This is a genomic window from Streptomyces sp. TRM68416 (assembly GCF_014596915.1).
Lineage (GTDB): Bacteria > Actinomycetota > Actinomycetes > Streptomycetales > Streptomycetaceae > Streptomyces.
On sequence record NZ_JACVWU010000016.1, the window covers coordinates 171389 to 227781 of the forward strand.

41 protein-coding genes, 1 other RNA gene and 1 pseudogene (1 of these 43 cut by a window edge) are annotated in these 56393 nt (G+C 71.6%); 20 read left to right on the plus strand and 23 right to left on the minus strand.

The window, feature by feature from the left end:
• A protein-coding gene (locus tag ICC28_RS25125; RefSeq protein ID WP_188290964.1) for a glycoside hydrolase family 3 protein crosses the window boundary here: on the plus strand, positions 1–168 show its 3' end. The gene continues 2736 nt to the left of window position 1, outside the view; the window shows 168 of its 2904 coding nt (coding positions 2737–2904); its start codon lies beyond the left edge, outside the window; the stop codon is at positions 166–168.
• 48 nt (positions 169–216) lie between these two features.
• Here the strand turns inward: ICC28_RS25125 and ICC28_RS25130 are convergent, their stop codons facing one another.
• The 6 genes from ICC28_RS25130 to ftsE all read right to left on the minus strand — a co-directional run bounded on the left by ICC28_RS25130 (position 217) and on the right by ftsE (position 5324).
• Positions 217–1212: a DUF4232 domain-containing protein gene (locus tag ICC28_RS25130; protein WP_188290965.1), complete on the minus strand. Its 996-nt coding sequence runs from the start codon at positions 1210–1212 to the stop codon at positions 217–219.
• 161 nt (positions 1213–1373) lie between these two features.
• Positions 1374–1742: a transfer-messenger RNA gene (ssrA, locus tag ICC28_RS25135) on the minus strand.
• A 97-nt stretch (positions 1743–1839) separates the two neighbouring features.
• Entirely contained in the window at positions 1840–2382 is a 543-nt protein-coding gene (gene smpB / locus ICC28_RS25140) for an SsrA-binding protein SmpB (RefSeq protein ID WP_188291009.1), read from the minus strand.
• 68 nt (positions 2383–2450) lie between these two features.
• Complete coding sequence (locus ICC28_RS25145; protein ID WP_188290966.1) at positions 2451–3614, minus strand: S41 family peptidase; 1164 nt, start codon at positions 3612–3614, stop codon at positions 2451–2453.
• Positions 3615–3682: 68 nt separating this feature from the next.
• The gene (ftsX, locus tag ICC28_RS25150) at positions 3683–4600 is read right to left on the minus strand and encodes a permease-like cell division protein FtsX (protein WP_188290967.1); all 918 of its coding nucleotides are present in this window, start codon (positions 4598–4600) and stop codon (positions 3683–3685) included.
• A gap of 34 nt (positions 4601–4634) precedes the next feature.
• Positions 4635–5324 (minus strand): cell division ATP-binding protein FtsE, encoded by a 690-nt coding sequence (ftsE, locus tag ICC28_RS25155; protein WP_031478235.1) that lies wholly within the window; start codon positions 5322–5324, stop codon positions 4635–4637.
• A 319-nt stretch (positions 5325–5643) separates the two neighbouring features.
• On the opposite strand from ftsE, the gene ICC28_RS25160 reads away from it, so the two are divergent.
• On the plus strand, positions 5644–5835 hold the full coding sequence (locus ICC28_RS25160) for a hypothetical protein (protein WP_188290968.1): 192 nt from the start codon (positions 5644–5646) through the stop codon (positions 5833–5835).
• 84 nt (positions 5836–5919) lie between these two features.
• Here ICC28_RS25160 and ICC28_RS25165 read toward each other — a convergent pair whose 3' ends face one another.
• The 4 genes from ICC28_RS25165 to ICC28_RS25180 all read right to left on the minus strand — a co-directional run bounded on the left by ICC28_RS25165 (position 5920) and on the right by ICC28_RS25180 (position 11077).
• Entirely contained in the window at positions 5920–6534 is a 615-nt protein-coding gene (locus ICC28_RS25165; protein ID WP_188290969.1) for an LPXTG cell wall anchor domain-containing protein, read from the minus strand.
• 298 nt (positions 6535–6832) lie between these two features.
• Positions 6833–7939, minus strand: coding sequence for a peptide chain release factor 2 (gene prfB / locus ICC28_RS25170; RefSeq protein WP_188290970.1), 1107 nt, complete (start codon positions 7937–7939; stop codon positions 6833–6835).
• Between the two features lie 111 nt (positions 7940–8050).
• On the minus strand, positions 8051–9286 hold the full coding sequence (locus tag ICC28_RS25175; RefSeq protein WP_188290971.1) for a serine/threonine-protein kinase: 1236 nt from the start codon (positions 9284–9286) through the stop codon (positions 8051–8053).
• Between the two features lie 135 nt (positions 9287–9421).
• Positions 9422–11077, minus strand: coding sequence for a serine/threonine-protein kinase (locus ICC28_RS25180; RefSeq protein WP_188290972.1), 1656 nt, complete (start codon positions 11075–11077; stop codon positions 9422–9424).
• Between the two features lie 341 nt (positions 11078–11418).
• Here ICC28_RS25180 and ICC28_RS25185 point away from each other — a divergent pair, with 341 nt between their 5' ends.
• The 6 genes from ICC28_RS25185 to ICC28_RS25210 all read left to right on the plus strand — a co-directional run bounded on the left by ICC28_RS25185 (position 11419) and on the right by ICC28_RS25210 (position 23163).
• Positions 11419–15507, plus strand: coding sequence for an FtsK/SpoIIIE domain-containing protein (locus ICC28_RS25185; RefSeq protein WP_188290973.1), 4089 nt, complete (start codon positions 11419–11421; stop codon positions 15505–15507).
• A 152-nt stretch (positions 15508–15659) separates the two neighbouring features.
• Positions 15660–17060, plus strand: a complete 1401-nt coding sequence (locus tag ICC28_RS25190) for an ABC transporter substrate-binding protein (protein ID WP_188290974.1) — start codon at positions 15660–15662, stop codon at positions 17058–17060.
• A gap of 10 nt (positions 17061–17070) precedes the next feature.
• Complete coding sequence (locus tag ICC28_RS25195; protein WP_223189389.1) at positions 17071–18426, plus strand: carbohydrate ABC transporter permease; 1356 nt, start codon at positions 17071–17073, stop codon at positions 18424–18426.
• On the plus strand, positions 18423–19304 hold the full coding sequence (locus ICC28_RS25200; RefSeq protein WP_188290975.1) for a carbohydrate ABC transporter permease: 882 nt from the start codon (positions 18423–18425) through the stop codon (positions 19302–19304). The genes ICC28_RS25195 and ICC28_RS25200 overlap by 4 nt, the downstream gene beginning before the upstream one ends.
• A gap of 197 nt (positions 19305–19501) precedes the next feature.
• Complete coding sequence (locus tag ICC28_RS25205) at positions 19502–21769, plus strand: bifunctional glycosyltransferase family 2 protein/CDP-glycerol:glycerophosphate glycerophosphotransferase (RefSeq protein ID WP_188290976.1); 2268 nt, start codon at positions 19502–19504, stop codon at positions 21767–21769.
• A gap of 125 nt (positions 21770–21894) precedes the next feature.
• Positions 21895–23163: a hypothetical protein gene (locus tag ICC28_RS25210; protein ID WP_188290977.1), complete on the plus strand. Its 1269-nt coding sequence runs from the start codon at positions 21895–21897 to the stop codon at positions 23161–23163.
• A gap of 24 nt (positions 23164–23187) precedes the next feature.
• On the opposite strand, the gene ICC28_RS25215 is transcribed toward ICC28_RS25210, so the two are convergent.
• Positions 23188–23601, minus strand: a complete 414-nt coding sequence (locus ICC28_RS25215; RefSeq protein WP_188290978.1) for an organic hydroperoxide resistance protein — start codon at positions 23599–23601, stop codon at positions 23188–23190.
• Between the two features lie 107 nt (positions 23602–23708).
• Here ICC28_RS25215 and ICC28_RS25220 point away from each other — a divergent pair, with 107 nt between their 5' ends.
• Positions 23709–24209 carry a MarR family winged helix-turn-helix transcriptional regulator gene (locus ICC28_RS25220; protein ID WP_188290979.1) on the plus strand — a complete coding sequence of 167 codons (501 nt, stop codon included), beginning with the start codon at positions 23709–23711 and terminating at the stop codon, positions 24207–24209.
• A gap of 126 nt (positions 24210–24335) precedes the next feature.
• On the plus strand, positions 24336–25316 hold the full coding sequence (galE, locus tag ICC28_RS25225; RefSeq protein WP_188290980.1) for a UDP-glucose 4-epimerase GalE: 981 nt from the start codon (positions 24336–24338) through the stop codon (positions 25314–25316).
• Between the two features lie 193 nt (positions 25317–25509).
• On the opposite strand, the gene ICC28_RS25230 is transcribed toward galE, so the two are convergent.
• Complete coding sequence (locus tag ICC28_RS25230) at positions 25510–26148, minus strand: TetR/AcrR family transcriptional regulator (protein ID WP_188290981.1); 639 nt, start codon at positions 26146–26148, stop codon at positions 25510–25512.
• A gap of 163 nt (positions 26149–26311) precedes the next feature.
• Between ICC28_RS25230 and ICC28_RS25235 the strand changes: the two genes are divergently transcribed.
• A complete protein-coding gene (locus ICC28_RS25235) occupies positions 26312–27229 on the plus strand; it encodes an ABC transporter permease (RefSeq protein ID WP_188290982.1) in 918 nt (305 codons plus the stop codon).
• Complete coding sequence (locus ICC28_RS25240) at positions 27222–28067, plus strand: ABC transporter ATP-binding protein (protein ID WP_188290983.1); 846 nt, start codon at positions 27222–27224, stop codon at positions 28065–28067. The genes ICC28_RS25235 and ICC28_RS25240 overlap by 8 nt, the downstream gene beginning before the upstream one ends.
• A 64-nt stretch (positions 28068–28131) precedes the next feature.
• Here ICC28_RS25240 and ICC28_RS25245 read toward each other — a convergent pair whose 3' ends face one another.
• The 3 genes from ICC28_RS25245 to ICC28_RS25255 all read right to left on the minus strand — a co-directional run bounded on the left by ICC28_RS25245 (position 28132) and on the right by ICC28_RS25255 (position 34898).
• Complete coding sequence (locus tag ICC28_RS25245) at positions 28132–33060, minus strand: NAD-glutamate dehydrogenase (RefSeq protein WP_188290984.1); 4929 nt, start codon at positions 33058–33060, stop codon at positions 28132–28134.
• 582 nt (positions 33061–33642) lie between these two features.
• Positions 33643–34308 carry an HAD family hydrolase gene (locus tag ICC28_RS25250; RefSeq protein WP_188290985.1) on the minus strand — a complete coding sequence of 222 codons (666 nt, stop codon included), beginning with the start codon at positions 34306–34308 and terminating at the stop codon, positions 33643–33645.
• Positions 34309–34382: 74 nt separating this feature from the next.
• A complete protein-coding gene (locus ICC28_RS25255; RefSeq protein WP_188290986.1) occupies positions 34383–34898 on the minus strand; it encodes a DUF6912 family protein in 516 nt (171 codons plus the stop codon).
• A gap of 329 nt (positions 34899–35227) precedes the next feature.
• Here ICC28_RS25255 and ICC28_RS40760 point away from each other — a divergent pair.
• Positions 35228–35972 (plus strand): annotated as a pseudogene (locus ICC28_RS40760) (Rv3235 family protein).
• Positions 35973–36180: 208 nt separating this feature from the next.
• Here the strand turns inward: ICC28_RS40760 and secA are convergent.
• Entirely contained in the window at positions 36181–39021 is a 2841-nt protein-coding gene (gene secA / locus ICC28_RS25265; protein ID WP_188290987.1) for a preprotein translocase subunit SecA, read from the minus strand.
• Between the two features lie 269 nt (positions 39022–39290).
• Here secA and ICC28_RS25270 point away from each other — a divergent pair, with 269 nt between their 5' ends.
• Both ICC28_RS25270 and ICC28_RS25275 read left to right on the plus strand, forming a co-directional pair.
• A complete protein-coding gene (locus ICC28_RS25270) occupies positions 39291–39872 on the plus strand; it encodes a GNAT family N-acetyltransferase (protein WP_188290988.1) in 582 nt (193 codons plus the stop codon).
• 312 nt (positions 39873–40184) lie between these two features.
• Positions 40185–41357, plus strand: coding sequence for a winged helix-turn-helix domain-containing protein (locus ICC28_RS25275; RefSeq protein WP_188290989.1), 1173 nt, complete (start codon positions 40185–40187; stop codon positions 41355–41357).
• Between the two features lie 3 nt (positions 41358–41360).
• On the opposite strand, the gene ICC28_RS25280 is transcribed toward ICC28_RS25275, so the two are convergent.
• The 7 genes from ICC28_RS25280 to mtnA form a co-directional block, all read right to left on the minus strand.
• On the minus strand, positions 41361–42107 hold the full coding sequence (locus ICC28_RS25280; RefSeq protein ID WP_188290990.1) for a response regulator: 747 nt from the start codon (positions 42105–42107) through the stop codon (positions 41361–41363).
• A gap of 201 nt (positions 42108–42308) precedes the next feature.
• Positions 42309–43001, minus strand: a complete 693-nt coding sequence (gene hpf / locus ICC28_RS25285; RefSeq protein WP_188290991.1) for a ribosome hibernation-promoting factor, HPF/YfiA family — start codon at positions 42999–43001, stop codon at positions 42309–42311.
• A 315-nt stretch (positions 43002–43316) separates the two neighbouring features.
• The gene (locus ICC28_RS25290) at positions 43317–44345 is read right to left on the minus strand and encodes a ComF family protein (RefSeq protein WP_188290992.1); all 1029 of its coding nucleotides are present in this window, start codon (positions 44343–44345) and stop codon (positions 43317–43319) included.
• 215 nt (positions 44346–44560) lie between these two features.
• Positions 44561–46390, minus strand: coding sequence for an LpqB family beta-propeller domain-containing protein (locus ICC28_RS25295; RefSeq protein ID WP_188290993.1), 1830 nt, complete (start codon positions 46388–46390; stop codon positions 44561–44563).
• Positions 46380–48437 carry an MtrAB system histidine kinase MtrB gene (gene mtrB / locus ICC28_RS25300; RefSeq protein WP_188290994.1) on the minus strand — a complete coding sequence of 686 codons (2058 nt, stop codon included), beginning with the start codon at positions 48435–48437 and terminating at the stop codon, positions 46380–46382. The genes ICC28_RS25295 and mtrB overlap by 11 nt, the downstream gene beginning before the upstream one ends.
• A gap of 1 nt (position 48438) precedes the next feature.
• Positions 48439–49128 carry a two-component system response regulator MtrA gene (gene mtrA / locus ICC28_RS25305; RefSeq protein WP_015659998.1) on the minus strand — a complete coding sequence of 230 codons (690 nt, stop codon included), beginning with the start codon at positions 49126–49128 and terminating at the stop codon, positions 48439–48441.
• Between the two features lie 284 nt (positions 49129–49412).
• The gene (mtnA, locus tag ICC28_RS25310) at positions 49413–50555 is read right to left on the minus strand and encodes an S-methyl-5-thioribose-1-phosphate isomerase (protein ID WP_188290995.1); all 1143 of its coding nucleotides are present in this window, start codon (positions 50553–50555) and stop codon (positions 49413–49415) included.
• A gap of 140 nt (positions 50556–50695) precedes the next feature.
• Here mtnA and ICC28_RS25315 point away from each other — a divergent pair, with 140 nt between their 5' ends.
• Genes ICC28_RS25315 through ICC28_RS25335 form a run of 5 tightly spaced genes read left to right on the plus strand, consistent with a single transcriptional unit; the run spans position 50696 to position 56300 of the window.
• A complete protein-coding gene (locus tag ICC28_RS25315; protein WP_188290996.1) occupies positions 50696–52036 on the plus strand; it encodes a glycerophosphoryl diester phosphodiesterase membrane domain-containing protein in 1341 nt (446 codons plus the stop codon).
• A gap of 4 nt (positions 52037–52040) precedes the next feature.
• Positions 52041–52805 (plus strand): DUF4129 domain-containing protein, encoded by a 765-nt coding sequence (locus tag ICC28_RS25320; RefSeq protein WP_188290997.1) that lies wholly within the window; start codon positions 52041–52043, stop codon positions 52803–52805.
• Positions 52802–54001, plus strand: coding sequence for a DUF4350 domain-containing protein (locus ICC28_RS25325; RefSeq protein ID WP_188290998.1), 1200 nt, complete (start codon positions 52802–52804; stop codon positions 53999–54001). The genes ICC28_RS25320 and ICC28_RS25325 overlap by 4 nt, the downstream gene beginning before the upstream one ends.
• Complete coding sequence (locus tag ICC28_RS25330; RefSeq protein ID WP_188291011.1) at positions 54001–54990, plus strand: AAA family ATPase; 990 nt, start codon at positions 54001–54003, stop codon at positions 54988–54990. The genes ICC28_RS25325 and ICC28_RS25330 overlap by 1 nt, the downstream gene beginning before the upstream one ends.
• A complete protein-coding gene (locus ICC28_RS25335; RefSeq protein ID WP_188290999.1) occupies positions 54990–56300 on the plus strand; it encodes a DUF58 domain-containing protein in 1311 nt (436 codons plus the stop codon). Before ICC28_RS25330 ends, ICC28_RS25335 begins: the two co-directional genes overlap by 1 nt.
• Positions 56301–56393 lie beyond the last annotated feature (93 nt).

A 56393-nucleotide genomic window follows, 5' to 3' on the forward strand; every position in this document is an offset into this window, starting at 1 on the left:
GGTTCCCCCACGGGCCGCCTCGTCGGTACGGCGCACTTCGCCGGGACCTCGTCGCCGTACGCCTACGAGACGGTGACGGCGAAGCTGTCACGCGCGGCGAAGGGCCGTACGGACGTCTACCTGGTCCTCGGCAAGGACCAACGCCTGTCGGAGTTCAGCCTGCGCTGACCGCGACCACGTCCCTGCTGTCGCGCGCGACGAAGGACCGTTCGGCGCTCAGCCCGCGCTGACCGTTTCCTTCGTCCAGGCGTCGACGCCGAGTCGGCCCGTCGTGCCGAGGTCCAGTTCCGGGGTCACCATTACGGGGGCGGCGCCGGGCCTCGGCCGTACGCGGACGTACGGCGCGTTCACCGGGTCCCCGAACTCGGTGGTGTTGCGCCAGGCGAGGCCCGCCTGCGCGGTCTCGCCCGGCTGCAGCACCAGGGGCTGCGGAGCGGTGCCGCCGAGGCCGCCGCCGATCTGGTCGGTGCCCTGGAGGATCTTCACCTCGTCCACGGTCTCGTGGTCCTCGTCGAGGACCTCGACCTCCGGATAGCCGTTCACTTCGTAGGGCCGGCTGCCGCAGTTGACCAGGTGCAGCCCGACGACCCGCAGCCCCATGGCGGCGTCGCCCCGGTCCGCGTAGACCCGCACCCCGGACTCGGGGCACGGGCCGGACTGGGACGGCGCCTCGTCGACGGGGACGCTGCGCACCTTCACGACGGTCACCGACGACACGTCGGCCGAGGTGCCGGTCGAACCGCGGGCAACGACCGTTCCCTTGACGGTCTTCCCGGCGCCGACCGCCGCGATCGTGCGCTCCGGGTCGTCGACGGCGGTGCCGGAGCCGGAGCGGAAGCCGAAGGTGACGGTGTAGGTGGCCGCCGCGGTCCCGTCGTTGGTGATCTCGAAGTCGGCGGAGAAGGAGGGGTCGGTGCCGCAACCGCTGCCGGCGCCCCAGGCGTAGAGCCCGGTGATCTTCACGCCGTCGTCCGGGGCGTCGTCGTAGGAGGGAACGGGCAGCGGTGTCGGGGTGCCCGAGGGGCGGGGTTGCTCGGACGGCTGCTCCGTCGACAGGTCCCCGTACTGCGGGTGGTCGGACGGGCACACGGTGGCGACGGCGACCGGGCCGCCCGTGCTTCCGGCCCCCTCCCCGGCGCTCTGCGTACCGCACGCGGCCAGCAGCAGGACACCGGCGAGAACAAGGGGAGCGGCACGCAGATCGGTGGGCATGCGCCCACCCCACCAAGGTCCGCGCGCCATAGCTGTGGCGTACCCCACACTCCCGGTCACAGGGCTGTCACAACTCCTCCTGCGATGGGCGCAGGCCCGCTCTGCCGACATGACAAAGGCCCCGGCGCTGCGAGAGCGACGGGGCCTTGCCCACATGGGATGAGTGGAGATGGCGGGAATCGAACCCGCGTCCAACGGTGCGGAATCAGGGCTTCTCCGTGTGCAGTCTGGTACGAGTTTCTCGGCCCTCCGGATCACCCAGACAAGTCCGGAACGGGCTCAGTCACTGTTTGATTTCCCTCTTCACCCCGTGACCGGGATCAAGGTTTAGTTCCCTAGCTGATGCCAGGATCCGGGTCGGGAACAGCCCCGGGCTGACACTTCGCAAGTCGCTACTTAGGCAGCGAGGGCGAAGGAATCGCGCTTGGTGTTGGCGATTATTGGTTGCGACATATGGTTTACGAGATCATTGCCGCTTCCTCGACACGCTTCCCCTGCTTCGACAGCCGCTGTCGAAACCGATCATCCCCATGTTGTTTTCTCAAGGTGCACACCGACCGTGGCCGGTGCTGATGCCATCGTACGTGACCAACGCACGCACGTGCCAGCGTATTCCCGGGCCGTGCGCTACGCCCCGCGCTGCCGGCGCTTGGCCGCCGCGATCGCCCGGTCCGACTCCCGCCGGTCCTGCTTCTCCCGCAGGGTCTGGCGCTTGTCGTACTCCTTCTTGCCTCGCGCGAGCGCGATCTCGGCCTTCGCACGGCCGTCCTTGAAGTACAGAGCGAGGGGCACGATCGTGTGACCCGTCTCCCCCGACTTGACCTCCAGCTTGTCGATCTCCTCGCGGTGCAGCAGCAGCTTGCGCTTGCGGCGCGCGGAGTGGTTGGTCCAGCTGCCCTGGCTGTACTCGGGGATGTGGGCGTTGTGCAGCCACGCCTCGCCCCCGTCGATCTGGACGAACCCGTCGACCAGCGAGGCACGCCCCTGCCGCAGCGACTTCACCTCGGTGCCGCTGAGCACCAGCCCGGCCTCGTAGGTGTCGATGATCGCGTAGTCGTGCCGGGCCTTCTTGTTCTGCGCGACGAGCTTGCGCTTGCCGCCCTTCTCGCCGTCCTTGGCCTTGGCTGCCGCCCCGCCCTGCTTGGGCTGGGACTCCTTGGGTACGTACATTCCCTTGCTCATAGTGCCGTCCATTTTCGCACCATGGAGGGGGTCGGCGGAAAGCCGTTTAACAGGGGTTACTCGGGGCCAAGGCCGCTGAGCACGGTCTCGGCCCGCTCCAGGGCCTCCGCGTCCGCGTCCAGGTCGGGGGTGATGCCCCGGCCGTCGACACCCCGGCCGGAGGGGGTGCGGTAGTGACCGACGGTCAGCTCGGCGACGGAGCCGTCGGGCAGCCGTCTCGGCATCTGGACCGAGCCCTTGCCGAAGGTGCGCGAGCCCACGACGACCGCGCGGCCGCGGTCCTGGAGGGCTCCGGTGACCAGCTCGGCCGCGCTCATCGTGCCGCCGTCGACGAGCGCGACCAGAGGTCTGCCGGTGTCGCCGCCCGGCTTGGCGTGCAGGGCGCGCTGGTCGCCGTCGACGTCGTAGGTGGCGACGAGGCCGCCGTCGAGGAAGGCGGAGGCGGCGGTGACGGCCTCGGTGACCAGGCCGCCGGGGTTGCCGCGCAGGTCGAGGATGATCCCGCCGCCGGCCGGGGCCTGCCGCAGGGCGCCGCGGACCGTGTCGCCGGAACCCCGGGTGAAGGAGTCGATGCGGATGACGGTGATGTCGTCGGCGAGCCTGCGGACGGTGACGGAGTCGGTGGAGAGCCTGGCCCGGCGCACGGTGACGCTCCACGCGCGCGTGCCGCGCTCCAGGCCGAGCCGGACGGCCGTACCGACGGGTGCGTCGGTGGCGTCTCCGCGCAGTAAGGAGACGACCTCGGTGACGGGCTGCCCGTCGACCTTCTCGCCGTCGACGCTGCGCAGCCGGTCGCCCACCCGGACCCCGGCGGAGGCCGCCGGCGACCCGGCGCGCACCTTCGTCACCTGGATCCGGCCGTCCCGCCCGCGCCGCGCCCACAGGCCGACGCCGGTGTACCGGCCGTCCAGGGCCTCCTCGAACTCCTCGTACTCCCCCTCGGAGTACACGGCACCCCAGCGGTCCCCGCTGCGGCTGACGGCCTGTTCGGCGGCTTCCACGGGGGACTTGCCCTCGGCCATCGCCTCGGCGGCGGCCTCCGCTACCTGCTCGTGGCGGGCCGCGGTGGTCGAACGGGGCTCCGCGGATGCCGCTTTCCGGTCGGGCTCCGGCAGCGAGCCGGTCGCCGCACCGGCGACGAGGACGCTCGCGAACACCAAGGTCAGGGCGGCCCCGCGGCCGAAGCGGCGGGGCTGGCAGAACAGGTCACGACCTGACATGCCGGTGAGTCTAGGACAACGCAAGGGGCCGTACGGCCCGTTGACCGGACGGCCCCTCTTGGCAAGTGTCACACCTTCAGGTACTTGCGCAGCGCGAAGAACGCGGCCAACGCGGGCATCAGCAGGCTTGTGGCGAGGATGAGCGGCAGCTTCGTCAGGACGGCGTCCCAGCCGATGAAGTTGATCAGCGTCAGCTGGTCGGCCAGGGCCAGTCCGTGGTCGATGAGGAAGTACCGCGCGATCACCAGGAATCCGCAGGCGACCGCACCGCCGATCAGTCCGGCGACCGCGGCCTCCATGATGAACGGCGCCTGGATGTAGAAGCCGGAGGCACCGACCAGGCGCATGATCCCGGTCTCGCGCCTACGGCTGAACGCCGAGACGCGCACGGTGTTGACGATCAGCATCAGCGCGACGACCAGCATCAGCGCCATCACCGCGCGCGCGGCCCAGTTCATGCCGTTCAGGAGCTTGAAGAGGTTGTCCAGGATGCCCTTCTGGTCCTGCACGGACTGCACCCCGTCACGGCCGTTGAAGGCGGTGGCGATGACCTGGTACTTCTCCGGGTCCTTCAGCTTGATCCGGTACGACTCCTGCATCTGGTCCGGCGTGAGGGAGGCGGCCAGCGGGGAGTCGCCGAACTGCTCCTTGTAGTGCTTGTACGCCTGGTCCTGCGACTCGTACGCGACCGTGTCGACCGACGGCATCTTCTTCAGGTCGGCGAGGATCTCCTTCTTCTGGTCCGCGGTCACCGCGCCCTTGGCGCAGTTGGGGTCGGACTCGGCGTCGCTCTTGTTGCAGAGGAAGACGGAGACGTTGACCTTGTCGTACCAGTAGCCCTTCATGGTGTTGACCTGGTCGCTCATCAGGAGCGACCCGCCGAACAGGGCGAGCGACAGGGCGACGGAGACGACGACGGCGAAGGTCATCGTCAGGTTGCGGCGGAGACCGACACCGATCTCGGACAGTACGAACTGGGCGCGCATGGCGTCTGGTTAAGCCTTTCCGTGGAGCCGGTCGTCAGTGCTGGTAGCCGTAGACGCCACGCGCCTGGTCGCGGACGAGGCGGCCCTGCTCCAGCTCGATGACGCGCTTGCGCATCTGGTCCACGATGTTCTGGTCGTGCGTGGCCATCACCACGGTCGTGCCGGTCCGGTTGATCCGGTCCAGCAGCTTCATGATGCCGACGGAGGTCTGCGGGTCGAGGTTGCCGGTGGGCTCGTCGCAGATGAGGAGCTTGGGCCGGTTGACGAAGGCCCGCGCGATGGCGACGCGCTGCTGCTCACCGCCGGAGAGCTCACCGGGCATCCGGTCCTCCTTGCCGCCGAGCCCGACGAGGTCGAGCACCTGCGGCACGGACTTGCGGATCTCGCCGCGCGACTTGCCGATGACCTCCTGCGCGAAGGCGACGTTCTCGGCGACGGTCTTGTTCGGCAGCAGCCGGAAGTCCTGGAACACCGTCCCCAGCTGGCGCCGGATCTGCGGCACCTTCCAGTTGGAGACGCGCGCGAGATCCTTGCCCAGCACGTGCACCTGGCCGTGGCTGCACCGTTCCTCGCGCAGGATCAGCCGCAGGAAGGTGGACTTTCCGGAGCCGGAGGACCCCACGAGGAACACGAACTCGCCCTTCTCCACTTCCAGGGAGACATCCCTGAGTGCGGGGCGGGTCTGCTTGGGGTAGACCTTGGATACGTTGTCGAATCGGATCACGGATGCACCACGGGTCGCCGGGGGTAGATGAGCGTGACCATACGCGAGTCGGGAGCGGGAGCGCAGGCACCGGTAGGGGTTGCGTGACAGATGTGCCTTTTGTGAACCCACGTGAAGGGGCGCGGGGCTGTGTTGGATATGCGGCTACCGCCGCGCGGGCGCGATCAACCCCCACCGACCCGCAGCCGCGCAACCATGCGATCCCCCCCTTCCAGAGCGCCCGCGCCCTTTCCGGAGGAACCTGGCACAGTAGAGAAGGGAACGTTCTCCGCCCCGGAGGCGTTCTTCCGGTGGAACCGCTGGCAAGGAGGGCGAGCGCATGACGTACGACCGGCTGGTGTGCGCGAACTGCGCCGCGCCCGTGACCGAGGGCCGCTGCCCGGTGTGCCGGGCGAACCGTGAGCGGCTCCAGCAGGGGAACCCGCTGGCGGGTCTGACCCCGATGACGCTGATCGCGCTGCTGGCGGTACTGATCGCGGCCGTGGCGCTGCTGGCGCACCAGACCGCGTGACCACGTGAGCTGAGACACACAAGAGCCCGGAGCCTGTCGGCTCCGGGCTCTTGCGCTTCGGTCGAGTGCTGCGGACGGCTGCCGTCAGGCGGCCGCACCCTCGCGGCCGCCGACGAGACGCGGCAGCACGCGGAAGCCGATGCCACCGGCGATCATCGTGGCGGCACCGATCAGCAGGAACGTGGTCTGAGCGGCACCGGTGTCGGCGAGCTCGTCGCCGCTGCCCTGGGCGGCGGTGCCGGAGCCGGCCTCCTCACCGGTGTCGGTGAGGGAGGAGGAACCTTCCTGCTGGGCGGACTCGCCGGAGCCGCCGTCGGGGTTGGTGTTGTTGCCGTTCCCGTTCCCGTTCCCATTGCCGTTGCCGTTCCCGTTGCCCGGGTTGCTCGGCGAGGTGGTCGCGTCGTCCGTCGGGTCCTCGGTGGGCTCCGTCGGCTCGTTCGTCGGCTCCGGCGGGTTGGTGTCCTCGGTCGGCTCCGGGTCCGGCTCCGGGATGACCGTCGGCTCGGTGGGCTCGGGCTCCGGCTCGGGCTCGGTCGTGGTGGGCTCCGGGTCGGGCTCGGGCGTGACGCAAATACCCAGGAGCCCGCAGTCGTCGCCCTCGTCGGCGGCGGCGACACCGGCGGCCGTCAGCGAGGCACCGGCCGCGATCACGGCACCGGCCGCTATCCGCGCGACACGGATCCGCGTCTTCTTGGTCATGTGGTTGCTACCCCCAGTAGCTGAATCGTCAGTGAGGCGGCGCTCGGGGGCCGTGATCGACGGGGACAGCTGAACATGAGCCCCCCGGTTCACATGCGCCCCAGAGATACGCATGCCACGCTTTACCCTTCCCATTTTTCAAAGCAACGTCAAGGCCGTTGCGTGCGCGATGTCCTGGTACGGGTTCTTTGCCGGGGAGGGATCCCTGTGAGTGTGATGTAAAACCCAGACATCGAGCACAGAAAAGGCAACTGCCGCCTCGCGGGCGGCAGTTGCCTTGTCGACAAATTCCCTTGTCTTACTTCTCCTGCTGCTTGCGCCAGCGAATTCCGGCCTCCAGGAAACCGTCGATCTCGCCGTCGAGCACGGACTGCGGGTTCCCGACCTCGAACTCCGTCCGCAGGTCCTTGACCATCTGGTACGGGTGCAGGACGTACGAACGCATCTGGTTGCCCCAGGAGTTGCCGCCGTCGCCCTTGAGGGCGTCCATCTTGGCCTGCTCCTCCTGGCGGCGCCGCTCGAGCAGCTTGGCCTGGAGGACGTTCATCGCGGTGGCCTTGTTCTGGATCTGCGACCGCTCGTTCTGGCAGGAGACGACGATGCCGGTGGGCAGGTGGGTGAGGCGCACGGCGGAGTCGGTGGTGTTGACGCCCTGGCCGCCGGGACCGGAGGACCGGTAGACGTCGACGCGCAGCTCGGACTCGTCGATGTCGATGTGATCGGTCTGCTCGACGACGGGCAGGACTTCCACGCCCGCGAAGGAGGTCTGCCGACGTCCCTGGTTGTCGAAGGGCGAGATACGCACGAGCCGGTGGGTGCCCTGCTCGACGGAGAGGGTGCCGTAGGCGTAGGGCGCCTGCACGGAGAAGGTGGTCGACTTGATGCCGGCCTCTTCGGCGTACGACGTCTCGATGAGCTCCGTCTTGTAGCCGTGCCGCTCCGCCCAGCGCAGGTACATGCGCTGCAACTGCTCGGCGAAGTCGGCGGCGTCGACGCCACCGGCCTCGGCACGGATGTTGACGAGCGCCTCCCGGGAGTCGTACTCCCCGCTCAGCAGCGTCCGGACCTCCATCTCGTCCAGCGCCTTCTTGACGGACGCGAGCTCGGACTCGGCCTCGGCACGGGTGTCCGGGTCGTCCTCCTCCTCGGCCATCTCGAACAGCACGGAGAGATCGTCGATCCGCCCGCGCAGCGCCTCCGCCTTCCGCACCTCCGCCTGGAGGTGGGAGAGCTTGCTGGTGATCTTCTGCGCCTCGTCCGGGTTGTCCCACAGGGACGGCGCCGCCGCCTGCTCCTCTAGCACGGCGATGTCTGCCCTCATCCTGTCGAGGTCCAGAACGGCCTCGATCGACTCCATGGTCGAGGAGAGGGACTTCAGCTCTTCGGATACATCGACGACTGCCACGCCTCCAGCGTAACGGCTACCGCAACCGGCCTCGGCCGGACGGCCCGCCCGACCACGTTCCACCCCGTCCGGCACCGGCCCACGAGCGCCGGCCGCAGGCTCCCGCGCCGGTCAGGGGGTGACCGGGGCCGAGTTGTTCTGGTCGTCGTGCGGGGGCGGTTCCGTGTCGTTGCCGGAGGTGGCCAGCCACGTTCCCACGCCCGCGGCGGTCGCCAGGGCCGCCGCGGCGGCGCCCAGGGCCAGCCGGCGGCGGCGGGTGGCTGCCCGGTGGCGGGCGGAGCCGGGGCGCGGGGCGCCGGAGGGGCGGGGGACGCGGGCGGTTCCGCGGGCGCCTCCGGCCAGTTCGTCGGGGCCCGGCACCCTCATCGACGTATGCGTGTCACGGTTGGAGTCGGCCGGCTTCGCACCCGGCACCAGCGGCACGGCACCGCGCCGTACCGCCCCGGAGGCCACCGGCACGTCCGGCTCGGGGGTCTCCGGCTCGGGCTCCGCGTCCGGCTCGTCGACGTCCAGGGGCGGCATCCCGGCCAGCATCGGCAGCAGCTCCCGCAGCCGCGCCCCCAGCTCGGAGGCGCGCAGCCGGGAGGCAGGGGCCTTGGCCAGGCACTGCACGATCAGCTGCCACAGCTCGTCGGGGATGCCGGGCAGCGGGGCCACGGTCTCGGTGACATGGCGCCGCAGCACCGCGCCCGGGTGCCCGCCGCCGAACGGCGTGAAGCCCGCCAGCAGCTCGTACAGGACCGTCGCCAGCGCGTAGATGTCCACCGCCGCCCGCGGAGGCAGCCCTTCCACGATCTCCGGGGCCAGGTAGTCCGGTGTGCCGATGATCTTCGTGGCGCGGGTCCGCTTCGGCGAGTCGATCAGCTTGGCGACCCCGAAGTCGGTCAGCAGGGCCGGGTGCGCGCCCCCGGGGCCCAGCGGACCCTGCATGTCCAGCAGGACGTTCTCCGGCTTGACGTCGCGGTGCACGACCCCGGCGGCGTGCGCGGCGGCGAGCCCGTCCGCCACGTCCGCCACGATGGCCACCGCCGCCTCGGGCGCCAGCCGCCTGTCCCGGTCGAGCCGGGTCCGCAGGTCGGTGCCGCGGACCAGGTCCATGACCAGCGCGAGGTCGTTGCCGTCCACGACCAGGTCGCGGACGGACACGACGTTGGGGTGCTCAAGGCCCAGCAGGGCCGTGCGCTCCTGCACGAAGCGTCCGACGAGCTCCTGGTCGGCTGCGAGATCCTCGCGCAGCAGCTTGACGGCGACGGGCCCCTCCGGCCCCTCGCCCAGCCACACCGTGCCGGCGCTGCCCCGCCCCAGGATCTGGTGGGCGGTGTACCGGCTGCCGATCTTCCGTGCCAAGGCTGCTCCTACAGACGCGTGTTGTCGTTAAAACTACGCGTCCGATGAGCCAACCTTCACCGCGGAGGCGGAAATCACCCGCCAGGTGTCGACAAATCCACAGAGCAGCTCCGGACTCGCTGCTCGCCGCCGCCCCTACACCCTGCTGCCCAGATCACCGATCCATCCGGTCACCGTGGAGAAGAGGTCCGAGAGCTGCTCCCAGTAGCCCTTGCCCGTGCCGATCCAGTCCTGGAGCGGGCTCAGCTCCCAGATCAGCCAGCCGGCCACGAACAGGATGACGATCGTGAACAGACAGCCCTTGAGGCAGCCCAGCCCGGGGATCCTCATCGGGTTGGCGCTCCGCTGCCGCGGCTGACGCGGCTCACGTCGGGGCTGGGGCTGCTGCGGCTGCGGGGGCGGCGCGGGAGGGGCGTACCGCTGCGGCTGGGGCTGCGGCGGCGGCGCGTACCGCTGGGGCTGCTGTTGCTGTTGCTGTTGCTGTTGAGGCTGCTGCGGATAGCCGTAGCCCTGCTGGGGCTGCCGCTGGGGGCGCGGCTGCTGCTGCGGCCGGGCCACCTGCCGCTGGGGGCGGCGGCGCAGCGGGTCCTCGTTGGGGTCGAGGTACTGGACCTGCGTCTGTTCGTTGCGGTCGCGCGCGGCCCGCATCTGGTTCTGCCACGGGTGCGGCTCGTCCGGCGAGGGCCCGCCGGGCTGCCCCTGCGGCACCGGCGGCATGACGGCGGTGGGGTCGGCCGCGCCGCGGTTGGGCAGGACGGCGGTGGGGTCGGCGGCACCGGCGGTGTGCGGCAGGACGCTGGTCGCGGCGTTCGGGTCGTACGCACCGGCGCCCTGCGGCAGCACCTGCGTGGGGTCGGCCGAGCCGGGCACGGCCGCGGGCGCGGGGTCGGGCGCGAGCAGGGCACCGACGTTCTCGGCGGCGGCGATCTGCGCGGAGTTCGCGTGCACGCCGATGCCCTCGGCGACGACCCGCAGACCGCGCGCGAGGTTCTCGGCGCTGGGCCGCCGGTCCGGGTCCTTGCTCAGGCAGCGCTCGATGACCGTCCACAGCGGGTCGGGGACGGTGGAGGGGCGGCGCGGCTCCGCGCTCAGGTGCTGGTGCAGGACCTCGAGGGCCGAGCCGCCGCCGAACGGCGGGCGGCCGGTGACCAGTTCGTACAGCAGGATGCCGGCGCCGTAGACGTCGACGGCGGAGGTCTGCGGGCGGCCCTCGGCGGACTCGGGCGCGACGTACGCGGGCGTGCCGACGAACTCGTGGGTGCGGGTCAGGCCCGGGGAGTCGGCGAGGCGGGCGATGCCGAAGTCGGTGAGCATCGGGTGCATCTGGCCGCCGTCCTGCTTGAGCAGCACGTTCGCGGGCTTCAGGTCGCGGTGCACCACGCCGTCGGCGTGGCTCGCGGCGAGCGCGTCGGCGATCTGCGCGGTGAGCAGGGCGGCGGCGACGGGCGTGAAGGGGCCGTTCTCGCGCAGGTAGCGGTGCAGGTCGGGGCCCTCGACGAGGTCCATGACCAGGGCCAGCAGGTCGCCCTCGACGACCAGGTCGCGGACCCGGACGATGTTCGGATGGGTCAGGCGGAGCAGCACGGACCGCTCCCGCAGGAACCGCATCACGATGTCGGCGTCGCTGGCGAGCTCCTCCTTGAGGACCTTGATCGCGACCGTCTCTCCGGGCTGGCCGGGCACGGCCGCCTCGGCACCCGCGGTCTCACGCTGGCGGGCTCGCCAGACGGTGCCTGTGGCCCCGCGCCCCAGCGGTTCCTCAAGCAGATATTTGCTGCCGACTGGCCGCACGTCTCGCGCTCCCTGTTACTTGCCTGATCACTTGCCTGCAGGTGTTCCGATGTTCCGACCCACTGTAGTGCCGGGCCCATCGAAGCAACGGTTCGAAGAAAAGACGCTCGCCTCGTTCCCTTTGGTTGCCTGAGTCGGGCGTGACCGATCTCAAGTGATCGCCCACGCGACAGGGATCAGGCATTTTTGCGGGCAGAGCCGACCAATCAAGATCACTTGTCACCGGGTGGCGGGCGCGTTGTCAGTGACAGGTGCGAGGATGCCTTTCGTACTGGCCGATGTGCTCGTGTGGGGTGGGGGGACGTCCGTCCGCGCCCGCGCAGAAGGGACCGCTGACGGCGATGCAGATCCGGCTGACCGTCGTAGACCCGCTGGGCCCGCACCCCGCCGCCGCGCGGGGTCGCGCCGCGAGCTGCGACGTGCTGGTCACGGCGCCCGCCGGCACGGCCCTGGCCGCGGTGCTGTCCCAGCTCGCCTCGGCGGTCTCCGCCGACGGGGGCGCCTCCCGCGCGAGCGAAGCCGAGCGCGGGGGAACCCCTGTGGTGCTGTTCGCCGGTGCGGAGCGGCTCGACGCCGCGCGCTGCACCCTGGGCGAGCCTCCGCTGGTCGACGGCGCCGTGCTGTCCCTGGGCGCCCCCGCCGAGCCCGAGGCGCACCCCGAGGTCGACGACGCCCCCACCCGGCTGCACGTGGTGGCGGGCCCTGACGCGGGCGGTGTCCATCTCCTGCACGGCGGGCAGATCAACGTCGGCCGCTCCGGCGACGCCGACGTCCCGCTCGACGACCCGGACGTCTCGCGGCTGCACTGCGCGGTGACCGTCACCGCCGACGGCCGTGTGTCGGTCGCCGACCTCGGCTCCACCAACGGCACCACCCTGGACGGCACGCGCGTGGGCGGCCGCCCGGTGCGGTTCGCGCCCGGAGCGCTGCTGCGGATCGGCGAGTCCGCCCTGCGGCTCGCTCCGGCGGGCGGCCTCGGGGCACGCGTGCCGACGGTCCCGGACGGGGAGGGGCACCTCCGGCTGGCCGGCCCCCCGCACACGCGCGCGGGACAGGCCGGGCAACCGACGCGGGACACCGCCGGGCCCGCCGAGGAGACTCGGCACGGCTACGGCTCGGCGGGCTGGGGCGCCTCCTCGGCGACCCCGGGCGCCCAGGAGCACGGCCCCGTCGAACCGCCCGTCGTACCGGGCCAGGGCGGCGCCCCGCGGATCGAGAGCCACGGCCCCTCCGCGGCCCGGCCGATCCCCGGGCCGCGCGGGAGCGACACCCACGACACCCACGGCGCCGGGTTGGGGGCGCACCCGCACGACCCCGAGGACGATCCCGAGGACGACCGCCCGGACGCCCGCCGACCGGCACGCCGGCGCGGCGGCCTGAGCGCGTGGGCCCGGCGACTGACCGGCGGACGCGCCGAACCGACGGCCGGCCCTTCGCCGTACGACGAAGGCGGCACCGCGCGCGAGACGGCTCCCCCGTCCGGCACCGCGCCCCAGGCGCCGGAGACCTGGCCGGACCCGGCCGCGCTGCTGCTGACGGCGCTCGGTCCCGGCCCCCGGCTGTGGGAGCGCGGGCCGGGACACCCGGAGGCGCTCACGGTCCGACTGGGCACCGCCGACCGGGTGCCGCCCGACGGCTCCGGGCTGCTGCCCGCGGTGCCGATGACCGCCGACCTGCGCGAGGTCGGGGCCCTGGGCCTGGCGGGCCCCCGCGCGCGGCTCTCCGGGCTGGCCCGCGCGGTACTCGCCCAGCTCGCCGCGCTGCACTCCCCGGACACCCTGGAGATCGTCCTGATCAGCGCGGACCGCTCGCGCCCCCTTCAGGAGCGCACCGCCGAATGGTCCTGGCTGGGCCGACTCCCGCATCTGAACCCGGCCCACGGCCAGGACTGCCGCCTCCTCCTGGCCTACGACCGCGAACAGGCCACGGCCCGCGTCGAGGAACTGCTGCGCCGCCTGGACGACCACGCCGAGGGCTCCCGGGGCACCGCGTACGCGACCTCCCCCGGACCGGCCGGCGGGGCCACGCGGCCCGAGGGGCACGCGACCGCCGCCGGACCAGTCGACCGCGCCGCACGGACGGCTCCCGCCGGTCGGCAGACGGCCGGACCGGCCGCCGGACACCCGCAGACCGCACCGAACGACAGGCACACGGCCTCCGCCGAACCACTCGACGGAGCGGTCCGAACGCCCCCGACCGCCCCGCACGCAGACTCGCCCGCACCGGCCGCCGCCGGACGCGCGCAGACCACGCCGAACGCCCGCCAGACGCCCTCGGCCGAACAGCTCGACCGCGCCTCGCGAACAGTTCCCGTCGCTCGGCAGGCCGGACCGTCCGGAGCCGCACGGCCCGACGGGCACGCGCCCTCCGCCGGACCGCTCGACCGCGCCTCGCAGGCAGCTCCCGCCGACCAGCAGGCAGGCCCGGCCGGACCGGCCGTCGGACACCCCCGGACCACACCGGACAACCCGCCCCCGCACACCGCGCCGGGCCACCGTCACGCAGACCCCGCCGAACAGCTCCACGACCCTGCCCGAACCGCACCGGCCGCCCCCCGCACAGACTCCCCCGAGCCGCCCCCCGGCCGTCCCGCGGACGGCACCGTTCGCCGTGTCGCGCACCGCCCTTCCTGGGCGCGCGACGACGACACGCCCGCCGGTTTCCCGGGGCCGTACTCCGTGCTCGTCGTGGACGGTGACCCCGGTGGCGCCGATGTGCGGGAGGCGGTGGCGCGGCTGGCGCTGGACGGTCCGCGGGCCGGGATCCATGTGGTGTGCCTGGCCGAGACGGAGCCCGCCTCCCCGGCCTCGCCCGTCTCGGAGACGTACCGGGCGGCCTGCGCGGCCTCGCCGGTGTTCCGGGACTGCGGGGCGGTCGCGCTGCTCAGCGGTGACGTGGCGACGGCGCTGCGGCTGATGCGGGTGGCCCGCACCGGGAGCGCGGAGGCCGCCCCGGCCGGCCCCGGCACCGTGGCCACGGTGGACGCGGTCTCGTCGGCCTGGGCCGAGCGGTTCGCGCGCGCCCTGGCCCCGTTGCGCCCGGACGCCGAGGCGGGCGCCGGGCGGCAGGCGCGGGTGTCCGTGCCACTGCCCCGGGCGGCCCGGCTGCTGGACGAGCTGGGGCTGGCCCGGGCCACCCCGGCCTCCCTGATGGCCCGTTGGGCGGACGCGGCCGACGACACCGAGGCGCTCGGCGGGCGGGCCACGGCCGTGCTCGGCGCCGGACCGCGCGGCCCGGTCTGCGCCGACCTCGCGGCCGAGGGCCCGCACCTGCTGGTCGAGGGACCGCCGGGCAGCGGTCGTACGGAGCTGCTGCGGGCGCTCGTCGCCTCGCTCGCCGCCGCCGAGCGGCCGGACCGGCTGAGCATGGTGCTGATGGACGGCCGGGACCGGACGGGCGGGGGCGGCGACGGCCTGCGCGTGTGCACGGACGTCCCGCACGTCACCACCCATCTCACCGCCGACGATCCGGTCCGGATGCGGGAGTTCGCCCAGTCGCTGAGCGCCGAGCTGAAGCGGCGGGCCGAACTGCTGGGCCGGTCCCACTTCGCCGAATGGCACGCCGGACGCACGGTGTCGGGCAAGCTGGTCGGCCAACGCACGGCCACCAACGCCGGCGCACAGGGCGCCCCGGGCAGGCTCACCGGCCAACGCACCACCACCGACACCGGTACACAGGGCAACCCAGGCAGACTCACCGGCCAACGCACGGCCACCAACGCCGGTACCCAGAGCGACTCAGGCAGGCTCACCGGCCAACGCACCACCACCAACGCCGGTACGCAGAGCGGCTCGGGCAGGCTCGTCGGCCAGCGCACCGCCGCCGACGTCGGTGCGCAGGGCGACCTCGACACCCCGCCCAGCTCCACGCTGCGGCTGCGCCCGGCGGCGGCCCGGCGGCAGACGGAGGCGGCGCCGCCGCTGCCCCGGCTGGTCGTGGTGGTGGACGACCTGGACGCGCTGGTCTCCCCCGCGCTCGGCTCCCCCGGCAGGCCCGCGGCCGGCTCGGTCATCCGCGCACTGGAGGCGGTGGCCCGGGAGGGCGAGCGGCTCGGCGTGCACCTGGTGGCCGCGGCGGGCGCGGACGGCCGTACGGCGCAGTCGGAGCCCGCGCGCAGAGCGGCGCTGCGGGTGATACTGGAGGCGCCCGCGAGCGGACCGGACGAACCGGCGGCCGGTCGGGGCCGACTGACCTGGGCGGACGGGCGGGTGACCGCCTTCCAGGGCGGTCGCGTCACCGGCCGTATCCCGCGCACGGCCACCCTGCGCCCCACGGTGGTGCCGCTGGAGTGGCACCGCATGGGTGACCCGCCGGCCCGCCGCCCGGTGCGTGAGCTGGGCAACGGTCCGACGGATCTGGCCCTGCTGGCGAGCGCGCTGGAGCGGGCGGCCAGGGAGGTCGCGGCCGTCCGGGTGCCCTCGCTGCTGTAGGGCAGGTGGAGAACGAGTCACGACGGGGTCACGATCGTCCGGTTGACACCGCAGGCGCTCTTGCCGACCCCCACGACCCGGCGTAGACCAGACCGCACGGGACAGCGCTCGAACGTTCGACGAGGCAACGAGGCACGAAGAACGGGGCAGTGATGCGCAGCACGAGCAGCACCATCCGTATCCACAGGACAACCACGCACCCAACCCCCCGCAGGGCCGCGAAGGCCGCGGCCGCCGTCGTGGCAGGCGCGCTGGCACTGGCGCTCACCGGCTGCGGCGGTGACGACGACAACGGCGGAGGCGGCGGCACCGACAACGGCGCCGAGACCTCCGTCCAGCTCCCCAAGCTCGACGGACAGTCGCTGGAGGTGGCGGCCGTCTGGACGGGCCCGGAGCAGGAGAACTTCACCAAGGTTCTGGACGAGTTCGAGAAACGCACCGGCGCCAAGATCAGCTTCGTGCCGACCGGCAACAACACCTCCACGTTCCTCGGCACCAAGATCCAGGGCGGCCAGCCGCCGGACGTGGCGTTCCTGCCGCAGGTCGGTGTGCTCCACCAGTTCGCCGAGAAGGGCTGGCTCAAACCGCTCGGCTCCGAGGCCCAGGAGCAGCTCGACAAGAACTTCTCCACGGGCTGGAAGGAACTCGGCGCGTACGAGGGCAAGCAGTACGGCGTCTACGGCAAGGCCGCCAACAAGTCCCTCATCTGGTACAACGCGGCCGCGTTCGACGCCGCCGGCATCACCGAGGAACCGCAGACCTGGGAGGAGTTCATCAGCACCGCCCAGACGCTGTCGGACGCCGGCACCCCGGCGGTCTCCATCGGCGGCGCGGACGGCTGGACCCTGACCGACTGGTTCGAGAACGTCTACCTCTCGCAGGCGGGCCCGGAGAAGTACGACCAGCTGGCCGCGCACGAGATCCCGTGGACGGACCCGTCCGTCAAGGACGCCCTGACCACGCTCGCCGAGCTGTGGGGCAACGACGAGCTGATCGCGGGCGGCCGCGCGGGCGCGCTGCGGACGGAGTTCCCGAAGTCGGTCACGCAGACGTTCTCCGGTGACAACCCGGCCGCGATGGTCTACGAGGGCGACTTCGTCGCCGCGAACATCAACGCCGACACCGACGCGGAGATCGGCACGGACGCCAAGGTGTTCCCGTTCCCGGCGGTCGGCGACGACCCGCCGGTGGTCAGCGCCGGTGACGTGGCCGTCGTACTGAAGGACGGCGAGGGCGCGCAGGCCCTGATGACGTTCCTGGCCTCGACCGACGCGGCCGAGATCTGGGCGGCGCAGGGCGGCATCATCTCCCCCAACAAGGAGATGGACCAGGAGGCGTACAAGGACGACGTCACGCGGGACATCGCCAAGGCGCTGATCGAGGCGGGCGACGACTTCCGGTTCGACATGTCCGACCAGGCCCCGGCGGCCTTCGGCGGCACGCAGGGTGTCGGCGAGTGGAAGCAGTTGCAGGACTTCCTGAAGAACCCGAGTGACGTGGCGGGCGCCCAGCGCAAGCTGGAGGCGGACGCCGCCAAGGCCTACGGCGACTGAAGGCCCTCGGATGAGTTCCGACGTGGCGAAGTCGACGGGGGGCGCCGGCGCGCTGCCGACGCCCCCCGCTCATCCGCGCAAGAGCGTGACGGGCACCCGGCTGTGGGTGGCGGTGCTGTTCCTGCTGCCCGCGCTGGTGCTGCTCGGCGCGCTCGTGGTCTACCCGATCGGGTACTCGGTCTGGCGCAGCCTGTACGACGCCGGGGGTTCCGGCTTCGTCGGCCTGGACAACTACGTCGACGTCTTCACCGACGACTCGACGCTGACGGCGGTGCGCAACACGGCGATCTGGGTCGCGGTGGCGCCGGCGGTGGTCACCGTGCTGGGCCTGATCTTCGCCGTGCTCACCGAACGGGTGCGCTGGGGTACGGCGTTCAAGCTGATCGTCTTCATGCCGATGGCGATCTCGATGCTCGCGGCGGGCATCATCTTCCGGCTGGTGTACCAGGCGGACCCGGACCAGGGCGTGGCGAACGCGATCGTCACGTCCGTGCACGACACCTTCGCCGACTCCTCCGTCTACCCGGGCGCCCGCCCGAACGCCCAGGTCAGCGATCTGAAGGCGTCCGGCGGCGGCTCGTACACCACGACGGGGACGGTGGAGGCGGGCACCCCGGCGCTGCTGCCCCTCGTGGGCATCGCGCCGAACCGGCTGCCGGGCTCCGCCGAGGACGCGAGGACGGCGACCGGCGACGGTGTCACCGGGACCGTCTGGCTGGACTTCAAGCCGGGCGGGGGCGGCGAGAAGGGGCAGGTCGACGCGGGCGAGAAGGGGCTGGAGGGCGTCAAGGTCGAGGCGGTCAAGGACGGAGAGGTCGTGGCCTCGGCGACCAGCGGCGCGGACGGCACCTTCACCCTGCCCGAGGAGGCCGACGGGGCCCAACTGCGTCTGCCCGGCTCCAATTTCGCGGCGCCCTACAACGGCATCGACTGGCTCGGCCCGACCCTGGTGACCCCGTCGATCATCGGGGCGTACGTCTGGATGTGGGCCGGGTTCGCGATGGTGCTGATCGGGGCCGGTCTGGCGGGGGTGGACCGCAATCTGCTGGAGGCCGCCCGGGTGGACGGCGCCAACGAATGGCAGGTGTTCCGCAGAGTCACGGTGCCGATGCTGATGCCGGTCCTGGTCGTCGTGCTGATCACGCTGATGATCAACGTGATGAAGATCTTCGACCTGGTCTACATCATCGCGCCGCAGCCCACCCAGGACGAGGCCAATGTGCTCGCCCTCCAGTTGTTCCTGTCCTCCTTCGGCGGCGGGGGCAACTACGGGCTCGGCAGCGCCATCGGCATCATCCTGCTGCTGCTCGTGGTGCCGGTGATGATCGTCAACATCCGCCGGCTCAGGAAGGAGCGTGAGCGGTGAGCGCACTCGACACCCCCGTGCGCGGCAAGCGGTCCTGGGCGTCCCGGGTGGCGAGCGGGGCGGCCGGCGGGGTGCTGCGCATCTTCCTGCTTCTGGTCGCGCTGTTCTGGCTGGTGCCGACCTTCGGACTGCTGGTCTCCTCGTTCCGCGATCCGACGGACATCGCCGCCGAGGGCTGGTGGAAGGTGTTCTCCGCGCCCGCCCAGCTCACCACCGAGAGCTACCGCACGCTGCTGGAGAACGACGACATCACCAACGCCCTGTTCAACACGGTGTGGATCACCGTCCCGGCGACCCTGCTCGTGGTGATCATCGGCGCGATGGCCGGATACGCCTTCGCGTGGATGGACTTCAAGGGCCGCGACTGGTGGTTCATGGTGGTGATCGCGCTGCTGGTGGTGCCCGTGCAGGTGGCGCTGATCCCGCTGTCCGATCTCTTCGGCAAGCTGGGGATCTTCGGCTCCATCACCGGAGTGGTGCTGTTCCACGTGGCGTTCGGGCTGCCGTTCGCGATCTTCCTGTTGCGGAACTTCTTCGCGGAGATCCCGCGCGAGCTGCTGGAGGCGGCACGCCTGGACGGCGCGGGCGAGGCACGGCTGTTCGCGACGGTAGTGCTCCCGCTGGGCGCGCCCGCGATCGCCTCGCTCGGCATCTTCCAGTTCCTGTGGGTGTGGAACGACATGCTGGTGGCGCTGGTGTTCTCCAACGCCGACTCCCAGCCGCTGACGGTCGCCCTGCAGCAGCAGGTACGGCAGTTCGGCAGCAACATCGAGATCCTGGCGCCCGGCGCCTTCATCTCGATGGTGATCCCGCTGGCGGTGTTCTTCGCGTTCCAGCGGCAGTTCGTGTCCGGCGTGATGGCGGGCGCGGTGAAGTAGCCCGTACGGCAAGCGCACGGGGTGAGCCGCACGACAAGCGCGCGGGGTGAGCCGTACGACAGGCGCACGGGCGGTGGGCCGGAAGACACCGGCTCACCCCCCGGCATCCCCCGTATGCCGTACCGAGCGTAACCAAGTCACTCCATCGGCCGTTCCCGGGCAAGGCCCCGTCGTCCGCGCCGACCCATGGATGTCCCTTGCCCAGGTTCAGTGTCATCGTCCCCGCGTACAAGGTGCAGGCGTATCTGCACGAGTGCCTGGAGTCGGTGCTGTCGCAGTCGTGTCCGGAGCTGGAACTGATCGTGGTCGACGACGGCTCGCCGGACGCCTGCGGCGCGATCGCCGAGGAGTTCGCGGCCCGCGATCCGCGGGTCGGAGTGGTGCGCCTGGAACGGAACGAGGGGCTCGGCCCGGCCCGCAACGCCGGCATGGCGCGGGCGGCCGGTGACTACCTGCTGTTCCTCGACGGCGACGACACCCTGACCCCGGGGGCGCTGGCCGCGATCGCCGACCGGCTGAAGGAGACGGGCGAGCCGGACGTGCTCGTCCACGACCACGCGCACACGCTGTGCACCGGCGAGACCGTCCGCGACCGGGCCGCCGTCCAGCTCACCGAGCAGGGCCCGGCGCCGTTCCGCCTGGAGGACCGCCCCGGTCTGCTGCGGCTGCCGACGGCCGCCTGGAACAAGGTCTGCCGCCGGGAGTTCGTCGAGGAGCGGGGCTTCGCCTTCCCGTCCGGCTCCTGCGCGGACATCCCGTGGACCTGGCCGGTGCTGACGACGGCGGAGTCGATCGCGACGCTGGACCGGGTGTGCGTGCACCACCGGCAGCGCCGCCGGGGCAGCGCCCCGCACCCACCCGGCCGCCGCCACTTCGACGTCTTCGAGCAGTACGACCGGGTCTTCGCGTTCGTCGACGCGCGCCCCGAACTGGCCGTGTGGCGGCCGGCGTTGTTCCGCCGCATGATCGACGACCTGGTCACGGTGTTCACCCGCCCGGACCGGCTGCCGCCCGGCACCCGCGCGGAGTTCCTGCGCACGGCCCGCCTCCACTACCGCCGCCACCGCACCCCGGGCACCCCCGCCGGCCTGCGCGCCCGGATGCGGCACACCGTGGTCCGCCTCGGTCTGTACCGCACCTGCCGCGCCCTGCGGTGGGTGTCAAACCTGCGCCGCGGGGCCGCCGCGGCGGCCGCCGGGCCGGCCCGCGCCCTGCGCTCCGCCGCCCTCCGCCTGCACTACCGCGTCCAGCTCCGCCTCCCGCTGCGCGAGAACCGGGCGGTCTTCGCCGCGTACGGGGGCCGCGGCTACGGCTGCCACCCGGGCGCGCTGGAGCAGGCGTTCCGCACCCACGCCCCGCACATCCGCACGGCGTGGATCGCCCGCCCGGAGCACCATCACACCGTCCCGTCCGCGACCCGCCGGATCAGCCCCGGCACGGCCGCCCACTGGACGGCACTGGCCCGCTCCAAGTACCTCGTCAGCAACGACGGCTTCGACCGCCGCCTGGTCAAGCGCCCCGGCCAGATCCTCGTCCAGACCCAACACGGCACCCCCCTCAAGCACATGGGCCTGGACCTGCGCGAGCGCCCGGCGGCCTCCGGCGACATCGACTTCGACGCGCTCCTGAAGGACGTGGACACCTGGGACTACGTCCTGTCCGCCAACCGCCACTCCACACTGACCTGGCAGCGCGTCTACCCCGGCAGCTTCAAGACGCTCGCCTACGGCTCCCCGCGCAACGACGTGTTCCAGCAGGCGACTTCGGCGGACGTGGCCCGGCTGCGCGAGTCGCTCGGCATCCCCGAGGGATCGGTGGCGATCCTGTACGCCCCCACCCACCGGGACTACCGCCGCACCCAGCGCTCCGCGCTCGACCTGGACCGCGTCGTCGGCCGCCTCGGCCCGCGCTTCGTCGTCCTGGCCCGCGCGCACCCCCGGCACGGCGGCCCGCTCGCCGCCGGCACGACCTCGCCCCGGGTCATCGACGTCACGGACCACCCCAGCGTGGAGGCCCTCTGCCTCGCCTCCGACGCGCTGGTCACCGACTACTCGTCGATCATGTTCGACTACGCCGGCCTGGACCGCCCGATCGTCGTCCACACCGAGGACCGCGAGGCCTACGAGGCGGCCCGCGGCACCTACTTCGACCTGCGCGACTTCCCGCCGGGCGCGGTCGCGCGCAGCGAGGACGAGCTGATCGACATCTTCGCCACGGGCCACTGGCGCGGCTCCCGCTCGGCCCAACTGCGCACGGCGTTCCGGGCGCGCTTCTGCCCGTACGACGACGGCCGCGCCGCCGAGCGCGTCGTACGGCATGTCGTGTTCGGGGAGCCGGGGATGCCGCCGGTGGTGCCGTTGGAGGAGCGGCATCCGGTGCCGTCCGCGGCGGCGGCCCTCGGGCGCTCCCCGCTGGCCAGCGTGCAGCAGTCCACCGGGCCGCTGACCGTCACCGACCGTCTCTGAACACCCTTCTCACCCCGGGGAGTTGCCATGCCATCCAGCCCGTCGCGGCCCACGCCGAGCAGGCCGTCCACCTGGCGTCCCGCGGGGCGGCCCGGCGGTCGGCAGGCCGGCCGCCTCACGCAGTCATGAGGCCGCGCACCTGGGTCCTGGCCCTGGCCGCCGTCTTCGCGGTCCTGCAACTGGCGAGCGTCACCGGCCGGGACACCCCCGACACCAGGAACTACCTGTCGTACGCCTTCACTCTGCGCGGGGACAGCAAGGCGGAGGCGGCGGCCGCGACCATCGAGCACTACTGCGCCTCCAGGGCGGCGACCGCGCGCCGCAACCAGAGCGTGCACGTGCTCCGCTTCCACCGTCCCGACCCCACCCCACGGGTCATGGCGGAGTGCCGGGCCCGGGAGTGGCCCGAGGTCGAGGCGCGGCTGAAGGCCGGGCGGACGGTCGGGCTCACCGTGCCGTTCTCCTCGGAGCGGTTCATGGGAATCTTCTCCGTCCGGCCCGGGTACCCGGTGTTCCTCGTCCCGTTCGTCACCGTGCTCGGCGCGACCTGGGGGCTGTGGGCGGCGAGCGTCCTGATCGCGGGCGCGGGCGGTGTGCTGGCGTTCCTGATCCTGCGCACGCTGTCCGTCCCGGTGCCGCTGGCGCTGACCGGGCAGGCGCTGTACTACGTCCTGCCGTGCGGAACGACGGCCATGCGGCCCATGGCGGAGGGCCTGCTGATGGCCCTGACGCTCGCGGCCGTGTGGGGCTGTGCGCTGGTGCTGAAGGGGCGGCGGGCCGGGCTGTGGCTGATCGCGGGCGCACTCGCCGCACTGTTCACGGTGAAGCACTCGCAGGCGCTGTTCCTGGGCGTGTGCCTGGCGGGCGCGGGCGCCGTGGTCGCCGTGGCGCGGTGGCGGCGGGGCCGGGCGCCGGGGCGGGGCATCCTGGCGATCGCCGGGGTCGGCCTGGCCGCCGCCCTCGCGACGCTGCTGCTGTCGAAGCTGCTGGGCTATCCGTCGGCGTCCGAGAGCGTGCAGGACCTGCTCGCCGACCACTTCACCCGCCCCGACCGGACCCGGCCCTGGCCGGAGTTCCTGCACCTGCAGCTGAACTTCTGGGTGGAGTGGCTGCGCCGCCAGGCGCTGGAGCCGCTGTTCGTGACGGCGCTGGCCGCCGGGGCATGGGGGGCGCTCCGGCGGCCGGTGTTCGGGATCTTCCTGATCGCCGCCGCGTTCACCGGGATCCTCACGCAGGCCGGCCACCCCGACATCTCCATCTGGGGCGACCGGCTGATCGTCCTGGCGTGGCTGCTGCCGGTGGTGGGGGTGCCGCTGCTGCTGGAGCAGGTGCTGCGCGGCCGGGTGCCGCTGCCGGTGCAGGGGCACACCGGCCGGACCCCCGTCCCTCAATGAGGCGGGCCGGTCCTTGACCGGGCCTTACTCGACGACGATGTCGACGGGGATGTTGCCGCGGGTGGCGTTGGAGTAGGGGCAGACCTGGTGGGCCTGGTCGACCAGCTTGCGGCCGGTGGCCTCGTCCACGGACTCGGGCAGCTCGACGCGGAGGGTCACCGCGAGGCCGAAGCCGGCGCCCTGCTTGCCGATGCCGACCTCGCCGGTGACGGCGGCGTCGCTGATGTCCACCTTGGCCTGGCGGCCGACCAGGCCGAGGGCGCTGGCGAAGCAGGCGGCGTAACCGGCGGCGAAGAGCTGCTCGGGGTTGGTGCCCTGGCCGTTGCCGCCGAGCTCCACCGGCGGGGCCAGCTGGAGGTCGAGCTTGCCGTCGGAGCTGACGGCGCGCCCCTCGCGGCCGTGGGTGGCGGTGGCGACAGCGGTGTAGATGGCATCCATGGAAGAACCGTCCCTGTGGGAGAAGTCGGTGGTCGCTGACACAGACCAGTAGAGCACACAATTAAATTGTGCACAACTAAATTGGGGGCAGGGGCTACTCTGGAGACATGACCCCGACCGCCGAGACCCCCGCAGCCGCCACCTCCCCGGAGGAGTGGCTCCGCCTGGACAACCAGATCTGCTTCTCCCTGCACGCCGCCTCGCGCGCCTTCAACGGCGTCTACCGCGTGATCCTCAAGGACCTCGGCCTCACCTACCCGCAGTACCTGGCGATGCTGGTCCTGTGGGAGGACGGGGACCTGCCCGTCAAGAGGCTGGGCGAGCGCCTGCGCCTCGACTCCGGCACGCTCTCGCCGCTGCTGAAGCGGCTGGAGGCGGCCGGCCTGGTCCGCCGGGAGCGCAGCGCGCGCGACGAGCGGTCCGTGGAGGTACGGCTGACCGAGGAGGGCACGGCCCTGCGGGAACAGGCGCTCCAGGTACCGCGGCGGATCGCCGCGGCCACCGGGTGCGACGTCGACGAGATCCGCGCCCTGCGCAGCCGCCTGGACGAACTCACCCACACCCTGGACGAGGCGGCCCTGTCGGAGACACCGGGATGCGCGCAGTAGCGGGACGGCGCCCGTAGCGAACACGGCCCAGCGCCCGGGCGGCCGACCGGCACTCACCGCTCATTGACGGCCGATCCGAGTGGATATGCTCCACGCACGGGGCAACAGACGAGGGGACGGCCGCACATGACCTGGCTGATCACCGGCGGCGCCGGCTACATCGGGGCGCACGTCGTCCGCGCCATGACCGAGGCGGGCGAGCGGACCGTGGTCTACGACGATCTGTCCACCGGCATCGCCGAGCGCGTGCCCGACGGAGTCCCGCTGGTCGTCGGCTCCACCCTGGACGGCGAGCACATCGCGCGCGCCCTCACGGACCACGGGATCACCGGCGTCGTACACCTCGCGGCGAAGAAGCAGGTCGGTGAGTCCGTCGACCGCCCCCTGCACTACTACCGGGAGAACGTCGAGGGCCTGCGCGTCCTGCTCCAGGAGGTGACGGCGGCCGGCGTTCCCTCGTTCGTGTTCTCGTCCTCGGCTGCGGTCTACGGCATGCCGGACGTGGAGTCGGTGACGGAGCAGACGCCCTGCGCGCCGATGTCGCCGTACGGCGAGACGAAGCTGGCGGGCGAGTGGCTGGTACGGGCGACGGGCCGGGCGACCGGCCTGGCCACGGCCTCACTGCGCTACTTCAACGTGGCGGGCTCGGCCACCCCGGAACTCGCCGACACCGGCGTCTTCAACCTCGTCCCGATGGTCTTCGAGAAGCTCACCGCGAACGAGCCCCCGCGCATCTTCGGCGACGACTACCCCACCCCGGACGGCACCTGCATCCGCGACTACATCCACGTCGTCGACCTGGCCGAGGCGCACGTCGCGGCGGCCCGCGCCCTGCGGAGCACACCGGGCCGTGACCTCACCCTGAACATCGGCCGCGGCGAGGGCGTCTCCGTCCGCGAGATGATCGACCTGATCAACGCCCTGACCGGCTACGACCGCCCGCCCGTCACGACCCCGCGCCGCCCCGGCGACCCGGCCCGCGTGGTCGCCTCCGCCGACCGCGCCACCACCGAACTCGACTGGAAGGCCAAACACAACATCCAGGACATGATCACCTCAGCCTGGGAGGGCTGGGTACGCCAACACCCAGAAGCAGCACGCAACTGAACGCCGCGTAGCCGCACAGCTGCCTAGCTGCCTAGCTGCCTAGCTGCCTAGCTGCGGGCAATCGTGCCGCTGGGGCGGCGCCCGCTGCCACAGAGAGCGGCACCCCGCAAGCGCGGGCAAGCACACCCACCCCACGTCGGCCCCAACCGACGGCACCCCATCGGCACAGGCGATCGAACCCCCGAGCCCCCGCTCACAACGCCCTGAGCGCCCCCGCCGTAGCCCGAGCCAACGCCGCCAGATACCCCTTCGGCAGCTTCGGACTACGAATCACCACCGACCGCCAATACAGCGGCCCGGAGATCAGATCCAGCGCCAGGTCATGGTCAACCCCCTCGCGCACCTCACCCCGCCGCTCCGCCGCCGCCACAATCCCACTCGCAACCCCGTCCTGCCCCTCCCGCAACGCCTTCTGCAGAGCCTCGGCGATCTCGGGATTACGAGCCGCCTCGGCCTGAAGATCCGGCATGATCTGCGAAGCGACAGGGTGCCGCAACGCCCGCGAGGTCACCTCGTACAGCAGCCGAAGATCGCTCTCCAGCGAACCCGTGTCCGGCGCGGGCAGCCCTTGCACGGCAAGCGCCGAAACGACGTCCAGCACCAGATGCAGCTTGGACCGCCACCGCCGGTACACCGCGGTCTTGCCGACCCCCGCCCGCCGCGCGATCCCCTCGATCGACATCCGCGCGTAGCCGACGGCGGCGAGTTCCTCGAAGACGGCCGCCCGGATCGCCTCCGTCACGTCCGCCCGCAGCACGGCCGCCCCGGCGGGGGCCCGGCGGCGCGGGCGCGGCTGGGGTCCGTCGGCGTTCGTCGTCATGCGGACCAGCATAGGGCGTGACGACGAAACGGTTGCGTTCCGACGTCCGATCGGCCTACGCTCACGTTGCGACGATACGGTCCCGTCCCGACGTAAGAGAACGTGAAGAGTCACGTGAGGAAACTCCCGGCGACCGGACGGGCGCGCCCCCACCCCCCGAGCGAAAGCAGCGGATGTGAGCCAGGTCCTCGACACACCGCCCCCGACGACGGCCCCACCCGACGTCGACCTCGCGGCCCTCGCCGCCCGCCACGGCCTCGCGGTCAGCGGTGCCCGCCCCACCCTGCGCGAGTACGTCCGGCAGCTGTGGGACCGGCGCCACTTCATCACCGCGTTCTCCACCGCCAAGCTCACCGCCCAGTACAGCCAGGCCAAGCTCGGCCAGCTCTGGCAGATCATGAACCCGCTGCTGAACGCGGCCGTCTACTTCCTGATCTTCGGCGTGCTGCTGGGCAGCAGGGACGGGGTGCCGGACTACGTCCCGTTCCTGGTCACGGGCGTGTTCATCTGGACCTTCACACAGAGTTCGATCCTCACGGGCACCCGCGCGATCTCCGGCAACCTGGGCCTCGTCCGGGCCCTGCACTTCCCGCGGGCCGCGCTGCCGATCTCCTTCTGCCTCCAGCAGCTCCAGCAACTGCTGTTCTCCATGGGCGCCCTGGTCGTCATCGTGCTCGCCTTCGGCGTCCCGGTCGCCGCCTCCTGGCTGCTCGCCGTGCCCGCCCTGGCGCTCCAGTTCGTCTTCAACGCGGGCGTCTCGATGATCATGGCCCGGGTCGGTGCGAAGACCCCGGACATCGCCCAGCTGATGCCGTTCGTGCTGCGCACCTGGATGTACACCTCCGGCGTGATGTGGAGCATCGACCACCTGCTGACCAAGCACCCGGACTGGCCGTCCTGGGTGGGCCCGGTGCTCCAGGCCAACCCCCCGGCCGTCTACATCGACCTCATGCGCTTCGCCCTGATCGACACCTTCCAGGGCAGCCAGCTCCCGCCGCACGTGTGGGCGCTCGCCACCGGCTGGGCCCTGCTCGCCGGCGTCGGAGGCTTCATCTACTTCTGGAAGGCTGAGGAGACCTACGGCCGTGGCTGAGCACACCAGCGAGAAGTACCCCAGCGAGCAGACCCCCACCGTCATCGCCGACCGCGTCGACATCGTCTACCGGGTCAACGGCACCGGCGCCGGCCGCGGCTCCGCCACCGCCGCCCTCAACCGCATCATGCGCCGCAAGCAGACCGAGAAGGCGGCCGGCGTCCGCAAGGTGCACGCCGTGCGGAACGTGTCCTTCGTCGCGTACAAGGGCGAGGCCATCGGCCTCATCGGCACCAACGGCTCCGGCAAGTCCACCCTGCTCAAGGCCGTCGCGGGCCTGTTGCCGGTGGAGAACGGCGCCATCTACACCGACGGCCAGCCCTCCCTCCTCGGCGTCAACGCGGCCCTGATGAGCGACCTGACCGGCGAGCGCAACGTCTTCCTCGGCGGCCTCGCCATGGGCATGTCCCGCGAGCAGATCAAGGAGCGCTACCAGGAGATCGTCGACTTCTCCGGCATCAACGACAAGGGCGACTTCATCACCCTGCCCATGCGCACCTACTCCTCCGGCATGGGCGCCCGGCTCCGCTTCTCCATCGCCGCCGCCAAGGACCACGACGTCCTCCTCATCGACGAGGCCCTCGCCACCGGCGACGCCTCCTTCCGCAAGCGGTCCGAGGCCCGCATCCGCGAACTGCGGCAGCACGCGGGCACGGTCTTCCTGGTCAGCCACAGCAACAAGTCGATCCGCGACACCTGCGACCGGGTGCTCTGGCTGGAACGCGGCGAACTGCGCATGGACGGCCCCACGGAGGACGTCATGAAGGAGTACGAGGCGTTCACCGGCGACAAGAAGCCCAAGGCCAGGCCAAAGCCGAAGCCGAAACAGCCCGCCTAGCCCCTACGGACACCAGGGCGCCCCGAGCCTCTCCCGGCTCGGGGCGCCCTGGTCGTCGTACCGGCTACGAATGCGTCCGCAGCAGGGTGCGCATCGTCCGCATCGCCACCGACAGGTTGGCGAGGTCGAACGCGTCCGAGCCCTGGATCTCCTCCAGCGTGGTGCGCGCCCGGCCCAGGATCGCGGCGTTCTTCTCCTCCCACGCCTTGAACCGCTGCTCCGGCGTGGAGGTGCCGTTGCCGACGGCGAGGACGTCCGCGGTCAGGGCCGCGTGGGCGGCGTAGAGGTCCTCGCGGATGGAGGCGCGGGCCATGGACTGCCAGCGGTCGGCGCGGGGCAGCTCGATGATGCGGTCCATGAGCTGGGTGATCCGCAGCCGGTCGGCGAGGTCGTAGTAGACCTCGGCGACGTCCAGCGGCTCCTTGCCCGTGCGGTCGGCCACCGAGACGATGTCGAGCGCCGGGAAGGCGGAGGAGAACCCGGCCACGCGCGTGGCGATCTCGTCCGGGACGCCGGCGCCGGACAGCTCGTCGAAGATCTGCTGGTACCACTCCAGATCCGCGCCGCGCAGCAGCTTCGGCAGTTCCTGCCACACCTGCTCGACCCGCTCGCCGAAGAAATCGACGGTCTCGGTGAGCTGCACCGGCTGCGGCCGGTTGTTGAGCAGCCAGCGCGTGCCGCGCTCCACCAGCCGGCGCGAGTGCAGCCGGATCCGGGTGAGTACGGCGGCCTCGACCCGGTTGTCCAGGGTCTCGACCGCGTCCCACACGGGCGCCGAGCGGAAGATCGCGCGGGCCGCGGTCTGCGCCCGGACGATCTCCTCCAGCGAGGCACCGGTCTCCTCGCGCAGCCGGTGCAGATACGTCGTACCGCCCGTGTTGACCGTGTCGTTGACCAGCACGGTCGTGGTGATCTCGCGGCGCAGCGGGTGGCTGTCGATGTGCTCGGCGAACTGCTCGCGCAGCGCGGACGGGAAGTACGCGTGCAGCAGCCGGTGCAGGTAGGGGTCGTCCGGCAGCGAGGTGTGCAGCAGCTCCTCGGCGACCGTGATCTTCGTGTACGCCAGCAGCACGGCCGTCTCCGGGCCGGTCAGGCCGTGCCCCTGGGCGAGGCGTTCACGGATCTGGCGGTCGGTGGGCAGGAACTCCAGCGCCCGGTCCAGATGCCCCTCGCGGACCAGGTGCTTCATGAAGCGCTGCTGGGCGTGGAGCATGTCCTTGGACTGGGCGAGGGCGTTGGCGATCGCCGTGTTCTGCGCGTAGTTGTTGCGCAGGACCAGCCGGCCGACCTCGTCGGTCATCTCCGCGAGCAGCTTGTTGCGCTGCTTGACGGTCATGTCGCCGTCCGAGACCAGGCCGTTGAGCAGGATCTTGATGTTCACCTCGTGGTCGGAGGTGTCCACGCCCGCGCTGTTGTCGATGGCGTCGGTGTTGACCCGGCCGCCGTGCGTGGCGAACTCGATCCGGCCCAGCTGGGTCAGGCCCAGGTTGCCGCCCTCGCCGACGACCTTGACGCGCAGGTCGGCGCCGTCGACCCGGATGGCGTCGTTGGCCTTGTCGCCGACGTCCGCGTGGGACTCGGTGGAGGCCTTCACGTACGTGCCGATGCCGCCGTTCCACAGCAGGTCCACCGGCGCCTTGAGGATCGCCTTCATCAGCTCGGCCGGCGTCATCTTGGACACCTTGCCCTCGATGCCGAGGGCCTCGCGGATGTGGGCGTTGAGCTGGATCGCCTTGGCGGTACGGGGGAAGACGCCGCCGCCCGACGAGATCAGCTCGGTGTTGTAGTCGGCCCAGCTGGAGCGGGGCAGCTCGAAGACGCGGCGGCGCTCGGCGTAGCCGGTGGCCGCGTCCGGGTTCGGGTCGATGAAGATGTGCCGGTGGTCGAAGGCGGCCACCAGCCGGATGTGCTCGCTGAGCAGCATGCCGTTGCCGAACACGTCACCGGACATGTCGCCGATGCCGACGACCGTGAAGTCCTCGGACTGGGTGTCCACGTCCAGCTCCCGGAAGTGCCGCTTGACGGACTCCCAGGCGCCGCGGGCGGTGATGCCCATGCCCTTGTGGTCGTAGCCGGCCGAACCGCCGGAGGCGAAGGCGTCGCCGAGCCAGAAGTTGTACGTCTGGGCGACCTCGTTGGCGATGTCGGAGAAGGTCGCGGTGCCCTTGTCGGCGGCGACGACGAGGTAGGTGTCGTCCTCGTCGTGCCGGACGACGTCGGCCGGGGGCACGACCTCGCCCGCGACCATGTTGTCGGTGATGTCGAGCAGCGCCGAGATGAACGTCCTGTAGCTGGCGATGCCCTCGGCCAGCCACGCGTCCCGGTCCACGCCCGGGTCGGGCAACTGCTTGGCGACGAACCCGCCCTTGGCGCCGACCGGCACGATGACGGTGTTCTTCACCATCTGCGCCTTGACCAGGCCGAGGATCTCCGTCCGGAAGTCCTCACGCCGGTCGGACCAGCGCAGGCCGCCGCGCGCGACCTTGCCGAAGCGCAGGTGCACGCCCTCGACGCGCGGCGAGTACACCCAGATCTCGAACGCGGGGCGCGGCGCCGGCAGGTCCGGGATGGCCTGCGGGTCGAACTTCATGGAGACGTAGTCGTGCGGCTTCCCGCCGCCGGCCTCCTGGAAGAAGTTCGTGCGCAGGGTCGCCTTGATGACGGTGAGGAAGGAGCGCAGGATGCGGTCCTCGTCGAGCGAGGCCACCTGCTCCAGCGCCGCGTCGACCTCTTCGAGCAGGGCGTCCACGATCTCGTGCCCGGCGCGCTGCCGGTCCGGCGACATCCGCGCCTCGAACAGGGAGACGAGCAGCCGGGTGGTGTGGACGTTGTTGCGGAGGGTGTCCTCCATGTAGTCCTGGCTGAACGTGGAACCGGCCTGGCGCAGGTACTTGGCGTAGGCCCGCAGCACCATCGCCTGGCGCCAGTTCAGTCCGGCGCTCAGCACCAGCGCGTTGAAGCCGTCGTTCTCGGCCTGCCCGGTCCAGGTGGCGGCGAAGGCCTCCTGGAAGCGCTCGCGGGCGTCGTCGCCGCTGTAGTCGCCGTTCTTCGCGGTCGGCATGCGCAGACCGAAGTCGTAGATCCAGGCGGCACTGCGGTCGGCGCAGCGCAGTTCGTACGGCCGCTCGTCGACGACCTCGACACCGAGCCGGCTGAGCACCGGCAGCACCGCGGACAGCGAGACGGAGCCGCCCTTGCGGTAGATCTTGAAGCGGCGCTCCTCGGGGGCGGCGCCGACGGGCTCGTACAGGCTCAGCGCGAAGTTGTGGTCCTCGGTGAGCTGTTCGAGGTGGACGAGGTCGGCGACCGCCGCGCGCGGGGTGTGGTCGGCCTTGTAGCCCTCGGGGAAGGCGTTGTTGTAGCGGCGCAGCAGCTCCGCCGCCTGCTCCTCGCCGAGTTCGGCGTTGAGGGCTTCGGCGAACCCGTCGGCCCACGAGCGCGCGGCCTCCACCAGGCGGGCCTCGATGCGCTCCTTGTCCGCGTCGCTGAGCTCCGGCAGCTCGGTGCCCTGCGGGACCCGGACCACGAAGTGCAGCCGGGAGAGGATCGACTCGGTGTTCCAGGCGGTGAAGTCGACGCTGATGCCGCCGAGCTCCTCCTTCAGGATGTCGATGATCCGCAGCCGGACGCCGGTGGTGTAGCGGTCGCGGGGCAGGTAGACGAGGGCGGAGTAGTAGCGCCCGTACTCGTCCTGGCGCAGGTAGAGCCGGAGACGGCGGCGCTCCTGGAGGTACAGGACGCTGGTGACGATCGCCTGCAGTTCGTCGGGGGGCGTCTGGAAGAGCTCGTCGCGCGGGTAGGTCTCCAGGATCTGGAGCAGGTCGCGGCCGTCGTGGCTGTTGGGCGAGAACCCGGCGCGCTTGAGGACCTCGTCGACCTTGCGTCGGATGACCGGGACGCGGCGGACGGACTCGGTGTAGGCGGCGGAGGAGAACAGCCCGAGGAACCGGCGCTCACCGACCACATTGCCGTCCGCGTCGAACTTCTTGACGCCGATGTAGTCCAGGTACGACGGCCGGTGGACGGTGGCGCGGCTGTTGGCCTTGGTGAGGACCAGCAGCTTGTGCTCGCGGGCCTTGGCGCGGGCGTCGGCCGGCAGCCGCTCGAAGGACGGGCTGACGGGGTGGGAGTCCTCACCGGCGTGGTGCGGGTCGGAACGCAGGATGCCGAGCCCGGTGCCCGGAACGGCCGCGAGGGAGTCGTCGTCCCGGAGCTGGTACTCCCGGTAGCCCAGGAAGGTGAAGTGATCGGCGGCCAGCCAGCGCAGCAGCTCGCGGGCTTCCTCGACCTCCGGCCGGGCCAGGTCCCCGGGCATGTGCTCCTCGCCGAGGCTCTCGCCGATGCGGATCGCCGCGTCCCGCATCTTCTCCCAGTCCTCGACGGCCTCGCGGACGTCGGACAGGATGCGCAGCAGGTCGTTGGTGATCTGCTTCAGGTCGGCGCGGTCGGTCTCGCGGTCGATCTCGACGTGGATCCAGGACTCGGTGTGCGCGTCGTGCGGACGCTCACCGGCCGCCGGGGGGTTGCTGAGCACCTCGACGAGCCTGCCGGTGACATCGCGGCGGACGACGACCTGGGGGTGGATGACGACGTGGATGCCACGCCCCTGCCGGGTCAGCTCGTTGGTGACCGAGTCGACGAGGAAGGGCATGTCGTCGGTGACGACCTCGACGACGGAGTGGCTGCAGGTCCAGCCGTTCTCCTCCACGGTCGGGGTGTGGACCCGCACGTTGGCCGTGCCCTGCGGGCGCGTCTCGGCCAGCCGGTAGTGCGAGAAGGCGGCTCCGAAGATGTCGACCGGGTCGCGGTCGCCGAGGTCCTCCGGGGCGGTGTGCAGGTAGTAGCGCTGGAGGAACGAGAGCACGGTGTCCCGGTCCGGGGTGCTCTCGCCCGGTGTCCCAGTCGGTAGGTGCCCCCCGACCGGGCTGTTCTCAGCTACCCGGGCGGCCCGTTCGAGCAGCTCGGCCTTGGCTTCGTCCAGCTTGGTCTGCATTGTCCTCTGGCTCCTGTCGCGCGCCGTTGCGTGACGTTGAAGGAAGTACGGTCTCGTCTCCTCCGGCGTTACGTCGTGACGCGGGGTGTCCGGTCTGCTTCGACGCTATGCCGCGAGGTGAGATGAGCGGGGGGATGTCAGCCAATTTCGCCGCGCCCGACGGGTGTGACACTGCTCTCGGCAGTCCCTGCACATCGGGGTTGTGCGGCGTCCGGGGAACTCTCACGCCCCGGCCCCGCCTGCGAAGACCAGCGACCGCCGCCCGGTCACGGATGTCGTCCGTGTTCGCCGGGCGCAGGGCAGGGGCGACAGTGCCCCCGCGAGCTATCGCGCTGATCACGCCACAAGGCTATCGCCCCTGACCCGGCCCCCGTCATGAGCCGTATGTGTACAAAACTTGGCCCGGAACTTTGACATTCTGCACAGGCCCGACCTGACGACTCCTGCCGTAACCACCACGGCCACCGTCCACCCTGCGGGCATGAGTGCCGCCTGGGGCGGCACGGGTGGGCGCAGGCGGCACCCCGTCAGCGCCGGGCCGCGCGACCCGCCCCCGGCCGACGGCTACCCGCGGCACCCCGCCTACGCCGCCAACCGCTCCGCCTCCGCGACCGCCTCGTCCAATGTGTCCACCACCGGAACGCCCACACCCTCAAGGCTGGCCCGACTGTGCGACCCCCCGGTGTACAGCACGGCCCGCGCCCCCACCCGCCGCGCCGCCACCGCATCATCCGCAGCGTCCCCGATCACCACCGTCCGCGCAGGATCCACCCCGTCCAGCGCCGAGAGATGCCGCACCATGTGCTCGGCCTTGCTGCCCCCGGAGGGCCCCGTGCGCCCGTCCACCCGTATGAAGTGGCCCTCGATCCCGAACCCCCGCACCAGCGGAACCAGTTCGTCGTGGCCGTACATGCTGAGAATGGACTGACTGCGCCCCGTCGCCCGCCAGTCCGCCAGCAGCTCGGTCACCCCTGCGGTCAGCCCGCACCGCACCCGGTGCTCCGTGTAGTACCGGTGGAAGGTCTCGTCCATGACCTCCCACTCGGCGTCCGTCGGCAGCCGCCCCAGCAACCGCTCGTAGAACTTCGGCACCGGCACGCAGTACAGCGTCCGGTACTGCTCCATCGTGATCGGCGCCAGCCCCAGCTCGCCGAACGCCGCGTTCGTCGCCCCGATGATCGCGTCGTTGTCGTGGAACAGCGTCCCGTTCCAGTCCCAGACGATGTGCGCCCCTGTCTGCATCCCCATGCCAAAAACGTACCCGCCGCCACTGACAATCAAGAGAACCGCAGGTCACGAATGCGGAGCCACAGCGGTCACACTCAGCCGCCGAGCCCCACCAGGTTCGGGATCTCCTGCGTCGCGTACCAGAGCAGCTCGTGGTCCTCGGCCCCGTCCACGACGAACTGCGCGTCGTCGTCCCCGCCGTCCGCCGCCTCCAGCGCCCCCACCGCCGCCGTCACGTCCGCCTCCGCGTCCCCGGCGTCGACATGGACCGACGCCGCCTTGGCCAACGGCACCGGCCCCGCGACCCGCACCTCGCCGAGCGCGGCCGGATCGAGCCCCCGGTCCGGGTCGGCCGTCGCCGCGCCGTCGGGCACGTCGACGGCGACCACGACCCGGCGCCGCACCGCCCCGGGCTCCGTGGCCAGCAGCCGCAGGGAGGCCAGCGCGGCCCGGTTCAGCGCCGCGTACTCCAGCTCCTCGATGTCGTCGGAGAGGTACCACTCACGCAGCCCGGGCGTCACGGCGTAGGCGACGAGCGGCCCGGCCCCCAGCTCACCCGTCTCGTACGCCTCGGCGAGACCGAGGAGGGTCGAGGGGACGTAGACGCGCATGGCTGGCCGCTTTCGTGGTCGGAGGGCTCCACAGAGGTCTCCGGAGAGGCGTTCCCGCACTCCCGAAGGGGCCTTCAGGATACGTGCGGGCGTCCCCTTTCGGGTTCCCGCCCAGGCCCCCTGCGCCGTCCACTCCCGTCCCGGAACTCACCCGGCCCACCCCCGCCGACCCGGGCTCCGGCACCCCTGCGCCAGCCGGATAGGTGAACTTTCCGGCCCCCGCACCCGGCCCCCACCCACGCTTGCCGTCGCCCTCGCCGCCCCCGTACAAGATCCCCAACCCGAAGTTACCGCCCGGTATCCCCGGGCCCGTCGATGCGAGGGCACCCATGAACAAGGTCATGACGAGGGCACAGGGCGCACAGGGCCAGCACCCGGGCGCCCGCCCGCCGGGCCGCCGCGACACCCGCCGCCCCGGCGGCACCCCACCCCGCACCCCAGGCCCGGGCAGCACCCGCACGGCGACCCCCGAAGGCCGCCCGCCGGCCTCCCCCACCTCCACCAGGCTCTCCACCCGCCCCCGCGACACCCGCCCCACACCGGCCCCCGGCCGCAGCAACACCACCCCGAACGCACGCACCACACCCCCGGGCCAGAGCACCGCCCTCCACCCTCTCCACCCCCTCCAGGCCCCCCAGATCTCCCAGGACAGCCCCACAGCCCCCTCCCCCTCCGTACCGCCCCAGACCCCCCGCCGCCCCGTCCCCGCCCTCCCCACGCCCGTCACGCAGCCGCGCCCCACGGACGTCTTCGCCGACCGCCTCCTCGCGGTCCTGAGCGGACAGCGCCCCGTGCACTGCATGCTCCGGCACACCCGCGGGCCGCGCCTACGACGACCTGGCCTGGCTCGCCGAACGCGGCCCCCTGCGCACCACCCGCGGCTCCCGCCCCGTCGTCAGGGACATCGGCTACTACGTCCCCTCCCCCGGCACCATCGAGGCCTTCGCCCGCATCGGCGCCGGCGACCGGCTGCGGGCCATGGCCTTCCGCCTGGAACAGGGCCGGGATCTGCGCTGGCGCTGCACCGCCGTGGAACTCGGCGGCCCGCGCAGGCCGCGCGCGAACGACGACTGAGGGCACGGCACCGCTCCGCACCCGCCCACAGGCACGGCACCGCCCCGCACCCCCGCCCATGGGCACGCCACCGCTCCACGCACCAAAGGACAGGCCGCACCCGCACCCGCCGAGGGCACGCCACCGCCGTATACGCCGAAGGGCCGGGCACCCCAAGGTGACCCGGCCCTCTCAGCCCGTACGGCGCCCTCCCGGGCACCGCTTCCGGTTACTTCTTGCGGCGACGCCCGCCACGGGACTGCTTGCGGCGCTCCGCGCGCGTGAGGCCGTCGGCCTCCGAACGCACCGGCTCGCCGTCCTCGTCCCAGTCGCCCTCGATGGTGCCGCCCTCGCCGTCCACGGTCGGCGCGGAGAAGTGGAGGTTCCGCCGCTGCGGGGCGTCGAGACCCTTGGCGCGGATCTCCGGACGCGCGCCCGCCTGGGCCGGCACCGCGTCCTGCTTGTCGAGCGACGGCTTGGCGTCCTCGACCGGGACCTCCTCGACCTGCTGCTCGACCTGGACCTCCAGGTTGAACAGGTAGCCGACGGACTCCTCCTTGATGCCCTCCATCATGGCGGTGAACATGTCGAAGCCCTCGCGCTGGTACTCGACCAGCGGGTCCTTCTGCGCCATCGCGCGCAGGCCGATGCCCTCCTGGAGGTAGTCCATCTCGTAGAGGTGCTCGCGCCACTTGCGGTCCAGGACCGACAGCACGACCCGGCGCTCCAGCTCACGCATGATCTCGGAGCCGAGCTGCGCCTCACGCGCCTCGTACTGGGAGCGGATGTCGTCCTTGATGGAGTCGGCGATGAACTCGGCGGTCAGACCGGCCCGGTCACCGGCCGTCTCCTCCAGCTCCTCGATGGTGACCTTCACCGGGTAGAGCTGCTTGAAGGCGCCCCACAGCCGGTCCAGGTCCCACTCCTCGGCGAAGCCCTCGGCGGTCTCCGCCGCGACGTACGCGTCGATCGTGTCGTCCATGAAGTGCTGGATCTGCTCGTGCAGGTCCTCGCCCTCCAGGACGCGGCGGCGCTCGCCGTAGATGACCTCACGCTGCCGGTTGAGGACCTCGTCGTACTTCAGGACGTTCTTACGCGTCTCGAAGTTCTGCTGCTCGACCTGCGACTGCGCGGACGCGATCGCGCGCGTGACCATCTTGTTCTCGATCGGCACGTCGTCCGGGACGTTCGCCATCGACATCACGCGCTCGACCATCTGCGCCTTGAACAGACGCATGAGGTCGTCGCCCAGGGACAGGTAGAAGCGGGACTCGCCCGGGTCGCCCTGACGGCCGGAACGACCGCGCAGCTGGTTGTCGATACGACGCGACTCGTGCCGCTCGGTACCGAGCACGTAGAGGCCGCCGAGCGCCTCGACCTCTTCCTTCTCCGCCTTGACGGCCAGCTCGGCCCGCTCCAGGGCGGCCGGCAGGGCCTGGGCCCACTCCTCGATGTGCTCCTCGGGGTCGAGGCCGCGCTGACGCAGCTCCGCCTCGGCGAGGTCCTCGGGGTTGCCGCCGAGCTTGATGTCCGTACCGCGGCCGGCCATGTTGGTGGCCACGGTCACGGCGCCCTTGCGGCCGGCCTGGGCGACGATGGTCGCCTCACGGTCGTGCTGCTTGGCGTTGAGCACCTCGTGCTGCACGCCGCGCTTGCTCAGCTGCTGCGAGAGGTACTCGGACTTCTCGACCGAGGTCGTGCCGACGAGGATCGGCTGACCCTTCTCGTGCTTCTCGACGATGTCGTCGACGACCGCCTCGAACTTCGCGACCTCGGTGCGGTAGATCAGGTCCGACTGGTCCTTGCGGATCATCGGCCGGTTGGTCGGGATCGGCACGACACCGAGCTTGTAGATCTGGTGGAACTCGGCGGCCTCGGTCATCGCCGTACCGGTCATGCCGGACAGGCCGGGCTGTTCCTTGCCGTTGTGGTCGTGACGCTTGTAGAGGCGGAAGAAGTTCTGAAGGGTGATCGTGGCGAGCGTCTGGTTCTCGTCCTTGATGTCCACCCCTTCCTTCGCCTCGATCGCCTGGTGCATGCCCTCGTTGTAGCGGCGGCCGGCGAGGATACGGCCGGTGTGCTCGTCGACGATCATGACTTCGCCGTCGATGACGACGTAGTCCTTGTCCTTCTTGAAGAGTTCCTTGGCCTTGATGGCGTTGTTCAGGTAGCCCACCAGAGGCGTGTTCACCGACTCGTAGAGGTTGTCGATGCCCAGCCAGTCCTCGACCTTGGCGACGCCGGACTCGTGGATGCCGACGGTGCGCTTCTTCTCGTCGACGTCGTAGTCGCCGGTCTCCTCGATGCCCTTGAGCGGCTGACCCGCCTCGCCCTTCTTCAGGCGGGTGACCAGCTTGGCGAAGTCGCCGTACCACTTGGTGGCCTGGTCGGCCGGGCCGGAGATGATCAGCGGCGTACGGGCCTCGTCCACGAGGATGGAGTCGACCTCGTCGACGATGGCGAAGTTGTGGCCGCGCTGGACGAGCTCGTCCTTGGACCACGCCATGTTGTCGCGCAGGTAGTCGAAGCCGAACTCGTTGTTGGTGCCGTAGGTGATGTCGCAGTTGTACTGCTCACGGCGCTGGGCCGGCGTCATGTTGGCGAGGATGCACCCCACGCTCAGACCCAGGAACTTGTGGACGCGGCCCATCATCTCCGAGTCGCGCTCGGCCAGGTAGTCGTTGACCGTGATCAGGTGAACGCCCTTGCCGGACAGTGCGTTCAGATACGCGGGCAGCGTGCCGACGAGGGTCTTGCCCTCACCGGTCTTCATCTCGGCCACATAGCCGAGGTGGAGGGCGGCGCCACCCATGATCTGCACGTCGTAGTGACGCTGTCCGAGCGCGCGCTTGGCGCCCTCGCGGACGGTGGCGAACGCCTCGGGGAGCAGGTCGTCCAGGGTCTCGCCGTCGGCGTAACGCTGCTTGTACTCCTCGGTGAGGGCTCGCAGCTCGGCGTCGGAGAGGTCGACGAAGTCCTCTTCGATGGAGTTGACCTGGTCCGCGATGCGGTGCAGCTTGCGCAGGATCTTGCCTTCGCCTGCACGCATGATCTTCGAGAGGACGGACACGGGGGTTGGTCTCCTTGCCGGTCGGGCCTGGGACGGTCGGTTCCATTTGACGTGACTGAGCAACGGCCATCGTATGCGAGGACCCCGCCACGCCGGGAGCCTGCTGGTGACGCCGACCCTTCACTGCTTCAAATCTCCGTCAAAGGGGACAACGGCCGGGGGGCGCGGATGGTGCCGCCCCCGCCCACGAATTGTGCGGAACGCACGCGCGCGGTCACCCAGCGCGAAATGAATGGCGCGCTCGGTGAGGCTCCGAGCAGAATCGGCCGATGGAACCCGTCACGCTCACCACCGACCGCCTCCTCATGCGGGCGGTCGGCCCGCAGGACGCCGACGCCGTGTACGAGGCCGCCCAGGACCCCGACATCCAGCGCTGGACCACGATCCCCTCGCCCTACCTCCACGAGCATGCCCGCAGCTTCACGGACCAGCTGGTCCCCGAGGGCTGGAGAAACGGTTCCATGTTCACGTGGGGTCTCTTCCTCCCCGAAGGGGAGGAACTGGTGGGCATGCTGGGCCTCACGATGCGTTCCATGAGCGAGGCCGAGATCGGCTTCTGGGCCGCGAAGGAACACCGCGGCAACGGCTACATCGCCGAGGCCGTCCTCACCGCCTCCCGCTGGGCCTTCGTGCACCTCTCGATCGACCGGGTGGAATGGCGCGCACAGGCCGGCAACACCCCCTCCCGAGCCGTCGCCGAACACACCGGCTTCACCATCGAGGGCACCCTCCGCTCCGCCCTCCTCCACCAGGGCGTACGCCGAGACTGCTGGGTGGGCTCCCTACTCCCGTCCGACCTGGGCCTCCCCTCAACGGCCCCCTACTTGCCATCAAGACCCCAACCAACGTAACCGCAACCCCACCCCACCCGGCCGCGGCGCACCTCCACCAACCCAGCTGCGGCCAACCGCACCGACCGACACACCCGGCCGCGGCGCACCTCCACCAGCCCAGCTGCGGGCAGTCGTGCCGCTGGGGCGGCACGGGTGGGCGCAGCGGCACCCCGCAAGCGCGGGCAAGCACACCCACCCCACGTCGGCCCCAACCGACGGCACCCCATCGGCACAGGCGATTGAACCCCACCCCCGGCCCACCTCCCACCCACCGCCCCCAAAACCCCCAGCTCACCCCCACTGTCAGTCCCACCCCCTATCGTGCGGACCATGACGACCCCGCGCCCCACCACCGACCTCACGGCCGACGAGGCCCGCCGCATCGCCCTCCGCGCCCAGGGCTTCCTCGGCACCCCCGACCGCCGGTCCGGCGTCCGCGGCATCCTCCGTCACCTCGGCGCGGTCCAGCTCGACACCATCTCGGTCCTCGCCCGCTCCCACGAGCTCATCCCCTACGCCCGCCTGGGCGCCGTAGGCCGCACCACCGTGGAGAACGCCTACTGGAAGGACACCCACGCCTTCGAGTACTGGTCGCACGCGGCCTGCATCCTCCCCGTCGAGGAGTGGCCCCACTTCGCCTTCCGCCGCCGCGCCTACCACAACCGCCCGCACTGGAACCACCAGCTCCCCGACGGCACCTACGACCAGGTGATCAAGCAACTGCGCGCCGAAGGCCCGCTCACAGCCACCGAACTGGGCGGCGCGAAGAAGACCAGCGACTGGTGGGACTGGTCCGGCTCGAAGGTCGCCGTCGAGCGCGCGCTCATGTACGGCGAGGTGGTCTGCGTGGAACGCCGCGGCTGGAAGCGCGTCTACGACCTCGCCGAGCGCGCCATCCCGGCCGACCTGCTGCACGACGAGCTGGACGACACCGAATGCCTGCGCCGCCTGGTCCGCCTGGCGGGTCAGTCCCTGGGCGTCGGCACCCGCGCGGACATCGCCGACTACCACCGTCTCAAGGGCGAGCAGGTCGACGCGGTGATCGCCGACTCCGGCCTCGTCCCGGTCACTGTGGCGGGCTGGGGCAAGCCGGCCTGGGCGGACCCCGCGGCGCTGGAGACGCCCCCGCGGGGCCGCCACCGCACCACGCTCCTGTCCCCTTTCGACTCCCTCATCTGGGAACGGGCGCGCACGGAGCGGATCTTCGGCTTCACCCACCGCCTGGAGGCCTACGTCCCCAAGCAGAAGCGGATTCACGGCTACTTCGCGATGCCGGTGCTGGCCGGCGGCCGTCTCGTCGGCCGCGTGGACCCGGCCCGCGAGGGCCGCACCCTGGTGGCGAAGCAGATCGGCCTGGACGGCCCGAAGGCGGTCCCGGCCGTGGCCCAGGCCCTGGTCGAGGCGGCGAGCTGGGTCGACTGCACGGATGTACGGGTGGAGCGGGTCGACGCACCGGAACTGCGCGAGCCCCTCACGGCCGAACTCGCCCGCACCCTGGGCTGAGGCCTAGCGGATCTCGAGGATCTTCTCCCGCATCGCGTACACCACCGCCTCCATCCTGGAATGCAGCTGCAGCTTCTCCAGGATGTTGCGCACGTGGTTCTTCACGGTGTTCTCGGAGATGAACAACTCCTTGGCGATATCGCGGTTGTTCATGCCCGTGGCGACGAGCTTGAGAACCTCCAGCTCACGGTCCGTCAGCCGCGGCGCCGGTACGAGTCGGCGCTCGTCCGTCCGCTGGATCATCGACTTGAACTCGGTGAGCAGCTTCGACGCCATGGACGGGCTGATCTGGGACTGCCCGTCGGCCACCGCGCGAATGGCAGTCGCCACCTCGTCCGTGGAGATCTCCTTGAGGAGATAACCGGTCGCGCCCGCCTTGATCGCGTCGTAGAGGTCCGCCTCCTCGTCGCTTATGGTCAGCATGATGATCTTGGCGCTGGGGGCCACTTCCTTGATGGAGGTGCAGGCCTCGATCCCGCCGCGCTTGGGCATCCGCACGTCCATCAGGACGATGTCGGGGAGCAGGTCGGCGGCCTTGTCGACGGCCTCGGCGCCGTCGCCCGCCTCCCCCACCACCTGGATGTCCTCCTCCGCGGCGAGCACGATCTCCAGTCCACGACGGAAGAGGGCGTGGTCGTCCACGACGAGGACTCTGATCGGCTCCTTGCGTGAGGAGCCCGCGTCCGGGCCCATGCCGACGACGCCGCCGTCGGCATCCTCGTCCTGCATCGGTCCGAAGCTGTCCGCCATCGTTCCTCCCCCTGAAGGCTGTGGCTGGTCGTGTGCCATCGCCAACCCAAGGCAGCGGCCCACCGGTTGGGCCGGTGCGGCCATGATTTCATGCCCGGACGACACCGCGGTGACAGAGCGGGGCGCTAAGTGGTCGCACACCGGTGCCCCTGGGGGCGCACACGCGCTCCAGGGGCACCGGCTCGGTTGTCACCGGGTGGTTCAGCCGCCCAGCGTGCCACCCGCCGCGGGAGGCTGCGCCTGGGCGACCATCGGGTCCGTGTTGAGGTGGATGACGCCGTAGTCGTAGGCGTGCCGCCGGTAGACGACACTCGGTTCCTTCGTCTCGGAGTCGACGAACAGATAGAAGTCGTGCCCGACCAGCTCCATCTCGTAGAGGGCCTGGTCGAGGGTCATCGGGGAGGCTACGTGCGTCTTCTCGCGGACGACGAGGGGGCCTTCGCCCTTCACTTCCAGCGAGCCGATCTTCTTGGTGGGAATTCCGTCGGCCTCTTCCTCCTGGAAGGTGTGGCCGTTCCCGTTGAGCGTGGCCGCGCCCGGAACGTGGTCGGGGACCTCGGCTGCCGTGAGCCGGCGCGCGCCACGGCGCGAGAAGCGCTTGTCGTGCTGCTTGCGCAGCCGGGCGTCCAGCTTTTCCGCCGCCAGGTCGAGCGCCGCGTACGGATCGCTCGCCGCTGCCTCCGCCCGGATCACCGGACCGCGGGAGCGAAGCGTGATCTCCACTCGGTCGCAGCGGTCGGCCTGTCGGGGGTTGGGCTCCTTGGACACCTCGACGTCGAGGCTGATCACCTTGCCGTCGAGCTTCTGGATCTTCTCCAGCTTCAGCTTCTCGGCCACGTGCTTGCGGAACCGCTCGGGCACCTCGGTCTTGCGGCCCTTGACGACGATGTCCACGCAGAACTCCGTTCCCGGATCGCTCCGCCTCGGATGCGGAGCATCTCCCTTTTGCACCAGGCTCCGGCGAACCCCGGAACCTCGGACTCGGTGACTTCCACCTCCTCCTCCCCCATGGGCAAGATCTCCACCCCACCACTACGGGTGATTGCCTAAAACCCATGGCACGGCATTCGGATAGGAGAGGGATGGCCTGCGCCTTTCTCTCACAACCGAACATATCTCGCCCGGACGGATGTCGTCACCCTCTACAGCGGCGTACCTCCGTTCAGGTGAATTGGCCCTCTCATTACCAGCAACGATGCAAGTTCACGGTCAGTTCCGGTTTATTTCGAAAGAGTCCGGCGATGCGGCGACCACAGCCGCGTGGATGACGTCACCTGCACGGACGCCCGCCCGTACCGGGCCGGGTACCCCGCTCCCCGCATCCGCCATGCCCCCGGCCCTCCGTTCCCCTGTTCCTTCCCGAGTCGCCGTCCCGCACACGGCCGTTGCCACCCCGTCGCTCGCGCCCGAGCGCAGCGCCCGGCCGTACCCTCCCGCCTCCCCGGCCGTCGCCGCCCGCACCGCACGCGCCGCCTCCGCAAGGGACGCTCCCGTCGTCATCAGGTCGTCGACGAGCACGACCGGACCCGCGCGGAGGAGCCGCGCACCGCCCGCTGCGACCGCCAGCGCACCGGCGAGATTGTCCAGCCGCTGCCGGGAGTTGAGCCCCGACTGGTCGGCCACGGCCCGCCGTTGCCGCAGCACGGCAACCACCCGCGCCGGCGTCCCGGCCCGACGCAGCTCACCCGCCGCCGCGAGTGCGATGCGCCGCACCGGATCGTGCCCCCGCGCCCGCACCGCCCCCCGCCCGGACGGCACGGGAACCAGAAGCACCGGCCCCGCACCCCCCACCGGCCCGGGTACAACACCCTGCCCGCCACTCACCCGCGACACGGCGCCCCGCCCGCCACTCACCCACGACACGGCGCCCCGCCCACCGCTCACCCGCGACACGACGCTCTCCCCCACGCCCGGCCCACTGCCCGCACCCCCCGTTTCCCACTCCCCCCGAAGCCCCTCCCGCACGGCTCCCGCCAACGCCGCTCCGAGCGGTGCCGCCAGAGCCAGCGCGCCCCGCTCCTTGTGGGCCAGCAGCACGGCCCGCACCTCGTCCGCGTACCGGGCCGCCGCGTGTACGACAGGCAGCCCGGGCGGCTCCGGCACCGGCCGCACCCGGCCCGGTGCGGCACCGCTCAGGGCCGCACGGCACTGCGCGCAGAGCACCCTGCGCGGCCTCCCGCAGCCCTCGCACTCGGTCGGCAGCACCAGGTCGGTGAGGTCCTGCCACCACCCCCGCATGCCCACCACTGTGCCAAGGCCCGCGCCCACCGGCCACCCCTGTGGAAAACCCCCTGTGGACAACTCCACGGCCCCGCCGAAGGCCGGCCCCGCCCCCGTTCAGGAAACAGCCGCCCCTCTCAAGAAGCCGCCCCCGAAACAGAAAACGGCCGCCCCGCCGGAGCCTCGCTCCGAACAGCAGCGGCCGCCTTCACCACCTCGCCAACCGACACGGCTCACCCCGGATAGACCGGCCCCGTCCCGACGGTCACCACCTTCTGCCACTGCGCCCCCGCCTGGAGCCGCACGATGCCGTCCTCCGAGTACGCCACCAGGGGTACCCGCTCGTCCTCCGTCGCGGCGATCTCCTTCACTCCGGTCAGGGCCGCCGGCCCCGGCCCCTCGGGCGTGGAGCCGTCGACCCCGACGTACCGCATCGTCCGCACGCCGTCCTGCTCGCGCCCGACCACCACGAGCCGACTGTCGCCGGCCCACGACATGGCCGTGACCTCCTCCCATTCCGGAGTCGCGGAACGCAGGTCGAGGACGGAGACGCTCGGCTGCTCGTCGCCGGCCTTCGTCTCGCGCTCGATCCGCCCCATGAACAGGGACGACTTGCCGTCCTTCGCCACGGCGAGCGCGATCCGCACCCCGTCCGCGGCCACCCGGACGGACTCGATGCGCCCGTCCAGCTCCGGTGTCTTCACCACCAGCGGCTCACCCGTGCCGCCGTCCAGCAGCAGCAACCGGGGATCGGCCGGGTTCCGGTCGGCCACCCACAGGTCGCCCCCGCTGTCCCAACTGGGCGCCGTCAGCCGGTCGTGTTCCGTCTTGCCCGTGCTGCGCAGCACGGGATCCCCGAGCACCGAGCCCAGCGTCAGCGACGCCGTGTACAGCGTCCGGCCGTCCTCTCCGACCGCGGCCGCCATGCGTTCGTCCCGCGACACCGCCGCGGACCGCAGCGGCGTTTCGCCCCCGCCCAGCTGGCCCGGCACAGCCTCCGGAGCCGGGTTGCCCGAGTCGGTCGCCATCCGTACGAGCCGGTGCTTCTCGTCGACGAAGTACACGTACCGCACGCGCTCCGTCCAGCCCTGCTCGACCTGGGCCCTCGCCTCTGCCTCGGTGAGGCTGCACAGATGCTTGCCGCCCGCCTCCAGCTCGACCTCTTCCACCACGGGCGCGAGGTTGCGCACGGTGAACAGGATTTGCGCGGCCATCTCGTTGCACTTGCCCAGACCGACCCGGGCCGCCCGGTCGTTCAACGGCACGGTCAGCCTGTTCTGTTCGTCGGGCGTCAGCGAGGCCGTGCCCTTCTCCAGCGCCGTACCGGTGGGGAAGCTCGTCCTGACCACGTGCCTGAGCCAGCTGCTGGGCCCGTTGAGCACGGAACGCACCATCTGTGTCATGGGATCGACGCGCTCACGCACATAGACGGGATCGGCCACCGCCGTCTGCAAGTCCGTGCCCGTGTTCGAGGCGAAGTAGTACTTATTGGCGGTCATGTAGTTGCGCTCGAAGTCGCTCTTGCCCATCACGACGCCGTCGGGAAGCCCGTCGATCCGCCACTGCTTGGACTTCGGATCCTGCGTGAGATGCAGCAGTTGCTCGTAGGTCCCGCCGGCCGGCACGTACGCCTGCTGCTCGTCCACCGTGGCGACCTTGGTGCCGCTCAGCGTGAACGTGGTCACGCCGACGTCCTCCCGCCCCCTGGGCCGGGCGGCCTCGATGGCGCTGGGCCCGTCCGCGAGGACCGTCGTGCCCTGCTCCGGCGACCATCTCCGCGCCGCTTCCTTGGTCAGATACTGGCTCGCCGTGTTGTAGTTCGGCTCGTCACTGGTCAGCGCCTCAAGAAAGCCCTGTACGAGCTGCGTGGGCGTCGCGTCCTCCGACGGTGGCATGGCGAAGACCCGCACCTGCGTGTCCTGGCGCGGTGTGGACTCCACCCCGCGCAGATCCCCGCTGTCCGGCATCGAGGCACACCCCGCCAGCAGTACGGCGCCGCAGACGGCGTACGTCACCGTGCGCGCCGGCCCGCGCCGTGCGCCCCCCTTACGGTCAGCGCCCACGCTCTGCCTCCCCTTGCCTGCCCAGGCCCGCTCGGTACCCGCCGTCCTCACTCCGTGCCCCCTCGGCGGGCCTGTCGTCCTGCCGGTTCGCTCCCGAGGCGGACCGGGGCACCACGCGCGCGCCGTTGCCCGGCAGCGCCGTCGGATCGGCCACCGGGGCCACTCCGGCCGGCCTCGGCGCGATCGGGTCGCGTGCCGCCCTCGGGGTCCCCTGGTGGCCCGTCTGCTGCGCCGGCACGGTGGCACGCTTCTCGCCGCTCGGCAGACCGGCGTCGTCGAGGCCGCGGTTGCGGCGCGAGTCCTTGGGCTCCAGAGGTATCGGCGAGCCCCGCAGCGGCTCGTCCGCGGTCCGCGGCAGCGTCAGCCGGAACTGCGAGCCGCCGCCGGGCTCGCCCCAGGCCTGGAGCCAGCCGCCGTGCAACCGCGCGTCCTCCAGCGCGATGGACAGCCCCAGACCCGTACCGCCAGTCGTACGCGCGCGTGCCGGGTCGGCCCGCCAGAAACGGCTGAAGACCCGGGTCGCCTCACCCGGCTTGAGCCCGACGCCGTAGTCGCGCACCGCGACCGCGACCGCCCCGCCGGCGGCGGCCAGCCTGACCACGACGTCCTTGCCCTCACCGTGCTCCACGGCGTTGACGACGAGATTGCGCAGCACCCGCTCCACCCGCCGGGCGTCGGCCTCGGCCACGACGGGCTGCTGGTCGCCCACGACACGTATCTGCGTGCCCTTGCGCTCGGCAAGCGGCTCGGCGCCGCTGACGACCCGCCGCACCACCTCTCTGAGGTCGATCGGCTCGGCCTCCAGCGCCGCGGCGCCCGCGTCGAACCGGCTGATCTCCAGCAGGTCGGCGAGCAGCGACTCGAACCGGTCCAGCTGGTCGGCGAGCAGCTCCGCGGACCGGGCGGTCACCGGGTCGAAGTCCTCCCGCGCCTCGTGGATGACGTCGGCGGCCATCCGCACGGTCGTCAGCGGCGTCCGCAGCTCGTGCGACACGTCCGACACGAACCGTCGCTGCATCCGCGACAGGTCCTCCAGCTGCTGGATCTTCAGCTGAAGGTTCTGCGCCATCTTGTTGAACGCCTCGCCCAGGCGCGCGATGTCATCCTCACCGGTGACCTTCATACGTTCCTGAAGGCGCCCGGCGGACAGCCGCTCGGCGATACCGGCCGCCATCCGCACCGGCGTGACGACCTGCCGCACCACGAGCCAGGCGATGGCTCCGAGGAGTACGACGACGAACAGCCCAGCGGTCGCCAGCGTGTTCTTGACCAGGCTCAGCGACTTCTCCTCCTGGGTGAGCGGGAAGAGGTAGTACAGCTGGTACGGGTCGCTGTTGGGGTCGTTGACCTGCTTGCCGATGACCAGGGCGGGCTGGGACTCCTTGCCGCCGCTGTAGATGATGCGGGTGTAGCTCTGGGCCGCCGCCGAACTGCTGTCGACCCGCTCGCGCAGAGCCTGGGGCACACTCTTGGCGGCGATCACGTTTCCGGAGGCGCGCGGCCCACGGCCGTTGCCGCTGTCCTCGCCCGCCGGCAGCGTCACGACGTCGAAGGCGCCCTGGCCGCCGCTGGACAGCGACTCCACCAGATTACTCATCCACTGGATGACGTTCTGCTCGGGCCGGCCGTCCACCGCGCTGCCGTCGGCGGCGGTTGCGGCCGCCGCCTCGTCGGCCTTCTGCTTGGCCACCGCGAACCCGCCGGTGGCCTGGCTCTGCGACGCCGTCACCTTGGCGTCGAGCAGCCCGTTGCGCACCTGTCCGATGACGACGAAGCCCAGCAGCAGGACCACGCCCAGCGACATCAGCAGGGTCGTGACCACGACCTTGAGCTGGATGTTGCGCCGCCACAGCCGCATGACCGGCAGCAGCGGACGACGTACCCAGCGCAGGATCAGACGGAGTACCGGGCTGCCCTGCATTCCGCCCTGCAGCAGCCCGCCCTCCAGAAACCGTCCCCAGCGGGAACCCGCCGCCTTCCGGCCGACAGGCCGCTCCGCACGGGCCCCGGACCGGCCGGGCGCCGAAGCGGCACTGTCCCCGGACATGTCAGCTCGGTCCGGCCTTGTAACCGACACCACGGACGGTCACCACGATCTCCGGCCGCTCGGGGTCCTTCTCGACCTTGGAGCGCAGCCGCTGCACATGGACATTGACCAGCCGCGTGTCCGCCGCGTGGCGGTAGCCCCACACCTGCTCCAGCAGGACCTCACGGGTGAACACCTGCCACGGCTTGCGGGCCAGCGCGACCAGCAGATCGAACTCCAGCGGCGTCAGCGCGATCGACTGCCCGTCCCGCTTCACGGAGTGACCGGCCACGTCGATGACGAGGTCACCGATGGCGAGCTGCTCGGGCGCCGGCTCCTCCGACCTCCGCAGCCGCGCCCGGATGCGGGCCACGAGCTCCTTCGGCTTGAACGGCTTCACGATGTAGTCGTCGGCACCGGACTCCAGACCCACCACGACATCGACGGTGTCGCTCTTCGCGGTGAGCATCACGATCGGCACGCCCGACTCCGCCCTGATCAGACGGCACACCTCGATGCCGTCCCGTCCGGGAAGCATCAGGTCCAGCAGCACCAGATCGGGCTTGGTCTCACGGAAAGCGGCCAGCGCCTTGTCGCCGTCGGCTACGAAAGACGGCTCGAAACCTTCACCACGCAGCACGATACCGAGCATCTCGGCCAGTGCGGTGTCGTCGTCGACGACAAGGACTCGTCCCTTCATAAACGACATCATCCCATTCTCGTAACAGTGACCGGGGCGCTGGTGAGCGAGGTCACTGGCCTGTGACGATAGTCGTATGGGGTCGTCACTGTCTGCCCTCGTCCGTCGCTGTTGATGTCCGCCGCGGCTCCCGGCCCGACTCCGAGGCACTCTGACGCTCCTTGAACGCGGCGGCAAGTGCGAGCAGGGCTTCCGCCGGGGCCGCCCTGACGCGCCGCCCCGGGCAGCGCCGAGATCGAGCCAGGGGGCGAGCGGCGACCGCCCGGCCCCGTCCACCGCGATCGCCCCCGGCCCCGTCAGCCGATCGTCACCTGCCGGGCCCTGGCACACAGCTCCGCCAGCGCCTCGGCCGTGACCGGCGAGACCACGCCCTCCTCGGTGACGATCGCCGTCACCAGCTCCGGAGGAGTCACGTCGAACGCCGGGTTGTACGCCTGCGTCCCCAGCGGCGCCACCGGAATGCCGCCGCCCGGCCCCGTCACCGGCACCTGCGGCGCGGTCACCTCGGTCACCTCGAACCCGGCACGCTGCTCGACCTCGATCGACGCCCCGTCCGGCGTCTCCGGATCCACCGTCGTCACCGGCGCCACGACGATGAACGGCACATGGTGGTACCGCGCGAGCACCGCGAGCGGATAGCTCCCCACCTTGTTCGCCACCGACCCGTCAGCCGCGATGCGGTCCGCCCCGATCAGCACGGCGTCCACCTCCCCGGCCGCGAACAGCGAGCCCGCCGCGTTGTCGGTGAGCAAGGTGTACGCCATACCGGTACGAGCCGCCTCGTACGCCGTCAGCCGGGCACCCTGCATCAGCGGACGCGTCTCGTCCACCCACAGCCGCCGCAGCTGCCCCACCCGATGCGCGGCGAGCGCCACCGCGAACGCGGTGCCCTCCCCGCCCGACACCAGCGAACCGGTGTTGCAGTGCGTCAGGACCCGGTACCCGCCACCGGGCAGCAGCTCCTCCAGCAGCGCCAGCCCTCGCTCGGCCATGCGCCCACTGGCCTCGGCGTCCTCCTTGTGCAGCCGGCGCGCGGCGGCCAACGCCGCATCGGCCGCCTGCCGGGGCTCGCCGCTCCGGGCGAACTCCGCCCGATACGCGGCCTGCGCCCTGCGCACGCCCACGGCAAGGTTCACCGCGGTGGGACGGGCGCCCGCGAGGGAGTCCGCGGCGTCTTCCACGTCGAAGCCGCGCACGGCGGCCAGCGCGACCCCGTACGCCCCCGCGATGCCGAGCAGCGGCGCCCCGCGCACGGCGAGCGAGCGGATCGCCTCCACCAGCGCCGGCGCATCCGTACAGACGAGTTCGACCTCCTCTGCCGGCAGCCTCGTCTGGTCGAGCAGGACGACCACAGGGCCTTCGGGTGGTTCTTCCCAGCGGATCGCCGGTATCTCGGTCGGCCGTTTGTCCTCGCCGGATTGCGCGTACTGATCAGCCATGCGGTCAGTCTGCCCCGTATCCGGCGGACAATTGAAGGTGTGCCGCCCAGACCGTGGCCGGTCCCCCGACGACCACCCCATGGCACGATGGCTGCCAACCTGCCGCCGCGACCGCGGACGGGCACCGTGAAGGAGCGACGATGAAAGACACTCCGGGCTGGGCCTCGCCCGGATCCGCCCCGTCCGACGGACAGGAGCCGACCATGTCCGGCCCTGCCGAGCCCGCCGACCGCCCCGGCCCCGAGCAGCCCGCGGACCAGCCCGGCCCGCAGCCGCAGGAGCCCGGCCCGAAGTGGTCGAAGGACCAGCCGCCACCCACCCAGTGGTCCGCGCCCTCCGGTCCGGCCACCCCGGAACAGACCCCGCCTCCCCCACCGCCCGGCCCGGGCTGGGGCAACCGCCCGCCGAACAACGGCGGTTGGGGCGGCCCGAGCGGTCCCGGCGGCTACGGAGGCCCCGGCGGACACGGCCCCTGGGGCTCCGGCTGGGGCGGCCCCCCGCCCGCGGCCAAGCCCGGCGTGATCCCGCTGCGCCCGCTCGGCGTCGGCGAGATCCTCGACGGCGCCGTATCCACGATGCGCGCCTACTGGCGCACCGTCCTGGGCATCTCCCTCACCGTCGCGGTGGTCACCGAGGTGGTCGTCGTCCTGCTCCAGGGCTTCGTCCTCAACGACCGCCTCGACACCGACGCCCTGGAAGACCCCAGCGCCACCCTCGGCGAACTCAGCCGCGCCATGGGCGACGCCCTCCTCAGCCTCGGCGTCATCTCCGTGGTCTCCTTGGTCGGCACCGTCGTGGCCACGGCCCTGCTCACCACGGTCACCAGCCGCGCGGTACTCGGCAGGCCGGTGACCATCGGCGAGGCCTGGAACGACGCACGCCCGCAAGTGGGCAGGCTGTTCGGCCTGATCCTCCTGCTGCTGTTCATCGCCGTCGGCGTCGTCGCCCTGGGCACCCTGCCGGGCATCCTCGCCGCCGTCGCCGGCGCGAGCGAGGCGGGCGCCGCTCTCCTCGCCCTGGGCAGCATCGGCGCGATCGTCGTCGCGGTGTGGCTGATGATCCGCTTCTCCCTGGCCTCGCCCGCGCTGATGCTGGAGAAGCAGGGCATCGTGAAGTCGATGAGCCGCTCCGCGAAGCTGGTCCGCGGCTCCTGGTGGCGCATCTTCGGCATCCAACTGCTCGCCATGCTCATCGCGAGCATCCTCGCGTCCATCATCGCCATCCCGTTCGCCTTCCTGGCCGGCGCGTTCAGCAACGACGGCGTCTCCGGCTTCCTCAACGGCACCGGCGACTTCGGATGGACGTACCTCATCATCTCCGGCGTCGGCGCGGTGGTCGGCTCCACGATCACCTTCCCGATCTCGGCCGGCGTCACCGTGCTCCTCTACATCGACCAGCGCATCCGCCGCGAGGCCCTCGACCTAGAACTCGGCCGCGCCGCCGGTGTCCAGGGCTACGGAACCGACACCCCGGGGAGCTGAACCGTTGAGCCTGGCGGGGGGAGTTCTCACAGCGGCGCCGACACTGCCGCGCACGGCCGTACGGGCACTACTGCTCGCCGGTGACACCTCCGTGCTGTCGGCGGACGAACCGCCGGTGACGATCCCGCGCGACCCGGCACGAGAGGCCGCGGAGCGCGAGCTGTCCAAGCGGATGTACCACGAGGACGACCCCGGCCTGTTCCAGCGCGCCCTGGACGCCTTCTGGGGCTGGGTCGACGACCTGTTCAGCAGCGCCTCGGCAGTGACCCCGGGAGGTCCGCTCGGCGTGGTCGTCGTCATCGTGGCCGTCCTCGCCGTCCTGGGCGCCCTCTGGTGGCGCCTCGGCACCCCCCGCCGCGAACCCGTCTCCTCGGCCGCCCTGTTCGACGACCGCCCCCGCAGCGCAGCTGAACACCGCGCGGCCGCCGAGGCGCACGCGGCCCAGGGCCACTGGAACCAGGCCCTCCAGGAGCGCATGCGGGCCGTCGTCCGATCCCTGGAGGAACGCGCCCTCCTCGACATCCGGCCCGGCCGCACCGCCGACGAGGCAGCCGCCGAGGCGGGCCGCGCCCTGCCCACCCACACGGACCGGCTGCGCGCCGCCGCACGCGACTTCGACGACGTGACGTACGGCGGCCGGGCCGCGACCCAGGCCTCGTACCGCCGCCTCGCCGAACTCGACCGCGACCTGGACCGCACCCGGCCCCAGCTCGCCGCCACCAGCGCCCACAACGCGGCCCACAACCCCCGCCAGGGAGCCGCCGAATGACCACCGGGGCCACGCTCCCGCCCACCTCGGTCTCGCCCACCGCACGGCAGGTCTGGAGCCGCACGCGAGGCCTCGCCCTCGCCCTCGTACTTCTCCTCGTGGGCGGCGTCGCGATCGCCGTGATCCGCTCCGACGCCCGGCACGGCGTCCTCGATCCGCGCTCCCCCGACCCCCAGGGCAGCCGCGCCGTCGCCGAACTCCTGGCCGACCGGGGCGTGTCCACGCGCGTGGTCACCACGCTCGACGGGGCGCGCGCCGCGGCCGGCCCGGACACCACCCTCCTGGTCGCCGTCCCCGACCTGCTGACGGAACAGCAGCAGAACCGGCTGCACTCCGCGACCGCCGGCTCCGGCGGACGCACGATCCTCGTCGCCCCCGGCGGCTGGTCCGTCGAGCGCCTCGCCCCCAGCGTCGTCGCCGACCCCGCCAAGAGCCTCAACTCCACGCTCCGGCCCGCCTGCGACCTGCCCGAAGCCCGCCGCGCGGGCCCCGCCGACACGGGCGGCCTCCGCTACAGCACCACCCACCTCGGGGCCGACACCTGCTACCCGAGCGAGCGCCTGGCCACCCTCCTGCGCATCCCGGCCACCGACGGAGACGGCGACACCGTCGTACTCGGCGCGCCGGACATCCTGTACAACGACCGCCTCGACGAGCAGGGCAACGCCTCGCTCGCCCTCCAACTCCTCGGCTCCCGCCCTCATCTCGTCTGGTACCTCCCCTCGCTCTCCGACGACACGGCCACCGACACCTCCGACGACCGCGGCTTCTTCGACCTGCTTCCCTCGGGCTGGCTCTGGGGCACGCTGCAGCTCTTCGTCGCGGCAGCCCTGGCCGCCCTCTGGCGGGCACGCCGACTCGGCCCCCTCGTGCCCGAAAGACTCCCTGTGGCGATCCGCGCCTCCGAAACCGTCGAAGGCCGCGCCCGCCTCTACCGCAAGGCCCACGCCCGCGACCGCGCGGCCGGCGCTCTTCGCTCCGCCACCCGCACGCGCCTCGCTCCCCTCGTAGGCGTCCCCGTCGCCCAGGCTCACGCGCCCGAAGCCCTGCTCCCCGCCCTGTCCGCCCACCTCCGCCACGGCGACGGACAGTCCCTGCACACCCTCCTCTTCGGTCCCCCGCCGGGCGACGACGCCGCCCTCATCTCCCTCTCAGACCAACTCGACGCCCTCGAAAGTGAGGTACGCCGTCCATGATGGACCCGACCACTGACAACGCCGGGCAGACCGGGGACCAGGCCCATTCCCGGGCCTCCCTGGAAGCCCTGCGCGCCGAGATCGCCAAAGCCGTGGTCGGCCAGGACCCCGCCGTGACCGGCCTCGTCGTCGCCCTCCTCTGCCGCGGACACGTGCTACTGGAAGGAGTCCCCGGAGTCGCCAAAACGTTGCTCGTCCGCGCACTCGCATCCGCACTCGAACTCGACACCAAACGCGTCCAGTTCACCCCCGACCTCATGCCGAGCGACGTGACGGGCTCCCTCGTCTACGACACCCGTACCGCACAGTTCTCCTTCCAGCCCGGCCCGGTCTTCACCAACCTCCTCCTCGCAGACGAAATCAACCGCACTCCCCCCAAGACCCAGTCGTCCCTCCTCGAAGCCATGGAGGAACGCCAGGTCACGGTGGACGGCACCGCACGCCCCCTCCCCGAGCCCTTCCTGGTCGCCGCCACCCAGAACCCGGTCGAGTACGAGGGCACCTACCCCCTCCCCGAGGCCCAGCTCGACCGCTTCCTCCTCAAGCTCACGATCCCGCTGCCCTCGCGCCAGGACGAGATCAACGTCCTCACCCGCCACGCCGAGGGCTTCAACCCGCGTGACCTGCGCGCCGCCGGCGTACGCCCCGTAGCGGGCCCCGCCGACCTGGAAGCCGCCCGCGCGGCCGTGGCCAAGACGACGATCTCCCCCGAGATCACTGCCTACGTCGTCGACATCTGCCGTGCCACTCGCGAGTCGCCGTCCCTCACCCTCGGTGTCTCGCCGCGCGGCGCGACGGCCCTCCTCGCCACCGCCCGCGCGTGGGCCTGGCTCACGGGCCGCGACTACGTCATCCCCGACGACGTGAAGGCCCTGGCCCTGCCCACCCTCCGCCACCGCGTGCAACTGCGCCCGGAGGCAGAGATGGAAGGCGTGACGGCCGACTCCGTCATCAACGCGATCCTCTCCCACGTCCCTGTTCCCCGCTGATGGCACTCACCGGACGCGCCGCGCTCCTCGCAGCCCTGGGCTCCCTCCCCGTCGGCATCTGGGAACCCAGCTGGACCGGCATCCTCGCCGTCAACGCCCCCCTCGCCCTGGCCTGCGCCTGCGACTTCGCCCTGGCCGCCCCCGTACGACGACTGGGCCTGACCCGCTCCGGCGACACCTCCGTACGCCTGGGCGAGACCGCCGACGTCACCCTCACGATCACCAACCCGTCCGGCCGCCCCCTGCGCGCCCACCTCCGCGACGCCTGGCCCCCCAGCAGCTGGCAACCCGGCACGGACATCGCGGCTTCCCGTCACCGTGTGACAGTTCCCCCCGGCGAACGCCGCCGCCTCACCACCCGCCTACGCCCCACCCGCCGCGGCGACCGCCAGGCCGACCGCGTAACGATCCGCTCGCACGGCCCACTCGGTCTCCTCTCCCGCCAGGGAACCCACGAAGTCCCGTGGACCGTACGCGTCCTACCGCCCTTCACCAGCCGCAAGCACCTCCCCTCGAAGCTCGCCCGCCTCCGCGAACTCGACGGCCGCACCAGCGTCCTCACCCGCGGCGAGGGCACAGAATTCGACAGCCTGCGCGAGTACGTCCCCGGCGACGACACCCGCTCCATCGACTGGCGCGCCACAGCCCGCCAGTCCACGGTCGCGGTACGCACCTGGCGCCCCGAACGAGATCGCCACATCCTGCTCGTCCTGGACACCGGCCGCACCTCCGCCGGCCGTGTGGACGACGCCCCACGCCTCGACGCCTCCATGGACGCCGCCCTCCTCCTGGCCGCCCTCGCCTCCCGCGCCGGCGACCGCGTCGACCTCCTCGCCTACGACCGCCGGGTACGCGCCCTCGTACAGGGCCGCGCAGCCGGCGACGTCCTCCCGGCCCTCGTCAACACCATGGCCACGCTGGAACCCGAACTGGTCGAAACAGACGCCCGCGGCCTGACCGCCAGCGCACTCCGTACGGCCCCCCGCCACGCCCTGATCGTCCTCTTCACGAGCCTCGACGCAGCCCCGATCGAGGAAGGCCTTCTCCCCGTCCTCGCCAAGCTCACCCAGCGCCACACCATCCTTGTGGCCTCCGTGGCCGACCCCCAGGTCGCCCGCATGGCACAGGCACGCGGCAGCACCGACTCCGTCTACGAGGCCGCAGCCGCAGCCCAGGCCCAGAGCGAACGTCACCGCACAGCGGAACAACTCCGCCGTCACGGTGTCACCGTGGTCGACGCGATCCCGGACGAGCTGGCACCTACACTGGCGGACGCCTATTTGGCACTGAAGACAGCCGGACGCCTCTGAAGAATGCGAAGTGTGCGGGGGGCTCTCCGGAGCCTTCCAAGCCACCTGAAAACGCAGAAAGGCCCACGCCAAATGGCGTGGGCCTTTCTCAAA

Excerpts from the sequence above, each read along its gene's own strand:
- ICC28_RS25270 (WP_188290988.1), top strand. The coding sequence starts at position 39,291 with ATGGAACCCGTCACGCTCACCACCGACCGCCTCCTCATGCGGGCGGTC.
- galE (WP_188290980.1), top strand. The coding sequence starts at position 24,336 with ATGACCTGGCTGATCACCGGCGGCGCCGGCTACATCGGGGCGCACGTC.
- smpB (WP_188291009.1), bottom strand. The coding sequence starts at position 2,382 with ATGTACGTACCCAAGGAGTCCCAGCCCAAGCAGGGCGGGGCGGCAGCC.
- mtnA (WP_188290995.1), bottom strand. The coding sequence starts at position 50,555 with ATGGCTGATCAGTACGCGCAATCCGGCGAGGACAAACGGCCGACCGAG.
- ICC28_RS25195 (WP_223189389.1), top strand. The coding sequence starts at position 17,071 with ATGAGTTCCGACGTGGCGAAGTCGACGGGGGGCGCCGGCGCGCTGCCG.
- ICC28_RS25325 (WP_188290998.1), top strand. The coding sequence starts at position 52,802 with ATGACCACCGGGGCCACGCTCCCGCCCACCTCGGTCTCGCCCACCGCA.
- ICC28_RS25165 (WP_188290969.1), bottom strand. The coding sequence starts at position 6,534 with ATGACCAAGAAGACGCGGATCCGTGTCGCGCGGATAGCGGCCGGTGCC.
- mtrB (WP_188290994.1), bottom strand. The coding sequence starts at position 48,437 with ATGTCCGGGGACAGTGCCGCTTCGGCGCCCGGCCGGTCCGGGGCCCGT.
- ICC28_RS25250 (WP_188290985.1), bottom strand. The coding sequence starts at position 34,308 with ATGGGGATGCAGACAGGGGCGCACATCGTCTGGGACTGGAACGGGACG.
- ICC28_RS25145 (WP_188290966.1), bottom strand. The coding sequence starts at position 3,614 with ATGTCAGGTCGTGACCTGTTCTGCCAGCCCCGCCGCTTCGGCCGCGGG.
- ICC28_RS25210 (WP_188290977.1), top strand. The coding sequence starts at position 21,895 with ATGAGGCCGCGCACCTGGGTCCTGGCCCTGGCCGCCGTCTTCGCGGTC.
- ftsX (WP_188290967.1), bottom strand. The coding sequence starts at position 4,600 with ATGCGCGCCCAGTTCGTACTGTCCGAGATCGGTGTCGGTCTCCGCCGC.
- mtrA (WP_015659998.1), bottom strand. The coding sequence starts at position 49,128 with ATGATGTCGTTTATGAAGGGACGAGTCCTTGTCGTCGACGACGACACC.
- ICC28_RS25255 (WP_188290986.1), bottom strand. The coding sequence starts at position 34,898 with ATGCGCGTCTACGTCCCCTCGACCCTCCTCGGTCTCGCCGAGGCGTAC.
- ICC28_RS25245 (WP_188290984.1), bottom strand. The coding sequence starts at position 33,060 with ATGCAGACCAAGCTGGACGAAGCCAAGGCCGAGCTGCTCGAACGGGCC.
- ICC28_RS25280 (WP_188290990.1), bottom strand. The coding sequence starts at position 42,107 with ATGGCGGACAGCTTCGGACCGATGCAGGACGAGGATGCCGACGGCGGC.
- ICC28_RS25220 (WP_188290979.1), top strand. The coding sequence starts at position 23,709 with ATGACCCCGACCGCCGAGACCCCCGCAGCCGCCACCTCCCCGGAGGAG.
- ICC28_RS25335 (WP_188290999.1), top strand. The coding sequence starts at position 54,990 with ATGGCACTCACCGGACGCGCCGCGCTCCTCGCAGCCCTGGGCTCCCTC.
- ICC28_RS25160 (WP_188290968.1), top strand. The coding sequence starts at position 5,644 with ATGACGTACGACCGGCTGGTGTGCGCGAACTGCGCCGCGCCCGTGACC.
- ICC28_RS25275 (WP_188290989.1), top strand. The coding sequence starts at position 40,185 with ATGACGACCCCGCGCCCCACCACCGACCTCACGGCCGACGAGGCCCGC.
- ICC28_RS25315 (WP_188290996.1), top strand. The coding sequence starts at position 50,696 with ATGAAAGACACTCCGGGCTGGGCCTCGCCCGGATCCGCCCCGTCCGAC.
- ICC28_RS25290 (WP_188290992.1), bottom strand. The coding sequence starts at position 44,345 with ATGCGGGGGTGGTGGCAGGACCTCACCGACCTGGTGCTGCCGACCGAG.
- ICC28_RS25330 (WP_188291011.1), top strand. The coding sequence starts at position 54,001 with ATGGACCCGACCACTGACAACGCCGGGCAGACCGGGGACCAGGCCCAT.
- ICC28_RS25215 (WP_188290978.1), bottom strand. The coding sequence starts at position 23,601 with ATGGATGCCATCTACACCGCTGTCGCCACCGCCACCCACGGCCGCGAG.
- ICC28_RS25190 (WP_188290974.1), top strand. The coding sequence starts at position 15,660 with ATGCGCAGCACGAGCAGCACCATCCGTATCCACAGGACAACCACGCAC.
- ICC28_RS25230 (WP_188290981.1), bottom strand. The coding sequence starts at position 26,148 with ATGCTGGTCCGCATGACGACGAACGCCGACGGACCCCAGCCGCGCCCG.
- ICC28_RS25185 (WP_188290973.1), top strand. The coding sequence starts at position 11,419 with ATGCAGATCCGGCTGACCGTCGTAGACCCGCTGGGCCCGCACCCCGCC.
- ICC28_RS25130 (WP_188290965.1), bottom strand. The coding sequence starts at position 1,212 with ATGCCCACCGATCTGCGTGCCGCTCCCCTTGTTCTCGCCGGTGTCCTG.